Genomic DNA, 56,768 nt, shown 5'->3' with positions numbered 1-56,768 from the left:
CCAGGAAGGGCTCGTATCTGAAGGCCTGTAGCGGAAGGGCCCGTACAGGAAGGGCCCGTACAGGAAGGGCCTCTCCCGCAAGCGCCTGTACAGGAAGACGCCGGCCGGCCGAGCCGGGATACGGACCCGGCCGACGCCGGCGCCCGGGTGACCCCGACCGGGCGGCCGCTCAGCCCAGCCAGCCCGGCCGCACCAGCCCGGACTCGTAGGCGAACACCACGAGCTGAGCGCGATCCCGGGCGCCGAGCTTGACCATCGTGCGGCTGACGTGCGTCTTCGCCGTGAGCGGGCTGACCACCAGGCGGCGGGCGATCTCCTCGTTGGACAGCCCGATGCCCACCAGCGCCATCACCTCCCGCTCGCGCTCCGTGAGTTCGGCGAGCGACGCGGCCGCCACTGGTTCCTTGGAGCGCGCCGCGAACTCCGCGATCAGACGTCGTGTCACGCCCGGCGACAGCAGCGCGTCCCCCTCGACCACGGCACGCACCGCGCGCAACAATTCGTCCGGCTCGGTGTCCTTCACGAGGAAGCCCGACGCGCCCGATCTGATCGCCTCGAAGACGTACTCGTCCATCTCGAACGTGGTCAGCATGACCACTTTGACCTCGGCCAGCCCCGGGTCCTCGGTGATCCGCCGGGTCGCGGCAAGGCCGTCGAGCACCGGCATGCGGATGTCCATCAGGACCACGTCGGGCCGCAGGCCCCGCACCCCGCGCAGCGCCTCTTCCCCGTCGGCCGCCTCCCCCGCCACCTCGATGTCCGCCTGCGCATCGAGCAACGCCTTGAAACCTGCCCGGACCAGCGCCTGGTCGTCGGCGAGCAGTACCCGGATCAACGGACCCCCTTCAACGGCAGTTCGACGGAGACCGAGAAGCCGCCGTCCGGGCGCGGGCCCGCGTCAATGGTGCCGCCCAGGGCCGCTGCACGCCCCCGCATCCCGGCGAGACCGTTGCCGCTGCCTCCCGCGTCGGCTCCGGTGGCCGGACCGTCGTCGTCGATCCGCAGCCGCACCACACGTGCGCCGTACCGGATCCGCACACGCGCCTGCCGCGACCCCGAGTGCCGGACCACGTTCGTCAGCGCCTCCTGGATGATGCGGAAGGCCGCGAGGTCCAGGGCCGGCGACAGCACGGGCTGAGCGGACTGCCGGCTTGGCCGCTGCCGCCCGCGGAGCGCGGAGTCGGACCGGGATGGACGGCCGGCGGGGCGGGGTTCGCAGGTGGGCGCGGCGAGGCCGGCGGAGAGGGCCCAGCCCTCCGGGACGGTGCCTGGGCCTGGGCCCGGGGCTGCCTCGCCTCTTGGGGCGGAGGCGGGCACGGTTGCGGGGCTGGTGGTCGGGGCTGGGGCGGAGGCCGGTGCCGGAGTGAGGGCCGCATCCGTATCCGCTTCGCCCCGGAGGCCGGCGGCCTGCCCACGGTCGACGCCGTCCCGTGGATGGGCATCCACCCCGCGGCGGGTTTCGCGTTCGCGGTCCAGGTCACCTTTGCGGCCCGGGGCGCCTTCGGAGTCCGGGGCGCCTTCGGAGTCCGGGGCGCCTTCGCCGTGGGCTTCATCTCCGCGGTGGGCTTGCTCTTCACGGTCCCCGTCGCTGTCCGCGGTGCGGGCGTCCACGTGCACGGTGAGGCCCGCGCTCGCGGCCTGGTCGACGAGTTCCTGGAGCCGGTCGAGCCCGGGCGCGGGGGCCCGCGGCGCGGCGCCCGGCGCGCGCAGCGTGTCGAGCACCTGGCGCACCTCCCCCAGCGCTTCCTTGCTGGCGCCCTTGATGGTGGTCAGCGCCGTCCGGGCCTGCTCGGGATCGGAGTCGAGGAGCGCCAGGCCCACCCCCGCCTGCACATTGATCACCGAGATGCTGTGCGCGAGGACGTCGTGCAGCTCGCGGGCGATCCTGAGCCGTTCCTCGTCGGCGCGCCGCTGCGCGGCCCGCGCACGCTCCGCCCGGTCCTTCGCCCACTGCTCCCGCCGCACGCGGACGAGCTCGGAGACCGCGACGATGGCCAGCGCCCACGCGGCGACGCCGACCTCGCCCTGCCAGCGCGTGGGCCCGTCACCGGACGGCGGCAGATAGGCGTAGAGCCAGTGGGCCACCAGCAGATGCCCGGCCCACACCAGTGCGATGGCCGACCAGGCCACTCTGCGATATCCGGCGACGAGGGCGCTGAAGCAGCCGAGGGCGACGGTCAGGAAGACGGGCCCGTAGGGATAACCGGCAGCCAGGTACACGAGTGCCGCGGCGGCCGTACCGAGGGCTACCGGGCCGGGCCTGCGGTGCCGCCACAGAAGCAGGAGACCGCCGCCCGCCAGCAGGGCGTTCGCGAACGGGTCCAGCGGCTCGCGCGTGCCCTGCGCGTGTGCGGCGAAGTGGGAGCCGACGAGGACGAAGGCGGTCAGCAGCAGCGTGGACGGCCACGGCCACCGGCGGGCACGGCCGTCCCGGTCGCCGTCGCCCTGCGAACCGGCCCACGGCGGCTCATGCCGCCGCCACCCCCATGGCGGGCCACCCCACCTCGGGTCCCGGCCGCCGGGCGCACGCTCTTCTGCCATGCCGCCACGCTAGACGCCGCGACCCCGGACGGCGTCCCACGTGCGGGGTGATCAGGGCTACTCCCCGAGGAGTAGACGGCGCGGGCGGACGCGGGCGGTCCTGCCGTGCCGGTCAGGAGGCCCGCCGCACCTGTCCCGCCGTCGGGGCACCGCGCCCGCCGCCCGTTCCCGCGGTGTACGGCCCGACGAGGCCGACCGCGTGCGCAAGCTGCTCCACCGCGTGCGTGAAGAACGCCTCGCGGTCCTCCACCACGCGGTTGAACTGCCCGAACAGCTCGAACCCGATCAGTCCGAAGAGCTGCGCCCACGCCGCGACCAGCGCCGCCGCCACCCCGGGCGGCAGGTCCGGCGCGAGGTCGGCCGCGATCCGCTCCGCCTCAGCGCTCGCTCCTTTGGACACCGGGGGCACCGCGATACCGCCCCCGCTCCGGGCGCGGCGCACGATCTCGATGAGCAGCAGCCCGACTCGTGAGGCGGGCGGCACGGTCGTCCGGGGAGCGGTGTACCCCGGCACGGGCGAGCCGTAGATCAACGCGTACTCGTGCGGGTGCTCCAGCGCCCACACCCGTGCCGCCGTGCAGACGCTTACCCAGCGCTCGCGCGGATCGCCCCCGCCCGCCACGGCCTGTTCGTCGGCGGCCTCGACCGCCGCGCCGAGGCTGTCGTAGGCGTCGATGATGAGGGCGGTGAGGAGGTCGTCACGGCTGGGGAAGTACCGGTAGAGGGCCGAGGAGACCATGCCCAGCTCACGGGCGACCGCGCGGAGCGACAACCGCGCGGCGCCCTCCGCCGCGAGCTGCTTGCGCGCCTCGTCCTTGATCGCCGCCGTGACCTCGATACGCGCCCGCGCCCGGGCTCCCTTCGTCCCACTCATGTGCGCAGTCTGCCATGCTTTCGAGAGCACCGCACACAAAGGGAAGCGATGCTCCACAACGAGAGCACCGCTCCGTCACGACGTCGAGCCACCCGGCAGGAGGGCAGCCGTCCGAACCCTCCCTGGCCACGCGCAAACCTCACCCGTGGCCCTCGGCGCCACGCTTATCAGCTCGGGTTACTCAAGATCGTTTCGTGGTAGTTCTTCCCGCGGCTCATGCGGAGCAAGCGGGCGATGGGCCGCTGCGCGAGAGCCGAGGCGATCAAGTCGCCGATGCGAGGCGACAGAGCCTCGCCGAGCAGCAGCATGTTCGCAGTTCGCGGGAGCACCACACGCCGCCTCCCATGCCGGACGGCGGCCACCACAGCTCGGGCAACACCTTGCGACGTCAGCGGGGTCATGTGCCGGAACGGCGGAGGCATCTCGGTTTCGTCGGCCTCCCTCAACAGGTCGGTGGCGGTGATCGCCGGATGGATCACCGAGACCCGGATACCGCTGTCGGCCACCTCCTGGCGAAGGCTGTCCGAGAAGGCGGAGACCGCATGCATCACGATCGCGTACGAGCCGAATCGAGAGAACGCCTTGCGCCCCATCACGGACGACATGTTGACGATCGCGCCCGACCCCTGCCGCCGAAGAACCGGGAGCACGCCTTGGGTCACGCTGATCATCCCGAAAAGGCTCGCCCGAAGGGTTTGCCGGACGTTGTCCTCAAACCCCGCCGATTCGATAAGGCCAACCCTCCCGATTCCAGCGTTGTTCACCAGTACGTCGATTCGCCCGAATCGCTTCGTCGCAGCGTCCACCAGGGCCGTCACGGCATCGGGGGAGGTCACGTCAGTCGGTACCGACAGCGCTTCCGAACCCAGATCGCGTACCTCGCCCTCCACCTGAGCGAGCCGGTCGGCCGAGCGGGCCGCAAGAACCAGCCGTGCTCCCTCCCGGGCAAAGGCCAGCGCGACGTCCCTGCCGATTCCTCGTGACGCGCCGGTGACCAGTACTACTTTGTTCGCAAAGAAGGCGTTCATGCGCTTCCCCTTCTTGTCCTTGCTTGCTCTTGGGAAATGTTGATGTATATACAACAAGCGTGGATTGAAATCCTCTTGACTCACCCCGGTTCAGTCAGGCGCCCGGCGCATACCCCATACTGCTCGCGATCCTCTGAATCTCGCCGACCCCCGTCGTACCGAGAAGTTCCCTGGCCTGCCGCTGAGCCGCTTGCCATTCAGGCATCACAGACTCGATCTTGGCTCGGCCGGCAAGGGTGAGCGCAACCTCCCGTATCCCTTTCGCGTCAGACGACAAGGCCTCGACCCAGCCGCGGTTCAGCAGCAGATTCAGATTCCGGCTGACCGTCGACCTCTCCAGCTGCAGCACGTCGCCAAGCCTCGACGGCGGGCACGGACCAGCCTTGCCCAGCGCGGCCATGAGGTTGACCTGGGCAATGGTCAAACCATGACCGTCGAGGGCGCCGTCATAGAGGCTCGTCAGAGCCCGGCCGATCAGCCGTATGCGCACCGCCAGGCAGTCGCGCGCGATCTCGTCAACGGAAGAAGTATCCACACCCCAGAGTGTTGTATATGCAGCAATGGGAGTCAAGCGCGCCATCCGGATGGATGGACATCCGGACGCCAGGGCTACGGACACGGGTGGACGTGTGCGGTGCGGCTCCAACGACCCAGCGACCGTCGCCGCGACGGCCGCCGCCCCGGCGACCAACGACCGAACGTCGAAGACCGAAGGCCGGACATCGGACAGCGAACCCCAGCAGCCAGACACCTGCCCCCACGGCAGGGCACCGCACCCACCCGAGAGCACCGCACACTTTCGAGAGCACTGCTCTTGCAATCGGCCAACCAGTCATACAGACTGCCACCAGGCAAACAGAGAGCACTGCTCACAAAGAAGAGCAGCGCACTCGATCCCAGAGCCCCAGCCCAGGCGTACGTGCCCGCCACGCAACCGCGGCGCCCCTCGCCCGACCGGTGGCGGCACACCACCCCGTTTTCACGGAGGACACCATGACCAGCACGCAGCGTTATATTCAGCCCAAGCGCATCGACAAGGCGGTCGGCGGGTTCGTCAGCTGGCTGGCGCGGCACGGGGTGAGCCTGGTCGGCGCGGCCGAGCTCTCGGTGCGCGGCCGCAAGAGCGGCGAGTGGCGCCGGCTGCCGGTCAACCCGTTGCCGTACGAGGGTGGGCCGTACCTTGTCTCGGCCCGGGGCGACTCCGAGTGGGTCCGGAACATGCGGGCGGCCGGCGGTGGCCGCCTCCAGGTGGGAAGCAGGACGCAGGAGTTCACGGCGGTCGAGCTGCCGGACGCCGAGAAGCCCGTGGTCCTTCGGGCGTACCTCGCCAAGTGGGGATGGCAGGTGAGCCGCTACTTCGACGAGGTCACCGCGGACTCCACGGATGCCGAGCTGCTGGCGGCCGCGCCCCGCCACCCGGTGTTCCGCATCACGGTGATCGACTGACCAGGCGCCTGGACCCGCTACCCCTGCACGCCAACAGGCTGCACCCCCGGCACCAGTACGCTCAGCGAGCCCGCCGCGGCCGGTCGCACTCGCCGGTCCCAGCGCCGGTCCCAGCGCCCGCACCGCCGGTGGCACCGCACCCGTACCTCCGAACGCACCGCCACCGGCAGCCAGGACACCGCAGAGTTGCTCCCTCCGGGCCTCGACTCCCCGGGCCTCGACTCCCCGGGCCTCGACTCCCCGGGCCTCGACTCCCCGGGCCTCGACTCCCCGGGCCTCGGCTTCCCGGGCCTCGGCTCCCCGGACCGCTAGCGGTCCAGGGCGTTCAGCGCCCGCCCCGCGACCGGATGCGTCCGCACGATGTCCGCCAGGGAGGCCGATCCACGCGTTATGCGGGTGAACGCGTTCCAGGCGGGCCTGAAACCGGTGATCGCGGCGTGGAACATGCCGGGACGGCGTTCGAAGACGGCGAGGATCCGCTTGCCGACGCTCATCTCGACGCCGAGGCCGGCCTTGATCGCGAACGTGTAGTTCAGGGCCTGGCGGCGCGCGTCGACGGCGTCCGGGGCCTCGGCGATGCGCACCGCCCACTCCCCCGCCAGCCGCCCGGAGCGCAGTGCGTAGGAGATGCCCTCGCGCGTCCAGGGCTCCAGCAGCCCCGCCGCGTCGCCGCACACGAGGACCCGGCCGCGGGACAGCGGCGAGTCGTCGCTGCGGCAGCGCGTGAGGTGCCCGGAGGAGATGTTCGGCTCGAAGCCCGCGAGCCCCAGCCGGCCGATGAAGTCCTCCAGGTACCGCTTGGTGGCCGCGCCCTCGCCGCGCGCGGAGATCACGCCGACGGTCAGCGTGTCGCCCTTCGGGAACACCCAGCCGTAGCTGCCCGGCATCGGCCCCCAGTCGATCAGCACCCGGCCCGCCCAGTCCTCGGCGACGGTCTCCGGAACCGGGATTTCCGCCTCCAGGCCCAGATCGACCTGGTCGACCTTCACGCCGACATGGGCTCCTATGCGGCTCGCGCTGCCGTCGGCGCCGACCACCGCTCGTGCGAGCAGCGTCTCGCCGCCCTGGAGCACGACGGCGACGGTGCGCCGGTCGGGCACGGAGGGGCCGTGCTGCTCCACCCGCGAGACGGTGACGCCGGTGCGCAGTTCGGCGCCGGCCTTCTGCGCGTGCATCACCAGCTGCTGATCGAAATCGGGGCGGTTGACCAGGCCGAAGAGCATCTGCGAGGACCGCCGGGTACGGGTGTACCTGCCGTTCATCGAGAACGTGACCGCGCGCACCCGGTCCTGGAGCGGCAGCTCGAACCCGGGCGGCAGGGAGTCCCGGGACGGCCCGATGATGCCACCGCCGCAGGTTTTGTACCGGGGCAGCTCAGCCTTCTCCAGTAGAAGCACGCGGCGTCCGGTGACGGCTGCCGCATACGCGGCACTGGCTCCCGCGGGTCCCGCTCCCACCACGACGACGTCCCACACCTGCAGAGCGTCGTCCGAAGAATTGTCGCTGCTCACGATGGTCTACCGCTCCCGATCAAGCCGCCTCGCACACCTTTCCCGGGCATCCTACGGTGGCCCCGGCCACTCGCCCCTGTGGGAGGATCATCATCATATTCACCGGTGCGCGCCGGCAGCGGTGCGGCACCGTTCAAGGCGGACGCGCTCCGGCGTCCGCCGCCACCCGCGCGGCCGCCGCGAGCGGTCCGCGGCCGTACCACCGACCCGGTGGGGGCACGGGCACCCGGCCCCGCACCTACGAGGAGCGCGATCCATGTCACCGAACACGATCACCGATGCCGTCGCCGCCCTGATGTCCCGGGCCAGGGAGGAGCTCACGGAACTGGTGGCCTTCAAGTCGGTGGCGGACTTCGCGCAGTTCCCGAGGAGCGAGAGCGAGGGGGCGGCCTCCTGGATCGTCGGCGCGCTGCGCGCCGAGGGCTTCCAGGACGTCGCCGTGCTGGACACCCCGGACGGCACGCAGTCGGTCTACGGGTACCTGCCGGGTCCCGCGAACGCCCCGACGGTGCTGCTGTACGCGCACTACGACGTGCAGCCCCCGCTCGACGAGGCAGGCTGGACCACTCCCCCGTTCGAGCTGACCGAGCGGGACGGACGCTGGTACGGACGGGGCGCGGCGGACTGCAAGGGCGGCCTGGTGATGCACCTGCTGGCGCTGCGCGCCCTGAAGGCCGCGGGTGAGGTCCCGGTGAACGTCAAGGTGATCGTCGAGGGCTCGGAGGAGCAGGGCACGGGCGGTCTCGAACGGTATGCGGAACAGCACCCGGAGCTGTTGAGGGCCGACACGATCGTGATCGGCGACGCGGGCAACTTCCGCCTCGGCCTGCCGACGGTGACGACCTCGCTGCGCGGTATGGCGCTGGTGCGGGTGCAGGTGGACACGCTGGAGGGGAACCTGCACTCCGGGCAGTTCGGGGGTGCGGCGCCCGACGCGCTGGCCGCGCTGATCCGCATCCTGGACTCGCTGCGCGCCGAGGACGGTTCCACGGCGGTGGACGGCCTGGACGGCGGCGGCTCCTGGGAGGGCCTGCAGTACCCGGAGGACGACTTCCGCCGGGACGCGAGCGTGCGCGAGGGGGTGGAGCTGACCGGTTCGGGTACGGTCAGCGACCGCATCTGGGCGCGGCCGTCCGTGACGGTGCTCGGCATCGACTGCCCGCCCGTCGTGGGCGCCACCCCGTCCGTGCAGGCGGGTGCCCGGGCGCTGGTCAGCCTGCGGGTGCCGCCGGGTACGGACGCGTCGGAGGCGGCCAGGCTGCTGACGGCGCACTGCGAGGCGCACGCTCCGTGGGGTGCGCGGGTGCGCTGCGAGAAGACCGGCCAGGGGCAGGCGTTCCGGGCCGGCACGGACAGCCCGGCCTACGCGGCGATGGCCCGCGCGATGAGCGAGGCGTACGCGGGCCAGGAGATGCAGTTCGCGGGCCACGGCGGATCGATTCCGCTCTGCAACACCCTCGCCGGGCTCTACCCGGAGGCGGAGATCCTGCTGATCGGCCTGAGCGAGCCCGAGGCGCGGATCCACGCCGTGGACGAGAGCGTCTCGCCGGACGAGTTGCGGCGGCTGGCGATCGCCGAGGCGTTGTTCCTTCGGAACTACGCGGTCTGACGACCTGCGACCACCCCGGGGGCGGGGCGCCTGCCGCCCCCGGGGTGGTCGCCGCGGTTCCGGAGTCGTCCGAGGCATGTATCCCTGGGCCCCGTGATCCGGCCAGGGGCAAGGTTCTCTCTCCTCCGGCCCGTCCTTTCCTCCCCTCCCGGATCGCGGGTCCCTCTCCTCCCTCCCGTCCATGCCCCCTCTCCTCCCCGGCGCGTGGCTCGCCTGTCTGCCCACGGCGTAGCTCGCTGGCGTCCGTCCGGCTCCGCTGCCTACCGTCGGCGCATGGACGATGTGGGGGACGGTGTGCAGGTCATCGAGGTGCGTCCGCGTCTGCATCTGCTGCGCTTCGCCGTGGGGCAGGCCTACCTGTGGCGGGACGGGGACGACGACCTCACGCTGATCGACGCGGGGGCGTTCGGCGCCGGGCCGCTGATCGCGGGTGCGCTGGCAGGGCTCGGGCGGCATCCACGCGACGTACGCCGGGTGGTGCTGACGCACTTCCACGAGGACCACGCGGGCGGGGCCGGGGAGTTCGCGGAGATCAGCGGTGCCACGGTGCTGGCGCACCGCCTCGACGCACCCTTCGTGCGTGGCACGGCACGGGGACCGCGGCCCGTGTTCGAGGAGTGGGAGGTGCCCCTCCACGCGGAGGCGGTACGGCGGCTTCCACCGATGCCGGTACGGCCGGTGTACCCCGCGGAGGTCCGCGAACTGGCGGACGGCGACGTGCTCGGCTTCGGCGGGGGCGCCCTGGTCGTCGGTGTGCCGGGGCACACCGACGGCAGCGTCGCGCTGCTGCTCCCGGAGCACGGGGTCCTCTTCACCGGCGACGCGGTGGCGGCCTCGCCCAGCACCGGGGAGGTGATCCGCGGGGTGTTCAACCTGGACGGCGACCGCGCCACGGGCTCCCTACGGGGGCTCGCCGCGCTCGACTGCGAGGTGGCCTGCTTCGGGCACGGCGATCCCGTCACGGAACAGGCCGGTCGCGAACTCGTGCGCGCCGCCGGGCGGTACGGCGACTGAGCAGGCCCGGCGCCGGTCCGAACGCGCTCCGGTTCCGCAGGCCGGCACGCGCGGTGCCTCAGACCGGCACGCCCGCCTCCAGATAGACCGCGGCGCCCCGCTCCCGCGCGTACAGGGCCCAGCGGAGCCGCTCGTAGCGGACGGGCGGCAGCAGATCCGCGGCCTCCTGCTCGGTGACGAAGCGCCAGTCGCGCAGCTCGGGCCCGGGCAGCAGCACGTTCCGGGCGGCACCGCTGTTCAGCCGGCCGCCGTCGAAGAGCATCCGCAGGCCCCCGAAGCCGGGGGGTGTGGGCGACTCCCAGTCGACCACCAGAAGGCGGGGCACGTCGTGGAGCCTTATTCCGGTCTCCTCTGCGACCTCGCGCATCCCCGCGCGCGCCGGAGCCTCGCCGGGTTCCACGACCCCGCCGGGGAACTCCCAGCCCGCCTTGTACGTGGGGTCGACCAGCAGCACCCGGTCCTGGTCGTCGAAGAGCAGCACCCCCGAGGCGAGGGTCTCCGCGGTGGGCTCCGGGGACTGCACTATGTCGCACACCGGCGCGGCGCCGGTGCGCACCGCCTCGGCTATGCGGACCGCGGTCTCATGGGCGGTCAGGGCGCCGGTGTCCAGGAGGTGTGCGTCGGCGGCGAGCCAGGTCGCGAGGGCGGTGCGGTAGGGCTCGATGTGGTCGTAGGCCCACTGGCGTACCCGCAGCTCGCCGCGGGGCAGGTCGGCGGGCACCTCACGGCCCGCGATACGGGCCCGCAGTATCGTTTCGGCCGGAGTGAGCGCGATGTGGCGCACCGGGATCCTGCGGGCGGCGAGGCCACCGAAGATCTCGTCCCGGTACTCCTGGCGGAGCAGGGTCATCGGGACCACCAGGACCCCGCCCACCTCGGCGAACAGTGCGGCGGCGGTGTCCACCACGAGCCGCCGCCAGATGGGCAGGTCCTGGAAGTCGCTCACCTCGGCGAGGTGCTTGGGCGGCAGCAGGCAGGACAGGCCGCTGCCGATGATCTCGGGGTCGAAGAGCGTGCTGTTCGGGAGCAGGTCGATCAGTTCCCGTGCGGTGGAGGTCTTCCCCGCACCGAACGCACCGTTGATCCAGACGATCACGGTTCCCCCTCTTCTGTCGGCCCCCTGTGGCTTGCCCGCAACACCCCGCCATGGAAACCAGCCGCTGATCAGATCACCCGGCCTGGAGCCCGGCGGGCATCCCCCTGCCCTGTCCCGGTGCCGCTCCAGGCCTTGCCGGTGGTGTCCGGGGACCGCGTGGGGCGGACGGGTGTGCTCAGCCGCCGGTCTCGCGCGGGGTGTGCTTGGCCTGCCAGCCGCCGAGGAACGTCAGTATCGGCGGCACCAGGGCGATGATCACCGACTGGAGCCACTCGGGCAGCGAGCCGAGCAGGCTCGCGTCGGCGACGACGGCGTTCAGGACGGCGACGACGACGCCGACCACCAGGGAGGCGGCCGTAGCGGCCGTGACCTTCTTCTCGACGGGTGCGGCCATCTCAACCCTCTTTCCAGACCAGGGCCGTGAGGACGGCGGACGTCACGGTGACCGGGGTGTCCTGGAACGCCTTGATCCGGATCCGCATCTGGCGGCCCTTGGCGAGCCGGCCGACGACGGGCACGATCCCGAAGGTGCCGCCCTCGGAGCCGATCAGCTCCGCGATGGGGTGATCGGCGACGTGCTTGCCGGCGGAGTCCACCTCGGTCTGGCGCACCTGGAACTGCGTGCCGACCGGGACTCCGGAGAGGACCAGGCTGACCTGCCCGGCGAAGCGGGCGGCGCCGCGGACGAACACCGAACCGTCGTTGGCGTGGTCACCGGCCTCGTCGTTCCACTCCTTGGTGAACTCGATGGCGTCCCAGTCCTGGCCGGGGCGGAGCGTGAAGGGCTTGTCGAGGCCGAGGTTCACGTACTGGGGCATGTCGTCCTCCGTCGATGATCCTGTGCCGGCGGCCCACGTGCGCAGGGCGGCCCTGCTCGCGAAGTTCCCGAGGTTGGTGTCGACCGGCTTGCTGGTGTACTGGTGGAACACCCACGGCGCCTTGATGCCGGGGTGGCCCGGGTTGCCGTTGTAGTCGGCGATCCACAGGCCGTCCCCCGCGAAGGAGGAGCTGTCGTGGTTGAGCCAGAAGTCGCGGTTGCAGTACAGGCCGACGCGGTGCGTCTTGCCCCGCAGACGCTGCACGGCACGGATGAACGCGTCCTTCTCCGCTCCCGAGGCCCGGGTGCCCGACGACGTGTTCTCCCAGTCGACGAAGAGCAGGTCGCCCTCGGCCGAGGCGCACTTGGCGACGAAGTACTCGGCCTGGGCTTCGATGTTCCCCGGCCACAGGAAGTGGTAGAAGCCGACCACGCATCCGGCGTCGCGTGCTCTCTTGGCCTGCGCGGCCTGCTTCGGGTTGATGTAGGAACGGCCCTCCGTGGCCTTCACGATGACGAAGTCGAGGCCACTCGTGGAGAAACCCGTCCCCTGGTAGTCACTGACGTCGATCCCTTTGATCACAGCGGCTCCCTTGCCTGATGGGCGGTTCGGCGCCTGCCGTGACGCACACCCCGTGACCCCCCGTGATGCCGTCGGCCCCCTCACGCCCCGGCATGGCGCCATTGTCCGACAGCAACTCCCCGTATCTCCAATGGCTTTGGCGGCGCGTCGCCGGAAGGACGGCGCGGCCGCCGGGAGGCGCTCACCGCCGTTACTCCGTGTGTTTGCCCGCTTCTGCCCCGGGGTCAAACGGCCGCCGTGCGCAACGATTCGGCACCGGCCGGGTCTCTGTGGCGGGTTCCTTTCGGGCAGGGGTGCCGGCCCCGCGCCGGGCAGCTTCCCGCCGGCCTCGTCCACCACGAGGCCGGCGGGAAGCGGTGACGGACAGGTGGCGCACAACGGATGGCAGCGCCCCGGCGGCCACCGCGGTCACGCCCCGCGCCGCTCCAGGTACGCGATCAGCTTCGCCATGTTCGACGCGTACGCCGCCGTGCTGATCCCCATCGGCCGGTCGTGCGGCTCGTAGGGCGGCTCCTGCGGCGGCTTCTCGGGGTCGTAGGGAGAGGTGTCGCGGAGGTCGCCGACGTTCCTGCTCATATACGCCTTGCCGTCGTACGGCTCGGTCGAACCGGGGCCCTGATACGGGTTGGTCACCGCTTCGAGCGGGGTGAGCCAGTAGTCACGCGTGCCGAGCCCGTCGACCAGGTCAGCGGCCTGCTGGCCGGTCACCTCGGGCAGGTCGAGGGGCGAGTCCCGCAGGAGATCGGTGAGCCGGATGTCGCGCACCGAGTAGTAGCGGGGCAGCGGAGCGGTCACGCCCGGCGTCAGCGGCGAGCGCGCCCTCAGCGCCGCCACCTCGGCGTCGCTCATCGCCGCGAGCCGCGCATGAGTGGCGCGCATGCCGTCGACGTCGACGGAACGCCCTGACGAGTAGTGGCTGAGCGTGTCGTGGTGGTCGTGGTCGTAGTAGTAGGCGCCGTTGCGGATGTTGGAGCCGAAGCGGTGGGTGAACTTGGCCCGGTTGGTGCCGATCTCCACGAACGTGGGGTGGGTGTCGCCTTGGAGGAGCGGGTTCTCGGCGATCTGCTGCGCCGTCAGCCGGCAGGTGTCCAGCCAGTCCAGCGCCTCGGGCACCCGGTCCAGGAAGGTGCGGTCCCCGGTCAGCTGGAAGTACTGGAAGAGCTGCTGGACGTTGGTCCCCGTGGTGTGCGAGGTCAGCGCCCTCGGCTCGTACGACCTGGCCCCCGCGGGCGCCCCGGCGGGCCTGCCGCCCTGCGCACGGGACAGGTGCTGCAACCCCCAGCCGGCCTGGGGCGCGGGCTGCTGCATACGGCGCAGGCACTCCATCGCGCGCCGCACCGGAGCGACCAGGTCACGCCGGCCCAGCGCGGACACGCACATGAGGAGGAACTTGATGTTCTCGCCCAGCACGTCGTCGTTGAACGTGACGTGGTGGGTGTAGTCCCCGTCCTCCATGCCGTGCTGCGCGTCCTTCGGCAGCCACGGCGGGCGCCTGTCCGGCCACGGCATCCGGCTCACCGAGCCGGAGTACGCGGGGAAGCGCTGCGGCCAGCCGCCGTCCGCCGTCCCGCCCTGGAACTGCGCGGCCAGGACGAAGCCGATCGCCTTGTCGAGGGGCCGCCTGAAGCGCGGGTCGCGGCGCTCGGCGTAGAGCCGCAGGAGCAGTTGCGCGGCGGCGGACGTGCCCGCGTCGTCGAACGTGGCGTTGCCGTAGTAGTGCTGGAACTCCTCCAGCCGCCAGCCGTTCGCGCCGATGGTGGCGTACCAGTCGCGCAGGGACGCCTCACCGGCGAAGTCGTGGATGTAGTTCCAGCCGCCGACGGGGAGCTGGGCCTCCACCAGGGCGAGTCCGGTGCGCTCGGCCGCGCGGTAGAAGGCCTCGTCGCCCGTTGCGTGGTACGCGTCGAGCATGCTGTGGCCCATGGAGGGGGTGCCGGGCGGCTGCACCCAGCACATGGTGCGCCGGGCCTCCATCTCGCCCCAGGTGACCGACAGGTCGGGCAGGTAGTTCCAGACGTAGGCGCCCCGGTAGGAGACGACCCGGTCCATGTGAACGGCGGCGCGGCGCATGGCGGCCCGGATGGAACGATTCAACGACGGAGACGCCTGAGCGGGAGGGGCCGACAGGGCCACCCCCGGCACGGCGAGCAGCGGGGCGGCGGCCAGCTGGTTGAACGTGCGGCGGCTCAAGGGCTTCTTCATCCGTGAAGTGCCTTCCTCACGATTGCCAGTTGTTCACGTACAAAAACAACTTCCACATGCGAGAAAGACGGTAGCCGGGCTGGACGCCCGCAACAAGCTGTAGGAACGTTCCGTTGCCAGACCGGGCGTGCTCATTACGGCTCACTGCAACGACAGCAGCCCGGCCTTCGGACCGGCGAGGGCGCCCGACTCCCGCGCTCCCTGCTGTACGAGTGTGGTGCCTTCGCATGCAGGTCCGCGGGGAGTGGGCGTCCTCGCTACGGGGACAGTCGCGGGTGGTTCTGTCAGCAGACGACGGTCTTCTGATACGTCCCCCAGTTGATCACGTGGTAGAGCTGGTGCTTGTTCGTGATCGCCTTGCAGCCCATGTCAGGGCCGTTGTTCACGACGACGTTGACATGCATCGTCTTGCCGCACGTGTTGTAGAGGTACACCTGCGTGTAACCCTCGGGGTGGGCGTACACGGTTCGCTGGATGCAGGCCGGGGCAGTGCCACCAGAAGCCGCACTCGCAGCAGGGGCCATGGCTGCCATTCCGCCGACCAGCGCTCCAGTTGCCGCCAGCGTTGCCAGGCACTTACGGATTCCCATGATCGATTTCCCCCTTGATGGTCGAGGACGACGCGGGGTGGACCGCGCCGCCCGGCTTGTTCGACCGAGATTGCCGAGATGTTGTGCCGGCTGCCAGGACGGGCACTGAACTGAGGGCTTCGCGGGACGTCCCATGCGCTGACCTGCTGGGACGGTTCTGTGTATGAAGCAGGGCCGGGATGCGCCGAGACGGGTGGGCATCAGGAACGGCCCTCGCGGCCGCGGGGTGGCTTGCCATCGGTCGACGTCTATGCGTCGGACACGCGCGAGTTCGGCCTTCACTGGCTCCGGCACACCTACGCGTCGGTGCAACTGGACGCGCGGGAGAACCCCGTGCCAGTCTCGAAGTGGCTGGGCCACAAGGACGCCTCGACACGCAGCGGATCTACGCGCACTTGATGCCGGCGGCCGGGGCCGGGGCCGGGGCCGGGGCCGGGGCCGGGGCCGGGGCCGGGGCCGGGGCCGCAGAGGCGATGGACACCTGTTTCTCCCTCATGCAGGGCAGCGCGAAAAAGGTCTCCCCAGATGCTCCCGGAGTGTTGCCTCACGCCCGATTGGCCGACCGTCGGACGCCGCCACAGTTCCCTCGCCGCGCTCCATGGACGGGGTGACGTTGTCGGCCAGCGTCGACAACGTCACCCCGTAACCACCACGTCTGCCCAGGTCGAACGCTATCCCTTGCTGGACCCCAGGGTCAGCCCCGCGATGAAGTGCTTCTGGAGCAGCAGAAAGACGACGATGGTGGGCAGCGCCACGAGGACGGAGCCGGCGGCCAGCAGGTTGTAGTCCGTGAAGAACTGCCCGCGCAGGCTGTTCAGCGACGACGTGATGGGCAGTTTGTCAGGGTCAGAGATGAAGATCAGGGCCCAGAGGAAGTCGTTGTAGACCCAGGTGAATTCGAGCGTGCCGAGCGCGGCGAGGGCGGGGCGGCACAGCGGGAGGGTGATCCTCCAGAACTGCGTCCACACCCCCGCGCCGTCCACGATCGCCGCCTCCGTGATCTCCTGCGGAAGCGTGCGCATATAGCTGGACAGCACGAAGACGCAGAAGCCGATCTGGAATCCGACGTGCACCAGGATGACGGCCCAGTACGAGTCGTACAGCGTCATGGAATCGGACATCCACCAGGGCAGCGGAATCCGGTTGAAGAGCACGTACAGCGGGGTGACGATCACCTGCTGCGGCAGCAGGTTTCCGGCGGTGAAGAGCATCAGCAGCACGACACCGCCGCGAATCCGCAGCCGCGAGAGCGCATAGGCCACGAACGACGCCAGGAAGAGCGTGATCAGCACCGCGGGCACGGCGATGATCAGCGTGTTGAGGAAGTACCTCCCCATGTCGGACTCGGTGAACGCCCGCTCGTAATAGGTGAAGGAAAGGTGCCTGGGCAACGAGAAATAGCCGTACTTCGCCGTCTCGTCGTACGGCCGCAGCGACGCGTAGACCGCGAGCAGCAGCGGGGCGAGGAAGGCGAGCGAGACGGCGAGCAGGAAGACGTGAACACCGAACCGACCGCGGCGCGGGGGCCGTTGGACGGGGTCAGCGGTGGCCGGGCGGAGCGGTGCGGGGACGGCGGTGCCGGGCGTGGTCGTCATCGTTCCCGGGCTCCTCTCAGCTCTTGGACCAGGAACGTCACCACGAAGCCGATCGAGACGACGAGCAGGACGACCGCGATGGCCGAGCCGAAACCGATCCGGCTCGCCTCGCCGATGATGTTGTCCGTGATGAGTACGGACAGCAGTTCCAGGCCGTTGCGGCCCTTGTTGACCGCGTAGACGATGTCGAAGGCGCGCAATGCCTCGATGACGGTGATCACGCCGACGATGACGTTGACGGGGCGCAGTGTGGGAAAGGTGACGCGGAAGAAGGTCTGGCGGGCGTTCGCACCGTCGATCGCGGCCGCTTCCGAAAGCGCGGGATCGACCGCCTTGAGGCCGGCCAGATAGAGGATCATCACATAGCCGACGTGCCGCCAACCCGCGGCCAGCAGGATCATCCAGATATTGAGGTGCGGATCGCCCAGCCAGTCGACCGGGTCCTGGGGGTTGCCGAGCATGGTGTTCAGGACGCCCTGGTCGCTGCCGAGGATCAGCTGAGCGATGAAGCCGACGATGGCGAGCGAGAGCACCACCGGCATGTAGATGACGGACTGGTAGAAACGGCTGAAGCGGACACCCCGGTCGATGAGTACGGCGAGGAAGAGGCCGAAGGGGGTGGCGACCAGTCCGAGGAAGGCCAGCCACAGCAGATTGTGCCGGACGGCGGGCCAGAATGACGGATAGTTGTTGACAAGGTTGTCATAGTTCTGACCGCCGACCCAGTGGATGGTGCCGATGCCGTCCCAGGCCGTGAACGACAGTCCGACGGAGGCCAGGGTCGGGCCCCACACGATGGCGAGATCGAGCAGTACGGATATGCCAAGCAGCACCCCGACCACGGCGAGATCGCGGCGCGTGAAGCGCCGCGATCTGCGTCCGGGGCGCCGCGCGGTGTTCAGCGGCACGTCGTCCGTTCCTCCTTTCCGGCTGCCTGCCGGGTGCCGGGCGTCTTACCGGTCATCCGACGGGCTGGGAGAATATGGTCTTCTTCTGCCGCTCGATGCCGTTGACCAGGCCGTCGACATCCTTCGGATTTCCGATGAAGTCCTGAATGGCCTTGATCATCACCGTGCTGGCGAAGTCGGGGCGCGTGTCGCGGTCCATGAACTGCGATATCTGCTTGGCGTTCGAGACGAGCTCGGCCGACTTCTTCTGCAGGGCGCTGTACTTGGAGGTGTCGGCGCCGTCGTTCACCGCGATGTTGTTCGGGTCGCCGGCCAGGTAGACGGCCTCGGCCTGCGGCGTGCCGAGGTAGCGCAGCAGATCCTTGGCGCCGTCCACGTTCTTGGACTTCTTCGCGATCAGGAAGCCGTCGATCGGGGCCTCCACCGCGTCCTGGCCGTAGGAGGGGTCGATCTCGGGGAAGGCGAAGAAGTCGATGTCGTCACGCTCGTTCACGGGGAACTGCTGACCGGGGTGCGGCATGCCGAAGACGGCCATTCCGCAGGTCCGCTTCTGCAGCCCCTGGGCGGCCTCCTGCCAGGTCCTGCCGTTCGCACCCGGCTGGCAGTAGGGCAGCAGCTCGCGCCAGAGGTCGAAGACGTGCTTGACCTTGGCATCGGTCCACGACTCGGTACCTGCCATCAGGGACTTGTGGAAGTCGTATCCGTTGGCGCGCAGGTTGATGTAGTCGAAGGTGCCCATCGCGGGCCAGCCGTCCTTGTCGCTGAAGGCGACGGGCAGCTTGTCCTTGGACATCTGCTTGGCGAGGGCGATGAAGTCGTCCCACGTCTTGGGCTGCTCGTAGCCCCGCTCCTTGAACAGGCTCTTGCGGTGGAAGACGGCCCACGGATAGTAGTAATAGGGGACGAAGAACTGCTTTCCGTCCCGCGACGACTGCTCCTTGATGGCCGGCGAGAACCCCTTCAGGTCCTTCCAGACGTCGCTGATGTCGACCAGCAGCCCCTTCTCGGCGAAGTACTGCATGCGGTACCCGGCGAACCACATGAAGGCGTCGTCCGGCCGGCCCTGCAGATAGCGGCTGATGTTCTCCTGGAAGTCCTCGTGGTTCTGGGTGTTGACCTTGACGGTCTTTCCGGACTTCTTCTCGTAGGCGTGGAACGCGTCGGCGAATGCCTTCTTGGGCACCGCGTCCGACGCGTTCGAACCCATGGTGACGGTGTTGCCTCCCCCCGGGCCCTTGCCGCAGGCAGCCAGCAGACCGGGCAGCGTCACGGCACCCGCCGCTGCCGCCGTGGTACGCAGCAGGCCTCGTCTGGACACCGGGGGCGTCCCGTGCCGCACCGCGCTCAGATGGTCGTCGGAGTCCCGGAATGACCGCGCCATGTCCCCTCCTCGGGGTCGCTCATCTCGCCGAACACGAGATCTGGATCTCACTGCCAAGAGATCAGCGCGTCAAGAGTTTTGACGGGGCTCGGGGGTAAACGCTCTTCCCTGATCTATCGGGCCCGTCAGCCGCCGACACCCGCGGCGGTCGCGTCCGGGGCCGCGTGCAGTGCTGCCGCCGCCGCGCCCACCAGTCCGGCGTCCCGCCCCATCTGCGCGGCGGTCACCTTCAAGTGCTGCACGAAGGAGAGCGTCACGTAGTCGCGCAGCCACCTGCGCAGTGGGGTGAAGAGCACGTCGCCGGCACCGGCCACCCCGCCGCCGATCACCGCGATGTCGATCTCGACCAGTGTCGCCGTCGCGGCGATCCCCGCGGCAAGCGCCTGCGCGGCCCGCTCGAACGACGCCACCGCGGGCGGGTCACCGGCCCGTGCCGCCTTGGCCACCGCCGCCGCCGACGCGTCGCCGTCAGGGCCCGGCCGCCAGCCGTTCGCGAGGGCGCGCCGGGCGATGTTCGGGCCGCTCGCGATGCGCTCCACGCAACCGCGCGCCCCGCACGGGCAGGGGTCGCCGTCCAGGTCGACGCTGATGTGGCCGATGTGACCGGCGTTCCCGGTGGGGCCCGGGTGCAACCGGCCGCCCATCACCAGCCCGCCTCCCACACCCGTGGACACCACCATGCACAGGGCGTTGTCATGGCCACGGGCCGCGCCCTGCCAGTGCTCCGCCGCGGCGATCGCGACCCCGTCGCCGATCAGCTCCACGGGCAGCCCGCAGGCGACCGCGCGCACCCGCTTCACCAGCGGGAAGTCCCGCCAGCCGGGCACGTTCACCGGGCTGACGGTGCCGGTCGTGGCGTCCACCGGGCCCGCGCTGCCGATGCCGATCGAGCCGGCCCTGGCCCACAGCGGGGAGCCGGTGAGATCGTGGAGCACGCCCTCGACCGCACGCATGACGGTGTCGCCGTCCTCCTGCGCGGGCGTGGGGCGCTGGGCGCGCAGCAGTATCCGGCCGCCGCCGTCCACCAAGGCTCCAGCGATCTTGGTGCCGCCGATATCCAGCGCGGCGACGAGGTCCGTATGCATCAGGTGAGGTCTCCAGGTGAAAGGGCAGGCCGGAGATTGGGCCGAACCAGTCTCCCCTGCATCTGACAACGTTGTCCAGGCCGTATGCTCGACGCCACATCCTCATACATTCATGAACGACAGGACAGATCACCGTGGCTGAGACCACCCGCAGAGCCGAGACCCGCTACGGCAACCGTCCCACGATGAAGGACGTAGCCGCACGCGCCGGGGTCGGCCTGAAGACGGTCTCACGCGTGGTCAACGGCGAGCCAGGGGTGACGGCGGACACCGAGCGGCGCGTCCAGGAGGCCATCGAGGCCCTGAACTTCCGGCGCAACGACTCCGCACGGGTGCTCCGCAAGGGGCGGACCGCAAGCATCGGCCTGGTCCTGGAGGACCTCGCCGACCCGTTCTACGGACCGCTCAGCCGGGCCGTGGAGGAGGTCGCGCGCGCCCATGGCGCCCTGCTGATCAACGGCTCGAGCGCCGAGGAGCCGGAGCGCGAGCAGGAACTCGCGCTGGCGTTGTGCGCCCGCCGGGTGGACGGGCTGCTGGTCATCCCGGCCGGCGACGACCACCGCTATCTGGAGCCCGAGATACGCGCGGGTGTCGCCACCGTCTTCGTGGACCGCCCGGCCGGCCGCATCGACGCGGACGTCGTGCTGTCCGACAGCTTCGGCGGCGCCCGGGACGGCGTCATCCACCTGGTCGCTCAGGGTCACCGCAGGATCGGCTTCATAGGCGACCAGCCCAGGATTCACACGGCCGCGGAGCGGTTGCGCGGCTACCGGGCCGCCATGGACGACGCCGGCATCGTCATCGAGGACTCCTGGATGTCGCTGGGCATGACCGACCCCGAGCGGGTCCGGCGGGCGGCGGAGGAGATGCTCACCGGGCCGGATGCCGTCACCGCGGTCTTCGCGGGGAACAACCGCGTCACCGTGACCGTGGTCCGGGTGCTGTCCTCGCTGGCCGAACGCGGGCAGCGGGTCGCCCTCGTGGGCTTCGACGACTTCGAGCTGGCCGACCTGCTCCAGCCCGCCATCACGGTCGTCGCCCAGGACTCGGCCCAGCTGGGCCGCACCGCCGCGGAGCGGCTGTTCAGCCGGCTCGACGGGGTCTCCCTGGTCCCGGAGCGCATCGAGTTGCCGACGCGTCTGATCACCCGGGGTTCGGGGGAGATCCCGCCTGCGGCCTGAAGCCGGCGGCTCCTCCGGCGGCGGCATGCTCTCACGGGTCGTCCGGCTCGACGAGGGGCGCGGCGGCCCCTGCGGCGCCTGGCTCGGGGCGCGGGCTTCGGGCTCCCCCGCACCGGGCGGCCTCCGCCGCACGGGGCGGGGTACCACGTGCGGCGGAGGAGCCGTCAGCAGGTGGGCAGGCCGGGTATGGGCTGGTCGTTGTCGCCGCCTCGGAGGTAGACGTCGCTGACGAAGACGTCGGTGTTGCCGCTGTCGTCGTCCGTCCTCGCATACCAGGTGTTCGTCCACTGGCCGTAGGTCTCGCGGCGGCCCAGGTTCTGCTGGCAGTAGAAATAGTTCGTGCCGGCGTTCAGGACCCCGGCCTGGGTGCCGGAGGCCGTGTAGGAGGTGGCGCTCCTCCAGACGGTGCAGTTGTACTTGCCGCCGCCCGCGGACTGGCAGGCCGGCGGCTGGGCTGCGCTGCCGGACGAGTTACCGCCGGAACCGCCTGAACTGCCCGAGCCGCCGGTGCCGGGCTTGGGAGGGGTGGTGGGGCGCGCGGGCGGCCGCCTGGTGGCGGGGGCGGCGGAACGGGTCCGGGTGTGCGGAGGCGAGGCGGACGGCGAGGTGGCCCCGCTCCTGCCCGGGCGCTTGGAGCCGCCCGAGTCCGGCAGGGTGCCCGGGCTGGGGTGCTCGGAGGACGCGCCTGAAGGTCGGGGCGCGTCGCTCGCGCTGGCCGTGTCGGCGGTGCCGTCCGGGCCCGTCTTGAGCAGGGCGACGGTGACACCGGTGGCCGCCAGCACCACCGCGACCGCGACCGCCGCCGGCACGGCGCGGCCTCGCGAACGGCGCCGCCCGGTGGAGCCGGCGCCCGGCGCGCCCTGACCGGTGGCCTGGGTCCCCGGACCGTGCCCGCCTGGTGCGGCGGCCGCCGGCCGGCCGCCCTCGCCCCCGCCCCGGCCCGGCGCACCCGGCGCACCCGGCGCACCCGGATAGCCGTACCCGTAGGCCGCGTTGCCGCCATGACCCTGCTCCGCGGGATGGCCGGCAGCGCCGGGGTACTCCCGGCCACCGCCGTATCCGCCGTCCTGCTGGGCGGCACCCGCACCGGCCACTCCCCCAGCTGCGGGCAAACCTCTGCCTGCGGCCACGCCACCACCGGCCGGCAGGCCACCGCCGCCGGGCACGCCCACGCCGCCCGGCGCGGCACCGCCCCCGTACGCCGCACCGCCACCGGCCTCGGCACCGCCCTGCCCGCCACCAGAGCCGGAATCGCCGTACGCCTCCGCCGGCCCGAAGCCTTGCGCGGGACCGCCAGCCGCCTCGGCGGGCCCGAAGCCCGGGGGCACGCCGGGCACGTTCCGCACGGTCGTCTCCCGGGCTCGCGGATCCAGTCCGCGGTCGGAGGCCGAATCCGGGGCGGAGTCACGGGCGTGGAGGATCTCCGCCGCGACCTGCCGCAGCAGGTCGGCGGCGCGCGCGGCGTCCGGCCGGCCGTCCGGGTCCTTGTGCATCAGCGTCCGGAGCACTCCGGTCAGCGGCCCCGCGAGGCGGGGCTCCGGCAGCGGCTCGACGACGATGGCGGTGAGCGTCGACCACGTGGACGTGCGCCGGAAGGGAGAGGTGCCCTCGACCGCCGCGTACAGCGTGGCCCCCCACCGCCCAGACGTCGGAGGCGGGGCCCGGGGCGCGGCCCTGGGCACGCTCCGGAGCGAGGTAGTCCAGCGAGCCGACCAGCTCGCCGCTGCGGGTGAGATGGGTGTCCGAGCCGTCGCCCGGGTCGTCCATGGCGGCGATGCCGAAGTCGGTGAGCACCACCCGGCCGGAGCGCTCCAGGAGGATGTTGCCGGGCTTGACGTCGCGGTGCAGGACCCCGGCGCGGTGTGCGGCGGCCAGCGCGTCCAGCACCTCGGCGCCCACCGCGGCCGCCTCGCCAGGGCCGAGGGTGCCGCGCTCGCGCAGCACATCGTCGAGCGAGGGGCCGTCGACCAGCTCCATGACGATGAGCGGCCGGCCGTCCTCCTCGGCGATGTCGTGCACGGCGACGACTCCGGTGTGGCGCACTCTGGCCGCCGCCCGGGCCTCGCGCTGCATCCGCACCCTCAGGTCGGAGAGCTCGCCGGCGGCGGCGTCGGTGTACGTGCGGAGCTCCTTGACGGCGACCTCGCGGCCCAGGACCTCGTCGACGGCGCGCCAGACGACGCCCATGCCGCCGCGGCCGAGCTGCCCGGCAACCCGGCGCCGTCCGTCTGTCCGTACTCCCCCGATGACACTGCCGCACCGTCCCCTGTCACGCGTCAACCGGTGCAACAGCCTACGCGGAGCCACCGACAGGGCCCGCATCCACCGGCCCGGGGGCCGCCGCTGGCTGTCGGCGCGTCAGATCCCCGCGGGGCGTGGGGATGCGTACGCCTCCAGATCCGCGCGGGTGAGGCCGGTGTGCCGGGCGACCTCGCCGATGTCCAGGGCGCCGCAGTCCAGGCCGCGGAGCAGCTGGCCGGCGAGCGCGCGGGCGGTGGCGGGCTCGTCCAGCACGCCGCCGGCGGCGCTCTGGCTGTAGGCGACCAGGCGCCCGGCGGCCGATGCGAAGCTCTCGCGGTGGAAGGCGAACACGGCCGCGTAACGGGTGGGCAGGTGGCCCGGGTGCATGTCCCAGCCCTGGTAGTAGGCACGTGCCAGCGCGCGGCGGGTGAGCCGGTAGTGCAGCCGCCAGGCGTCGTGCACGCGCGCGGTGGGGCCGACGGGCAGCACGTTGGTGGAGCCGTCGCAGACGCGTACGCCGGTGCCCGCGGCGGCGACCTGCATCACGGCCTTGGCATGGTCGGCGACGGGATGGTCACCGGCCTGGTGGACGGCGCCGACGCCGAGGGCGGCGCTGTAGTCGTAGGTGCCGTAGTGCAGCCCGGTGGCACGGCCCTGGGCGGCCTCGATCATGCGGGCCACGGTGGCCGTACCGTCGGCGGCGAGGATGGCCTGGCTGGTCTCGATCTGTATCTCGAAGCGGAGCCGCCCGGCCCGCAGGCCGTGTGCCTCCTCGAAGGCGTCCAGCACCCGGGCGAAGGCGGTGACCTGGTCGGCGTGGCTCACCTTCGGGAGGGTGAGGACGAGCCCTGCGGGCAGGCCGCCGGAGGTCATCAGGCCGGTGAGGAAGATGTCGAGGGTGCGCATGCCGCGGTCGCGGACGCCGGCCTCCATGCCCTTGGTCCGGACGCCGGTCCAGGGTGCCGCGGTGCCCTCCGCGCAGGTCTCGGCGGTCAGCCGGGCGGCGCGGGCTGCTGCCTCGTCCTCCTCGGCGTCCGGGCGGGCGCCGTAGCCGTCCTCGAAGTCGATGCGCAGGTCCTCGACGGGCTCGCGTGCCAGTTTGGCGCACACCCGGTCGTACACGGGCTCCGCGAGGTCGTCGGCAAGGCCGAGGACGCCGGCGAAGGAGGCGGCGTCCGGCGCGTGCTGGTCTAGGGCGCGCAGCGCCTGCTCGCCCCAGGAGCGGACGGTGGCGGCGGTGAGAGCGCCGGCGGGAACGTAGACGGTGTGGACGGGCTGGCGGGTGCCTGGGTCGCCGGGGTAACGGCGTGCCAGGTCCGCGTCCACGGGGGCGAGGAGGGCGCCGATGTCCTCGCCGAGGCCGGCGGGCAGGGAGGTCGTCACGTTCTCGTGCGGAGCGCTCTCCTGCGGGGCCAAAGCCTGCCTCCGATGCCGCTGGACGATCCGCGTGACAGGATCAACAACCTGTTGAAGGAACGTAGTGGTCGCCGTCGGCGGCGTCAATGGCGGCACGGGATGGCACGGGCCGGGGCCGCACGGTGGTGGTCACCGCGCGGCCCCGGCCCGTCGATCGCTTCCCTGAACGCCCTGGAGGTTCTCCGCTGGGTCCCGGGCCCCTGGGTCTCTCCCGTGTGGCCCGTCCTGCGGTCTCCGCGGGCGGTCTCAGCCCTTGCGGGTGGTGATCTCCTCGGTGAGCTGGGGGACGACCTGGTGGAGGTCGCCCACCACTCCGTAGTCCACCAGGTCGAAGATCGGGGCCTCGGAGTCCTTGTTGATCGCCACGATGGTCTTCGAGGTCTGCATGCCCGCCCGGTGCTGGATCGCGCCGGAGATGCCGGAGGCGATGTAGAGCTGCGGGGAGACGGTCTTGCCGGTCTGGCCGACCTGGTGGGAGTGCGGGTACCAGCCGGCGTCGACCGCGGCGCGCGAGGCGCCCACGGCCGCGCCCAGGGAGTCGGCGAGCGCCTCGATGACGGAGAAGTTCTCGGCGCCGTTCACGCCGCGGCCGCCGGAGACCACGATCGCGGCCTCGGTCAGCTCCGGGCGGCCGGTGGACTCGCGCGGGGTGCGCGCGACGACCTTGGTCCCCGTGGCGAGCGCGCCGAAGGTGACGTCCAGCGGCTCGACGGTGCCCGCGGCGGGCGCGGCCTCGACCGGGGCGGCGTTCGGCTTGACGGTGACGACGGGGGTGCCGTTGGTGATGCGGGACTTGGTGGTGAACGCCGCCGCGAAGACGGACTGGGTGGCCACCGGTCCCTCGTCACCGGACTCCAGGTCGATGGCGTCGGTGATGATGCCGGAGCCGATGCGCACCGCGAGGCGCGCGGCGATCTCCTTGCCCTCGGCGGAGGACGGCACCAGCACGGCGACGGGCGAGACGGCCTCGTGGGCGGCCTGGAGGGCGTCCACCTTGGGCACGACGAGGTAGTCGGCGAACTCGGGGGCGTCGGCGGTGAGGACCCGCACGGCGCCGTGCTCGGCGAGCGTGCCGGCGGTGTCCGCGGCGCCGGGGCCGAGGGCGACGGCGACCGGCTCGCCGACGCGGCGGGCCAGGGTCAGCAGCTCGAGGGTGGGCTTGCGGACGGCGCCGTCCACGTGGTCGACGTAGACGAGGACTTCAGCCATGGGATTGCTCTCCTGCGTGGAAAAGTTGAGGGGCGGTCAGCGAATCCGGGCTCAGATGAACTTCTGGCCCGCGAGGAACTCAGCGAGCTGCTTGCCGCCCTCGCCCTCGTCCTTCACGATCGTGCCGGCGGTGCGGGCCGGGCGCTCGGTCGCGGAGTCGACCTGCGTCCAGGCGCCCTTGAGGCCGACGGTGTCGGCGTCGATCTCCAGGTCGTCCAGGTCGAGCGCCTCGACCGGCTTCTTCTTGGCGGCCATGATGCCCTTGAAGGACGGGTAGCGCGCCTCGCCCGACTGGTCCGTCACCGACACCACCGCGGGCAGCGACGCCTCGAGCTGCTCGGAGGCGGCGTCGCCGTCCCGGCGGCCCTTGACCGTGCCGTCCTCGACCGAGACCTCCGACAGCAGGGTGACCTGCGGAACGCCCAGGCGCTCGGCGAGGATGGCGGGCAGCACGCCCATGGTGCCGTCGGTGGAGGCCATGCCGCACATCACCAGGTCGTATCCGGTGTGCTCGATGGCCTTGGTGAGTACCAGGGAGGTGCCCATGACATCGGTGCCGTGCAGGTCGTCGTCCTCGACGTGGACGGCCTTGTCGGCGCCCATCGACAGCGCCTTGCGCAGCGCGTCCTTGGCGTCCTCGCCGCCGACGGTGAGCACGGTGATCTCCGCGTCGTCGGCCTCGTCGGCGATCTGGAGCGCCTGTTCCACCGCGTACTCGTCCAGCTCCGACAGCAGCCCGTCGACATCGTCACGGTCGACGGTCAGGTCCTCGGCGAAGTGCCGGTCGCCGGTGGCGTCGGGCACGTACTTCACACAGACAACGATCCTCAAGCTCACGCCGGCTCTCCTACTGCGTCGTCAAATCCTTCGGCTGCCTTATGCAGGCAGCATAAGCGCCTGAAGCGGCGGATCCCGGTCGGGGCGACCGCGCTTCCGACCGCAATATTACTCGCCAGTACACCTAAGGAGGTTCCCTCTGAGCAAGCGCTTTGAACTGTGACGTTCACAACGCTCCGTAATCGAAGAGCCCGCTGCGCCGGCGTGCGCGGCTGCCGTTACGTGGGGGTTCGGCGGGCGGGCAGGGGTTTCAGTCGCGCAGCGTGCAGAAGCCGCCCTCGTGGTAGAGCAGCGGCCGGCCGGCACCCGCGGGGTCGCCGGCGAGGGGCTCGGCCAGCACGATGTGGTGGTCCCCGGCGGGCACCCGTGCGGCGATCCGGCAGACGAGCCAGGCGGGCACGTCCCCGAGGACGGGCACGCCCTCGGGGCCCGGGCTCCACCGGGTGGGCGCTGCGAACCGGTCGGCGCCGCTGCGCGCGAAGGTGGCGGCCAGCTCCCGCTGGTGCTCGCCCAGGATGTGGACGCCGATGTGCTCGGTGGTGGAGATCACCGGCCAGCTGGAGGCGGTCTCGCTGATCCCGAACGATATGAGCGGGGGTTCGACCGAGACGGAGGCCAGCGAGGTGGCGGTGAAACCGACCGGGGTCTCTCCCATGGCGGTGATCACGGCGACCCCGGCCGCGTGGCGGCGGAAGGCCGCACGGAGCAGGCCGGGGGCGTCGGTGGCGGGCGGCGTGTGCGTGGCGAGGCCGGGTGTGGCCGTCATGAGGTGTCCTTCTGCCGAGGCGGTGAGATGGCCGGTTCCTTGGCTGCTCAGCAGGCCGGACAGCGTGCGCTGGCGGTGCGGGCGAGATCCACGTGGACGCGGGCGTACAGGTGGGGGTCGCTTGGCATGTGCTCAGGCTGACCACCGGCGGGCGATGCGGTCAAGCCGGGGCGGCCGGGTGCCCGGCCGCTCACCGGTCGTCCGCCTGCGGCTGCACGGCCTCGCCGAGGGCTGCGATCACATCGGCCCGGCGCGGCAGGCCGGCGGCGCGGCGCACCACCCGGCCGGTGGCGTCGAGAACCAGGACCGTGGGCGTGCTGCGGATGTCGAGGGCGCGCACCAGCGGCAGCCGGCTCTCCGCGTCCAGGTCGACATGGGCGACGCCGGGCACCATGGCCGCGACGTCGGCGAGCACCCGCCGGGTCGCCGCGCAGGGGCGGCAGAAGGCGGTGGAGAACTGCACGAGGGTCGCGCGCTCCCCCGGTGCCCGACCGAGTTCGGCCGCGCCCAGCCGCGGCGCGTCGTCGTGTCCGCCGAGGACCACTCGTGTTCTCCTTCCGCTCGCCACCGGCACCACAGTGCAGCGCGGGGCGGCCGCAGAAGATTCCCGGGGCCGGGGGCATCCGGGCCGCCGCCGGCCGGCGTCGCGCGAACGGGCCCGCTAGCGGGCCATCTCCTCCTTGAGCGCCGCCACGAATCCGTCGACGTCCTCTTCGGTGGTGTCGAACGCGCACATCCAGCGCACGTCGCCCGCGGCCTCGTCCCAGAAGTAGAACCGGTGGCGCTTGCGCAGGCGCTCGCTCACGTCGTGCGGCAGGCGCGCGAAGACGGCGTTGGCCTGCACGAGGTACAGGATCTCGACTCCGTGCACCGCGCGCACGCCCTCGGCGAGCCGCTGGGCCATGGCGTTGGCGTGCCGGGCGTTGCGCAGCCACAGGTCCTTGGCGAGCAGCGCCTCCAGCTGGACGGAGACGAAGCGCATCTTGGAGGCGAGCTGCATCGACAGCTTGCGCAGGTGCTTCATGTGCCGCACCGCGTCCCGGTTGAGGACGACGACGGCCTCGCCGATGAGCGCGCCGTTCTTGGTGCCCCCGAAGGAGAGGATGTCCACCCCGGCGGCGTTGGTGAAGGCGCGCATGGGCACGTCGAGCGAGGCGGCGGCGTTGGCCAGGCGGGCGCCGTCCATGTGCACGAGCATGCCGAGCTGGTGGGCGTGGTCGCAGATGGCGCGGACCTCGTCGGGCGTGTAGACGGTGCCCAGCTCGGTGTTCTGGGTGATCGAGACGGCCTGCGGCATGGCGCGGTGCTCGTCGTCGAAGCCCCACGCCTGCCGGTCGATCAGCTCGGGCGTCAGCTTGCCGTCGGGGGTGGGGACGGTGAGCAGCTTCAGGCCGGCGACGTGTTCCGGGGCGCCGCACTCGTCGGTGTGCACGTGCGCCGACTCGGTGCAGATCACCGCGCCCCAGCGGTCGGTGACCGCCTGGAGCGCGATGACGTTGGCCCCGGTGCCGTTGAAGACCGGGTAGGCCTCGGCGGTGGCGCCGAAATGGCCCCGGATGACCTGCTGGAGGTCCGCGGTGTAGGCGTCCTCACCGTAGGAGATCTGGTGCCCGCCGTTGGCGAGTGCGATGGCGGCGAGCACCTCGGGGTGGACGCCCGCGTAGTTGTCGCTGGCGAAGCCGCGTATGTCCGGGTCGTGCCGGCGGCGGGCGTCGGTCCTGGGAGGGTTCACGGCTTCTCGGTCAGCCACAGGCGGTTTCCGTTCACTTCCGTGGCGGGCCTCTTCCAGACCCCGGCGATGGCGTCGGCCAGCTCCTTGACGTCCGTGAAGCCCGCGAACTTGGCTTGCGGACGCTCGGCCCGCATCGCGTCGTGCACGAGCGCCTTGACGACAAGGATGACAGCCGCAGCCTTCGGCCCCTGCTCGGCCCCCGCCTTGCGGAAGTCGTCGGCGAGCGCCAGCGTCCAGGCTTCGGCCGCCGCCTTGGCCGCGGCGTAGGCGGCGTTGCCGGCGGTCGGCCGGCTCGCGCCCGCCGCGCTGACGAGGACGTAGCGGCCGCGGTCGCTGCGGGAGAGCGGGCCGTGGAAGGCGAGCGACGTCTGCTGCACGGTCCGGATCAGCAGCTTTTCGAGCAGGTCCCAGTCGGCCGGGTCGGTGGCCGCGAAGGTGGCGCCGCCCCGCCAGCCGCCGACCAGGTGGACGAGGCCGTCGACGTGCCCGAAGTCCTTCTCGATGCGCTCCGCCCAGTGCCGGGTGGCCGCCGGGTCGAGCAGGTCGACGGTGTCCCCGGTGACCGTGGCGCCGCCGCGCACCGCCGCCGCGGCGTCCACCGCCTCCGCCAGGCGCTGGGGGTCGGCGTCGGCGCCCACCACCGTGGCCCCCGCCTCCGCGAGCCTGAGCAGGGTGGCCCGCCCGGCCGGGCCCGCCGCCCCCGCCACCGCGACCACCGCGCCGTCCAGCGTCCCGCTGCTGCCGTCCATCGTCGTCACCTCCGGCTCTCGCCGGCTCACGCGGCGACCTGCGCCACGCCCGCCGCCGTGATTCCCTTGGTCGAGGCGATCACTTTCCTGAGCTTCTTGGCAAGCGCTTCGTAGAACATGCTGAGCGGAAACTCGTCGGCCAGCACGTCGTCGACCAGCTTGCGGGGCGGCTGGGACAGGTCGAGCGCGTCGGGGCCCTTCGCCCAGCGCGAGCCCGGGTGCGGTGCGAGGTGCCGGGAGACGAACTCGTACCCGGCGAACCAGTGCACCAGCTTGGGCCGGTCGATGCCCTCCCGGTAGAGCTGCTCGATCTCGGCGCACAGCTGAGTGGTGGCCTCCGCTGCGCGCTCCCAGTCGATGCTCAGGGTGTTGTCCGTCCAGCGGACCACGTCGCGCTGGTGCAGGTAGGCGAAGAGCAGCTGGCCGCCGAGGCCGTCGTAGTTGCGCACCCGCTGACCGGTGACCGGGAAGCGGAACATCCGGTCGAAGAGGACGGCGACCTGCACGTCCCGGCCCTGGGGGATACCGTCCGCCTCCAGCCGGGCGGCCTCGCGGAAGGCCGTGAGGTCGCAGCGCAGCTCCTCCAGGCCGTACATCCAGAACGGCTGCCGCTGCTTGATCATGAAGGGGTCGAACGGCAGGTCGCCGTGGCTGTGCGTCCGGTCGTGGATCATGTCCCAGAGCACGAAGGCCTGCTGGCAGCGGTCCTGGTCACCGATCATCTCGCGGATGTCGTCCGGCAGCCGCAGCCCGAGGACGTCGACGGCCGCCTCGATGACGGTGCGGAAGCGCGCGGCCTCGCGGTCGCAGAAGATGCCGCCCCAGCCGAAGCGCTCCGGCGCCTCGCGCACGGCGATCGTCTCCGGGAAGAGGACGGCGGAGTTGGTGTCGTAGCCGCTGGTGAAGTCCTCGAAGGTGATGCCGCAGAAGGCGGGGTTGTCGTAACGGGTCCGCTCCAGCTCGGCGAGCCAGCCGGGCCAGACCATGCGGACCACGAGCGCCTCGAGGTTGCGGTCCGGGTTGCCGTTCTGCGTGTACATGGGGAAGACGACGAGGTGCTGGAGGCCGTCCTCACGCCGCGCGGCGGGCTGGAAGGCGAGCAGTGCGTCGAGGAAGTCGGGGACCTGGAAACCGCCGTCGGCCCACCTCCGCAGGTCGGCGACGAGGGCCGCATGGTAGGCGGCATCGTGCGGCAGCAGGGGCGACAGGCGCTCGATGGCCGAGATGACACGCTGGACGGCCTCCCGGGCGGCGGTGCCCGACGGGGCGTCCTCGGCGTCGAAGTCGATGGAGCCGTCCTTCGACTGCCAGGGCCTGATGTCCTCCACGGCCTGCTTCAGCAGGGGCCAGGCTGGATGCTCCACCACGCGCATGGACGGAGGAATTTTCTCATCCCCGCGATGCCGCGCAAGCATTTCCGTCACGACCCCTCCTCCACAGCAGAAACTTTCGTAGCACCCACCGTATGCACCCAAGGCCGTTCACCACAAGTCGACCTTCAGGAAATCATCCTGCATTCACACCGTACTGAGCCCTTTTTTCCTGCCGCATAAATGTTTCACGGATACTTCTTCGGAAAACGTCGCGGTGCTCGGGGTGCGCCGCCCCGCGCCCCGGCGCTCCCCGCGCGCCGGTGGCAGCCCGGCCGTGACACGCCCACGCACGGGTGAGGCGGCACGGCCGGAAGCGGGGCGCGGGAGAGCCGGGTGAGGCGTGACACCGGACTTCGGCCACTCGCGTCGGAGCGGTTCCCTCTCACAGGAGGGCCATTAGGCTGCGAGCGTGGCCGCGTGGGCACGCTCCCCCTGTCCCAGCGGGCTTTGGGCCGGGACCCCATCGCCGCGCGGGAGCCGGGCCGCCACGCGGGAGCCGAGCCGCCGTCGACGGAAGCGAGTGAACCTTGAACTTCCTCACCATCGGTCATCGTGGGGTCATGGGAGTCGCGCCCGAGAACACCCTGCGCTCCTTCACCGCCGCGCAGCACGCCGGCCTCGACGTCATCGAACTCGACCTGCACCTGAGCAAGGACGGCGCCCTTGTCGTGATGCACGACGCCGACGTGGACCGCACGACCGACGGCAAGGGACCGATCGTCGAGAAGACGCTGGACGAGCTGCGGGCGCTGGACGCCGGCGGCGGTGAGCGCATCCCGGTCTTCGAGGAGGTGCTGGACGCCGTCACGGCGCCGCTGCAGGCCGAGATCAAGGACGCCGCCGTGGCCCAGGTGCTCGCCGAGGTGATGATCCGCCGCGACCTGTGCGCCCGGGTGGAGGTGCTCTCCTTCCAGGACGACGCCCTCGCCGAGATCAGCCGTCTGGTGCCGGGCGTGCGGACGACGCTCGTGGCCAGCCACTACGGCAGAGACGTGGCGGGGCGCGCGAAGGCCGTGGGCGCGACGGCGCTCGCGCTGGACATCCAGCGACTCACCCTGGAGGTCGTCGAGGAGGCCAGAAGGGCGGGGTTGAGGGTGTACGGCTGGGTCGTCAACACGCAGGACCACCTGCGGCTGGTGCGCGCCCTGGAACTGGACGGCGCGACCACCGACTATCCGGAGATCAAACGGACGGCACGCTTCACGGCCTGAGGGAGCCTGATGGGTTGAGGGCTGAGAGCTCGGGGAACGTGAGCGGGCCGCCCTCGTCATCCGGGGCAGCCGGCCCGGGTCGATCTTCGAACGATCGGCCCAGGCCGCCGAGCGATCGGTCCGGCTCGCTTCTGAGGGGCGTCCAGAGCGCTGAACGGCGTCCCGGCGCGTGAGGGCCACCGGTGCCACCGGTCCCTCGGGCCCGGTTCCGGAGCGCGCCGGCGGACCGCCCGGCTGGGCGCTCAGACCAGCGGCTTGACCAGCAGCTCGAACTCCAGATCCGGACGCTGCGGGATCCCGAAGCGCTCGTCGCCGTACGGGAAGGGGGTCATCTCGCCCGTGCGGCGGTAGCCGCGGCGCTCGTACCAGGCGATCAGGTCCTCGCGCACCGAGATGACCGTCATCTGCATCTCCCGCGCGCCCCAGTCCTCGCGGGCGCGCCGCTCGGCCTCGGCGATGATGACCTTGCCCAGCCCCGCACCCTGCAGGGCGGGACGCACCGCGAACATGCCGAAGTAGGCGCTTTCACCGCGGCGTTCCAGCTGGCAGCAGGCCACGACCTCGCCGTCCCGCTCCACCGCGATCAGAGTGCTGGCGGGGCTCTCGATGACCTCCAGCACGCCCTGCGCGTCGGTGCGCTGCCCTTCCAGGATGTCGGCCTCGGTGGTCCACCCGCTCCTGCTGGAGTCCCCGCGGTAGGCCGACTGGAGGAGCGCCACCAGCTCGTCGGTGTCGCTGCCGAGCGCGTCGCGGAAGACGAGCTCGCCGGGCGCGGGTGACGGGGCGGTAGCCATGGAACGATCTCCGGGTCTCGACTGCGAGGGACGCCCGCCGGGCTCGGGCGCGCGGTACGGCGCTCGGGGCGGGACGGGCCGCACGGCGCCGCGCGTGCGCGGGTGGGCGCACATACCGGCCGCCGAACGGCTCGAATGAGGTTAACCCGGCGGCGGCGCGGCCCGTAAGGTCGGCCTGCATGGTGCACGTACTGAGCAGCAGGACACTCCTCAGGCCGACCGATCCGGAGCGCTCCCGCACCTTCTACGGGGAGCAGCTGGGCCTCGCGGTCTACCGCGAGTTCGGCACGGGTCCCGAGCGCGGCACGGTCTACTTCCTCGGCGGCGGCTTCCTGGAGGTCTCCGGCCGCTCGGAGCGGCCGCCTTCTCCCGGGCTGCGGCTCTGGCTCCAGGTGGCGGATGTGGCGGCCGCCCATGACGAACTCGGGGCGCGCGGCGTGGAGATCGCCCGCCCGCCGCGACGGGAGCCCTGGGGGCTCGTCGAGATGTGGATCAAGGATCCGGACGACTGCGACATCGCGGTGGTGGAGGTGCCCCCGGACCATCCCTTGCGGTACCGCCCCTGAGCCAGGCTCCGCGTCAGGCCCGCGAGTTCAGGCCTCCGGGTCAGGTCCCCAGGTCAGGCCCCGGGTCAGGTCCCCGGGTCAGGCCTCCCCTGGAAGGGCTCCGGGAGTTGGAGTGGATGCGGCGCATTCCCCGGTGGCGCACCACCGGAGCGAGCGCCAGTGCGCCGGTGATGGCTTCCGTACCCGCGTGCGGCGCATGTGTGTACGGTTCTGCTCCCCCTGCACCCCCGTGTGCTCGGTTGAGCCGGCGGCTCCGTGGGCATCCGTCCCCCGGGCATGTCGAGGGGGGATCCGTGCACGGACCGGTGTCAGCAGCGTGGCTCGTCGTAGCGGTGTGCGCGGCGAGCGGTGCCTACTGCCTGCTGCGCATGCGCGGCGCGGTCGGCGCCGAGCGGCATGCGGCGGGTGCCGATGCCCTGATGGGACTGGGCACGGCGGCGATGGCGGTACCGGCGGCCGTGCTGACCCCGCCGCGGGCGGCGTGGCTGGCCTGTGCGGCGGTCTTCGGCGCGGCGGCGCTGCACGCGGCCTGGACGGCCCGGCAGGACCGCGGCCATCTGCACCATCTCGTCTGCTCCGGCGCCATGGTGTACATGTCACTGGCGATGGCGGCGATGCCTGCCATGGACGGCGGTATGGTCCACAGCACCGCGGGGGTGTCCGCGGTGACCGGGCCGCTGCTGCTGTACTTCGCCGGGTACGCGCTGTGGGGCGGGATCCGACTGGTGCCCTCGGCGGCACCGGAGCCGGCCGGCCCAGGACTGCGTACGCCCGCGGTGGCGGTTGCGCGCTGGACGGACCGGCCCGAGCTGGCGCGGGCCTGCCGGATAGGCATGAGCATCGGGATGCTGGCGATGCTGCTCGCGCTGTGAGGGCCCCGGGTGAGGGCCCCGGGACATGACGTCCGTACGGGAGGACAGCCGGGCGGGAGACATCCAGGCGGGCGGGCGCCCGCGATCGAGGACAGCCGCGCCACAGACGGGGCGCCGTCGCGTCAGGTCTCCCCACCGGAGTTCCCCGTGGGGTGACGGCCCGCCATCCGGCCGCCACGGGATCCGGCGTGGCGTACGTCACTTGCCCCGCCATCCCATGTCGCTGCTCGGCCGCCGCTCCTAGGCTGGCGCTCATGATGGTGCCCGTGGCATTGCTGCTGCTCGGCGCGTTGATCGCCGCTGTCGGACCGAGGTTGCTCGCCCGTGCCGACTGGTTGGAGCGCGAGCCCGTCGTGGCGCTGTGGGCATGGCAGTGCGTGGTGGCGGCCGTCTTGCTGTGCTGTGTCCTGTCGATGACGCTCAGCGCGTCCGTGGCGTGGCTGACGGTACGGGGACAGGTGTTCGCGCCCGCGCCACGTCCGGTCGTCGAGGCGTACGCCCTCGAAGCGTGGCGCCCGTGGGCCGCGACCGTGGCCGTGGTGCTGGCCTGCGGCGGGTTGTGGACCGCGGCGATGCTGGTCCGGGAGATCATCAGGGCGCGCTCCCGGCGGCGCAGGCGGCGCGCCGAACTCCTCGTGCGCGCACCGCAGCTGCCGGGTGAGACGCCGGCCAGCGACCGCCTCGTGGTGCTGGAGAGCGAACGCCCCGACGCCTGGTGGCTGCCGGGCACCGAGCCCCGTCTCGTCATCACCACCGCGGCGTTGCGGCGTCTGAAGGGGCGCCAGCTGGACGCCGTCGTCGCCCACGAGGAGGGGCACGCGCAGGCCCGGCACGACTGGCTGCTGCACTGCTCGGGCGCGCTCGCCGAAGGCTTCCCGCAGGTCCCGGTGTTCGCGGCGTTCCGCAGGGAGATGCACCGGCTGGTCGAACTCGCCGCCGACGACGTGGCGTCCCGTCGCTTCGGCCGGCTCACGACCGCCCTCGCACTCGTCGAGCTGAACGAGGACCGGGGCGTCTTCGGCCCCGGCGGCGCCCCGGGCGCCCATGTCCCCCAGCGGGTGCACCGCCTCCTCACCGCGCAGTCACGGCTCTCCGCCACACGCCGCCTGCGGCTCACGGCGTTCGCGGCCCTGGTGCCGGTGATACCGCTGCTGGTGACCTTCTGGCCCGGGCTGCGGGCACTCCAGTAGCGAGGAGCTTCCAGCAGCATGTAGGACCGCGCTGTGCGGACATCGCCGGCGCCGCTCCCCCGGCCGGCCTCGATCGCTCACCCGGCACGGCCTCCCCGGGCGTGGAATTCCGGACCGCGTCCCGCCCGTCGGCGAAGATCGCCGCATGCGCCCTGCCCAGCCGTCCGGAGCCCTGCCACGGCCACGTGTCTCCCGCGCCGTGCTGCTGACCGTGCTCCTGTTGTCCGTGCCCACGGCGCTGATCGTGGCGCTGGTGGCGGTGCGCTGGCAGCCCTTGATGGACTGGGACGCCTCCGTGGCACGCACCGTGCACCGGCACGCCCTCTCCGACCCCGGCACGACCCGGGCGAGCCGGGTGCTGACCGACTGGGTGTGGGGCGTCTGGCCGATGCGTGTGGTGGGCGCCCTGGTGGCGGCCCTGCTGCTCTGGCTGAGGGCCTGGCGAACGGCGCTGTGGCTGGTCGCGACGTATGTGTGCGGCACGCTGGTGCAGCAGGCCGTCAAGGCCGGAGTGGACCGGAAGCGCCCGGCGTGGCGCCATCCGCTGGCCTCGGTGGACTATGCGGCCTTCCCGTCCGCGCATGCGATGACGGCGGTGCTGGTCTGCGGAGCACTGCTGTGGGTGCTGCACCTGCGCGGTGGCGGGGGACGCTGGTGGTGGCCCGCCGTCGCCCTCGCCGCGATCAGCGTGGTGGGCGTCGGCCTGACCCGGCTGTGGCTCGGGGTGCACTGGCCCTCCGACGTCCTGGGCGGCTGGCTGCTGGGCGCGCTCGTGGTCTCGGTGGCGGTGGCCGTGTCGGCCGCCGGGCGCGGCCGCTGAGAAGCCTCCGTACGCCACGCGCGCGGGGCTTCGCCCCCATGGCCAGGTCTCGTCCCGTGCCCGCGGGCACCACCGCCGCGCCGGCCATCCCCGCCTCGGCCCGTCCGCATCCGGGCCTCCTCCGACCGTCCGCAAGACGACAGCCGACCCATCGGCCGGCCCCGGCCCGAGCACCGGCTCCGGCCCAGCCCCGGCTCCGGCTGCGTACGCCGGATTCCGTCCTCCCCGCGCGGCCCGCCCCCGCTCCCGTCCGAACGCAGTACGGAAACCGGGCGGACGCACTTGACCCCTGCCCCGCGGAGCCAAAGGATCTTCGTATGACCACAGGGGTGCTGTTCGATTTCTCGGGGACGCTCTTCCACGTCGAGCCGGTCGAGAGCTGGCTGCGCGCGGTGCTCGACGCCTCGGGCGTGCGGATGTCGGAGGACGAGGTGGAACGTGCGGCCGCCGGGCTTGCCGCGGCCGGTGCGCTGCCCGGGGGCTCCACGCCGGAGCGGGTGCCGGACGAGCTGGCCCATGCCTGGGCGACCCGGGACAGCACGGCCGCCCTGCACCGCAGCGCGTACACGGGCCTGTCCCGCCAGGTGGAGCTGCCGGATCCGGCCCTGCACGACGCGCTGTACGACCGCCACATGCTCCCCGAGGCGTGGCGGCCCTACCCGGACGCCAAGCCGGTGCTCGCCGAACTGCGCGGGCGCGGCGTGGCCGTGGCCGTGGTCAGCAACATCGGCTGGGACCTGCGGCCCGTCTTCCGCGCCCACGGCCTCGACGACCTCGTCGAGGCATATGTGCTGTCGTACGAGCACGGCATCCAGAAGCCGGACGCGCGGATCTTCAAACTGGCCTGCGCCGAGCTGGGCCTGGCTCCCGAGGAGGTGCTGATGGTCGGGGACGATCGCAGGGCCGACGGTGGAGCGGCCGGCATCGGGTGCGGCGTCCACTTCGTGGAGCACCTGCCGGAGACCGAGCGGCCCGACGGCCTGCGGCCCGTGCTCGACCTGGCCCTGGGTGCCGAGCCCGGCCCCGGGGTGGACGGCCTGGGGTGATGGCCCCGGCTCGGGTCCGGCACGGCCCCTCTTCGGGGCTGATCCGGACCACGCTGTCGGCCCTCGGAAGGCAGGGCATATGCTGACGGCATACCACAGAGCGGAATAATGCCGTCCGCATGGACGATCCCCCGCGTCGCCCATGCGGACGGCAGCCACGCACACCTCACCCCTTCAACAGAGGCCCCGGCGGCGGGACGTACCCAGTATATTGGCTGTGGGCCAGTCAACGCAGGAGTTACAGAATGTCCCCTCGTAGCGCATCGGTCAATGAAGAGTTGCGCCGGCGCTCGCGGGAGCGACTCCTGCAGGCAGCCCTGGAGTTGGTGAGCGAGCGGGGGTACGACTCGACGACGCTGGCGGGGATCGCCGATCGCGCCGGTTCGGCGCGTGGCCTCGTCTCGTACTACTTCCCCGGCAAGCGCCAGCTCGTCCAGTCGGCGGTGCACCGGCTGATGCACCGCACCCTGGACGCGGCCCTGGAGCGCGAGCCGCGCACACAGGACGGCCGGGAGCGGATGGCCCGGGCCATCGACGCGATCCTGGGGCTCGCCCGGGACCAGCCGGTGCTGATGCGCACCCACATGGCAGGCATCCTGCAGGCCGAGGGGTTCGTGCAGTGCCCGGAGCAGCAGCGGCTCGCCGAGCTGCTGCGCGACACGGTCCAGCGGTACGGCTCCACGGCCGTCGACAGCGATTACCCCATGCTCAGGGCGCTGCTGATGGGCGCCGTCTTCGCGGCGCTGGTGCCGGGCGCGCCGATGCCCCTACCGACGCTGCGCACCGAGCTGTTCGACCGCTACCGGCTCGACTGGGAGCAGGGTTCGCCACCCGGCGAGTCCACCGACGGGCGCGATGCGCAGGAGCCCGCGGACCTGTCCATGTTCTTCGACCCGCGTCCCGCGTCCGAGTAGCGGAACGGGTCGGCCGCTAGTCCCGGGCGCCCGGCACAGGGAGCATCGCGGACCGCGGACCACCGGTCACGGTCAGAGTCCGGAGTCCTCAGCCGTGCGCTCAGGCACGCTGCGGCGGGTACCGAAGGGGGCTGCACGGCCTGCCGGACCTGCGAGCCCTGCACGCCCCGGCGCCGGCCGTCGAGGGCGTCAGGCGTCCGTCAGGGGTTCGCCGGACGCCGCCAGGCGCCGGTCCTCCCGCTCGGCGGCGTCGAGGACGCTGTCGAGCAGGCCGGGGAAGAGGGCGTCCAGGTCCGACCTGCGCAGGGCGTTCATCTTCGCGGTGCCGGAGTATGCCTGCCGGATCACGCCGCTCTCCCGCAGCACCCGGAAGTGGTGCGTCGTCGTGGACTTGGTGACCGGCAGCCCGAAGAACCCGCACGGCACATCGCCGTCACAGGCCGCCAGCTCCCGGACCACCTTCAGCCGCAGGGGATCCGCAAGCGCGTGCAGTACCGCCTCCAGCCGTATGGCTTCACGATCCGGGTGGGCGAGGGCCCGGGGGCCGGGTGCGGCGGTGGTCACGGCGGCTCCACTTCGTCGGGCGGGCACGATGAGCGGTTCGTCGGCGGCGAGCGGTGAACGGCGAGCGGTCCTCCAGGGCCGATCGAGCGCGATTATACGATGCTTATCGTAGTTTGACATTTCACGTACTACGAAGAGTATCGTCCTAATGGGCTGCTCCGGTGTGACGCCGGGCGGCCTTCCACCTGCCCCCGTTTCGAGGAGTCCGCCGTGAGCGCCCTGTTCGAGCCCTGCACGCTGCGTTCGCTGACCGTTCAGAACCGCGTCTGGATGGCGCCCATGTGTCAGTACAGCGCCGCCGCCGAGGGACCCGAGCAGGGGGTGCCCGCGGACTGGCACTTCCAGCACCTGGCCGCGCGTGCCGTCGGCGGCGTCGGCCTGATCCTCACCGAGGCCACGGCCGTGAGCGCCGAGGGCCGCATCAGCCCCTTCGACCTCGGGCTGTGGAACGACACCCAGACCGAGGCGTTCCGGCGGATCAACGCCTTCCTCAAGGAGCAGGGCGCCGCGCCGGGCGTGCAGCTCGCCCACGCGGGCCGCAAGGCGTCGACGGACGCTCCCTGGAGGGGCGGCACACCGCTCGGCAGCGAGGAGGGCGGCTGGCCGGTGGTGGGGCCGAGCCCGGTGCCGTTCGACGAAGGCCACCCGGTGCCCGCGGAGCTGACGGTCGAGCAGATCCACGGGATCACTGAGGAGTTCGCCGCGGCGGCGCGGCGGGCCCTGGACGCCGGCTTCGAGGTCGTCGAGGTGCACGGGGCGCACGGCTATCTTCTCAGCCAGTTCGTCTCCCCCCACTCCAACCACCGCACGGACGAGTACGGCGGCTCCTTCGAGAACCGCGTCCGCTTCGGCCTGGAGGTCGTGGACGCCGTCCGGGCCGTGTGGCCCGAGGACAAGCCGCTCTTCTACCGGCTCTCCGCCACGGACTGGCTGGAGGAGGGCGGCTGGACCCCCGACGACACCGTCCGCTTCGCCGCCATGCTCCGCGACCACGGCGTGGACCTCCTCGACGTCTCCTCGGGCGGCAACGTGCCCCACGTGCGCATCCCCGTGGGCCCCGGCTACCAGGTTCCCTTCGCGGCCCGGGTCAGGAACGAGACCGGGCTGCCGGTCGCCGCGGTCGGGATGATCACCGAGGCGGAGCAGGCCGAGAAGATCGTCTCCGGCGGCGAGGCCGACGCGGTGCTGCTCGCCCGCGAGCTGCTGCGCGACCCGTACTGGCCGCGGCACGCGGCCCAGCAGCTCGGCGTACCGGCGCACGTCCCGGACCAGTACAAGCGGTCTCTCTGAGGCGCTTCCCTCAAGGGAGTGCTCCCTTGAGCATTCGCCCGACCCCGCGGCGCTCCGCAGTCGCGGGGTCGGGCCCCGGAGGTGCGGGCCCCGGAGGTGCGGGCCCCGGCGACGGGTGCGGTTGGGTTAGCGTCGGTGGCGTGAACGGTGCTGCGACATTCGCGGACGCGCTCGCCCGGGGTGCCCTCGTGCTCGACGGAGGCCTGTCGAACCAGCTGGAGGCCGCGGGCCACGACCTGAGCGACGCGCTGTGGTCGGCGCGGCTGCTCGCCGACCGGCCCGAGGCGATCGCGGCGGCCCACCGCGACTACGCCGAGGCCGGTGCCGACGTCCTGATCACGGCCAGCTACCAGGCCACCTTCGAGGGCTTCGCGCGCCGTGGCATCGGCGGTGCGCGGGCCGCGGAACTGCTGCGGCTGAGCGTCCGGCTGGCCACGGAGGCGGCGCCGGGCACCGAGGGCCGCCCGCGCTGGGTGGCCGCCTCCGCAGGCCCCTATGGGGCGATGCTCGCGGACGGCTCGGAGTACCGCGGCCGTTACGGGCTGAGCGTGCCGGAGCTGGAGCGCTTCCACCGGCCCCGCCTTGCGGCCCTGGCCGGGGCCGAGCCGGACGTGTTCGCACTGGAGACCGTCCCGGACGTGGACGAGGCCCGGGCGCTGCTGCGCGCGGTGCGCGGGCTCGGGGTGCCCGCCTGGCTGTCGTACAGCATCGACGGGGACCGGACCCGGGCCGGGCAGCCGCTCGAGGAGGCCTTCGCGGTGGCGGCAGAGGCGGACGAGGTGATCGCGGTCGGCGTGAACTGCTGCTCCCCGCAGGACGCGGACACGGCGGTACCGCTCGCCGCCCGGATCACGGGCAAGCCCGTCGTCGTCTACCCGAACAGCGGGGAGCGGTGGGACGCCGCGGCGCGCTCCTGGCGTGGCCCCAGCCGCTTCGCACCGGGCCGGGCCGGGGCCTGGTACGCAGCCGGTGCCCGGCTGATCGGCGGCTGCTGCCGGGTGGGCCCGGACGCCGTCGCCGGCGTGGCCGCCGAACTGGCTGAAACCCCATCCGCCCGTGCCGGCACCGAAGGCCCCGGCCGTTCCCCGTCCACACCGAGCCGGTACCGCTGACCTGCGGTGGCGCTTCCCGGTTCCGGGGCGGCCGCGCGCGTCGGGGTCCGCTGTCAGTGGTGCGGTGCACACTGAGCCATGGCTTGTCAGCGCTCCTGTGGAGGTGATTGCGTCATGGCCGAGGTCCTGCTCACCGTGGGCACCAGGAAAGGGCTCTTCGTCGCCCGCAGACGTGCGGGAATCTGGGAGTTCGACGACGCCCCGCACTTCACCGCGCAGGCCGTGTACTCCGTCGCCCTCGACACCCGGGGGCCGGTCCCCCGCCTGCTGGCCGGTGGCGACAGCTCCCACTGGGGCCCGTCGGTCTTCCACTCCGACGACCTCGGGCAGACGTGGACGGAGCCAGCGCGGCCCCCGGTGAGGTTCCCCGAGGACACCGGCGCCTCGCTGGAGCGCGTCTGGCAGCTCCACCCGGCCGCCGCCGAGCCGGACGTGGTCTACGCCGGCACCGAACCCGCGGCGCTGTACCGGTCGGAGGACCGCGGCGAGACCTTCGAGATGGTGCGCCCCCTGTGGGAGCACCCGACCCGCGAGCGGTGGGTACCGGGCGGCGGCGGGGAGGGGCTGCACACGGTGGTCACCGACTCCCGCGACCCCCTGTCGGTGACCGTGGCCGTCTCCGCGGCCGGCGTCTTCCGCACCCGCGACGGCGGCGCGAGCTGGAGCCCGTCGAACAAGGGCGTGTCCGCGGTCTTCCTGCCGGATCCCCATCCGGAGTTCGGCCAGTGCGTGCACAAGATCGCCCAGGACGCGCTCGACCCGGACCGCCTCTACCTGCAGAACCACTGGGGCGTCTACCGCAGCGACGACGCCGGCGCGCAGTGGACCGACATCGGCGAGGGCCTGCCGTCCACGTTCGGCTTCGCCGCCGCCGCGCATCCGCACCGCGCGGACACCGCCTACCTCTTCCCGATCAACGCCGACTCCGACCGCGTCCCCGCGGGCCGCCGCTGCCGGGTGCACCGCACGGCCGACGCCGGCGGCACCTGGGAGCCGCTCTCCGCCGGCCTCCCGGAGGAGCACCACTACGGCACGGTCCTCAGGGACGCCATGTGCACGGACGACGCGGACCCGGCGGGCGTCTACTTCGGCAACCGCAACGGCGAGGTCTACGCGTCGGCGGACGACGGCGACAGCTGGCAGCAGCTCGCCGCGCACCTGCCCGACGTGCTCTGCGTGCGGGCGGCGGTGATCGGCTGACGGCGGCCCGGCGGGGTGAGGTGGGTGCGGGACGCGGCCGTACAGGCGGCGCTGCGAGGTGCGGGGCACGGGCTGTAGCGGAGGCGCTGCAAGGAAGTGGGCACGGGCCCTACGGGCGGCGCTGCTGGGAGGCGCCGCGCGGCGCGGGGGGCCGGCCGCGGCGCCCCGGTGGCAAGTGGGGCGCCCTCCGCGCGAGTTGATCTCGGCGCGGTCCCCGGCAGTAGAGTGACGCTCCGTGGCACCACGACCCTTGCATGAAATCGTCGAAGAAGGCTGGGCGAAGGCTCTCGAGCCCGTCGCGAACCGGATCTCCTCCATGGGGGAGTTCCTGCGGACGGAGATCGCCGCGGGACGCACCTATCTGCCCGCCGGGCAGCATGTGCTGCGAGCCTTCCAGCAACCCTTCGACGACGTTCGCGTCCTCATCGTCGGCCAGGATCCTTACCCCACCCCGGGCCATGCCGTGGGTCTTTCGTTCTCCGTGGCACCGGAGGTCAGACCGCTGCCGGGAAGCCTGGTCAACATTTTCCGGGAGCTGAGCACGGACATGGGCCTGCCCCAGCCGAGCACCGGCGACCTCACCCCGTGGACGCAGCAGGGCGTGCTGCTGCTGAACAGAGCGCTGACGACCGCCCCCAGGCGCCCCGGCGCCCACCGCGGCAAGGGCTGGGAAGAGGTCACCGAGCAGGCCATCCGGGCCCTGGCGGCACGGGGCACGCCGCTGGTGTCGATCCTCTGGGGCCGCGACGCGCGCAACGCCCGCCCGCTGCTCGGCCCGCTGCCGGCGGTGGAGTCGGCCCACCCGTCGCCGATGTCGGCGGACCGGGGGTTCTTCGGTTCGAAGCCGTTCAGCCGCACCAACGAGCTCCTCGTCGGGCAGGGCTCCGGCCCGGTCGACTGGAGACTTCCGTGAGCGAGCCGGACCGCCCGGCGCAGGGGGCCGGCGTGGACGCCGTACTCGCCGTGGACTCGGGCGGATCGGGACTCCGCGCCGTGCTCGCCGGACGGGGCGGCACCGGAGCCCCGTTGGCCTCGGGCACCGCCGTCCGCACCGGACCCGGCGGCATCGATCCGGGCCACATGATGGAACAACTGGTGCCCATGGTGCGCGAGCTGACGGCACGCACCGGCGGCACTGGCAGGCTGGGAGCGGTCGCCATCGGCGCGGCGGGCATGGCCACCCTCGGCGACGCGCTCCGCGCCGAGCTGCCCGGCGCGCTGCAGAAGGAGTTCGGCACCCGCAGGGTGGCGCTCGCCGCCGACGCCGTGACGGCCTACGTCGGCGCCCTGGGCTCCCGCCCGGGCGCCGTGGTCGCCGCGGGCACCGGCCTGATCGCGCTCGGCACGGACCTGGAGAGCTGGCGCCGGGTCGACGGCTGGGGCCACCTGCTCGGCGACTGCGGCTCCGGCGCCTGGATCGGCAGGGCCGGCCTGGAGGCGGCACTGCGCGCCTTCGACGGACGGCGGGGCGGATCGACCGTGCTGCTGGAGCGCGCCGTGCGGATGTTCGGGCCGGCGTCCGAACTGCCGGGGAAGGTCTACCCGCGCACCGACCGGCCGGCCTGGCTCGCCTCGTTCGCCCCGGAAGTGGCGGGCGCCGCCCGGGAGGGCGGCGGGGACGACGTGGCGGTGGGCATCCTGCGTGCCGCCGCCGGCCACATCGCGGAGGCCGCGGCGGCCGCCTGCCCCGCCACCGGCCCCTGCGACGTCGCCCTTACCGGAGGCCTCCTCCAAATCGGCGAGCCCCTGATGGGCCCGCTCCGCGACGCACTCGCAGAGCAGGTCCCGCATGCCCGCCAGGTCCCCGCCGCCGGCGATCCGCTGGCCGGCTCCGTCCGCATCGCCGTCGACCTCGCGGACGACCGCCTGGCCCTGCCGCGGGACGGCCGCATGCTCTACGTCGAGCCGGGGCAGGCGCCCGCGGCGTGACGCACCGCCCGGCCGCGCTCGCGGGGCCGGGCCGGGCAGCGCCCGCGGATCCCGGCGGCGCTCCCGCGAGCAAGCCGACCGCCGGAGCGAGGAACGCCTCTCGCGCCCCCACACGGTCACCTTCCGCCCCTTGGCGCCCGGATACCCGCACGCGTCCGCAAAGTGCGATATTCCCCATCCACGCCCATGACATCCCGTTCGCCACCATCTGGCGTGCGCCACCCCGTTCCGCCACTCCGACAAACAGGGATATAAACCGCCCACCTCCCCCTCCCCGAACAGAGATGCCCGGAAAACCAGTAGCATGCGGCGCCATGAGCTCCCCCACTGGGCCCGCTTCCGGCCTGCCTGTACGTATGCCGCCACCCCGCAGGTCGGGGCGGCACCGCCGTCCGGAGCCCGTCGCGGCTCCCGAGGGTGCACCCGCGCTCGTTCTCGCCGTGCCGGGCACCCCCGGCACGGACACGCGCAGCCTCGCCGAGGAGGTCGTGAGCATCGCGCGCTCCGAGCTGCCCGGCCTCGACGGCCGCATCGGTTATCTGGACGGCGGGGACGACACCGAGTTCCCCGGACTCGCGACGGTGCTCACGCGAACCGTGGAGGAGCGCACGGCCCGTTACGAGCAGGCCAAGGCCGCCGGTGCCGAGGTGACCGAGCCCGAGGGGCCGGCCGCCGTCGTGGTGCCGCTGCTCGCCGGCCCGCACCCCGTGCTGCTCGACCGCATCCGCCAGGAGGTGGCGGCGAGCGGGACGCCGGCCGAGCTGACCGATGTGCTCGGCCCGCATCCCCTGCTCGCCGAGGCGCTGCACGTGCGCCTCTCCGAGGCGGGCCTGGCGCGCGCCGACCGTGCCCGCCTGTTCACCGTGGCCACCGCCGCCGACGGCATCGTCCTCGCCTCCGTGGGCGGCGCGGACGCCGTGCAGGCCGCCGGCATCACGGGCATGCTGCTGGCCGCGCGGCTCGCGGTTCCGGTGATGGCGGCTCCCCTGGACGAGGAGGGCGCCATCGCGGCCACCGCGGAGGAACTGCGCGCCGCCGGTGCCGGGCAGCTCGCCCTCGCCCCGTATCTCATCGGCCCGGAGATCGACAGCGCGCAGCTGGAGACCGCGGCCAAGGAGGCCGGCTGCTCCGCCGCCGAGCCCCTGGCGGCCTACCCGGCGGTCGGCAGGCTGGCGCTGTCCCAGTACGCCGCCGTGCTGGGCATCAAGCTGCCGGAGCAGGGGACCCCGGGCCGCTGACGGCCCTTCGGCCACCGGGCGCGCACGGGCACCGCGAGAGTCCGCCCCGCCTGGAGCGGGGCAGCGGCTCCTCGCGAGTCGCGCGGAGGCACCTCCGGCGTGCGGGCCCCGGATCCGGCTCCCGCCCGGGCTCCGCGCCGTGGCGCGACGGTGCGGCGCGGTCAGTCGAAGACCACACAGGAGGCCGCGGGGGCCTCGATGGCTCCACCCCGGGCCGGAACGCCGGTCTTTGCGTCGAGCGTGAACCAGGTGACGTCGCCGGACCGCTCGTTCGCCGCGTAGAGGAACCGCCCGGAGGGGTGGAGGGCCAGGTCGCGGGGCCAGCGGCCGCCGCAGGACACCGTGGCGGTGAGGGTGGGGCGGTCGCCGTCGCCGTCGAGCGCCAGGACCGAGATCACGTCCTCTCCGCGGGTCGCCGTCCAGGCGAACCGGCCGTCGGGGGCGACGACGATCTCGGACGGGTAGGCGTCGCCGTCCGGCGCGCCGGCGAGCACGGCGGTCTCCGGGCCCGTCTCCAGCACGCCGTCCACGGGGTCCCAGCGGCAGACGGTCATCGTCGGGGTCAGTTCGTTCAGGACGTAGGCGCGGTGACCGCGGGGGTGGAAGGCGAGATGCCGGGGCCCTGACCCGGGTCGCAGGGCCGTCTCGTGGTGGAGCTTGAGTCCACCGGAGGGGTCCAGCGCGCAGACGCGCACCGAGTCGGTGCCGAGGTCGACGCTCACCGCCCAGCGGCCCCCGGCGGCCGCGAGCACCTGGTGGGCGTGCGGGCCCTGCTGGCGCTGCGGGTGCGGTCCGCGGCCCTGGTGCAGCAGCACGGAGGTTCGCCGGCCGAGCCGTCCGCCGGACTCCACCGGCACCGCGGTCACGCTGCCCGACCCGTAGTTGGCGGTCAGCACGTGCCCGGCGTACGGGGCGAGGTGCGTGGGCCCCGAGCCGCCGACGGGCACCGGATCTCCCGCAAGCCGAAGGCCGCCGGCGGTCACCTCGAACGCGGCGAGCGCCCCGTCCTCGGTCTCGCTGACCGCGTAGAGGGTCTCACCGGAGGCGGAGAGCGCGAGGTACGACGGGTCCGGGACCTCGCCGGTCGCGTCCAGCGCCGTCAGTGCGCCGGTGTCCGGCTGCACCGCGGCCGTGAGCACCCCTCTGCCCCCGGCCGCGGTGAACGATCCGATGTACGCCCGGCTGCCGCCCTTGCCCACGTGTGTCCCCTCTCGGCTCCGTGTCGTCGCGGCCGACGGTAGCAGCCCGAGCCGTCTGGTCCGGACCAATTGAAGCCGCGCGTGGCGGGATCGGCTTGGCATGCTGGGAGCCATGACAAGCCCCGGCGACAGCGCACGCCAGACCACTCGTCCCACGACCGCCGCGACCGCCCTGCCGGCGGTCCTCTTCGACCTCGACGGCACGCTGGTGGACAGCGAGCCGCTCTACTACAAGGCGGGCCTCGGCACCCTGGCCGACCACGGCGTCACCGGTTTCACCTGGCAGGACCACGAGGGTTACGTCGGCATCAGCACCCGCGAGACGGTGGCGCTGTGGCGGGAGCGGTACGGCATCGCGGCGTCCGCGGACGTACTGCTGGAGGACATGGAGCGGCGGTATCTGCGGCTGGCGCGCACCGAAGCCAGGGCCTACCCGCAGATGCGGTCCTTCGTCGACCGCCTGAGCGCGGCAGGGGTGCCGATGGCGGTGGCCTCCGGGTCGTCCCGGGCGGCGATCGAGGCGGTGCTGGCGGGGACGGGCCTGACGGCGCTGCTGCCCGTGAGGGTGTCCTCGGACGAGGTGGCGCGCGGCAAGCCCGCCCCCGACACGTTCCTGGAGGCGGCTCGGCGGCTGGGCGCGGCCCCCGGCGACTGCGTCGTGGTGGAGGACGCCGCCCCCGGCGCCCTGGCCGCCCGGGCCGCCGGTATGCGCTGCATCGCGGTGCCCTACGTGGCCGCGCAGGCCGAGGATCCCGGCTTCGCCTCCGCCCAGCTGCTGTTCCGCGGGGGCCAGGACGAGTTCACGGCGCAGGCCGCTTTCACCTGGGTGATGCAGGCGGTGCGGGACAGCCGCGACGGGTGCGCGGCCGGGGTGCCGCCACAGGGCTAGCCAGGACAGCATCGGCCCCGGGCCGGCTCCTTCCGACCGGCCCGGTGCCGTGCGGCACCACGTCGAGCAGCACCACGCCGAGCCGTGCCATCGCGCCGGCGGCGGTCACCTCCGCAACGCGACCGAGCGCCCGGGGGCGGTTCGACGTGGTGCGTGTCAGCCGGCGCGAGACTCAACGGCGAGGCCGGCCCCGACCGGCGACGAGGGCGTCGGTCAGAAGCGACAGCAGCTCGATGGCGAGTGCCACGTGTTCGACGTTGCCCGGCAGCACCGCGTAGATCTCGCGGTCCAGCCGCGAAGCCAGGCGGCGCGCGACGGTCGATCGTGATTCGTGCGGTGCGAGGCCGGGAAACGTCAGCGTCGACAAGGCCGGCGTGTTCGCCACCTCGCGCCTGTGGCGGCGCACCGCAGGGGAGGTCAGCGCGAGCACCGGCATCCCGTTCGACAACGTGAACGTGGACCGTGCCGCGTACGAGTTCGTGAAGTACCCGGAACTCCCGGCCGTCGTCGTCACCGAGGGCATCTTCGGCGACATCCTCTCCGATGTCCTGTGCGCCCGCGCGCGCTCGCCGGCCCTGTGCGGCTCGGCCACCATCAACCCCGACCGGCGGTTCGGCTCCGGTGCGACCGCCCTGTTCGAGCCGTCGCACGGCTCCTCACCCCACCGCGCGTGGTCCCGCCGCTCCAACCCAACAGGGGGGTGGCTGGCCCTGGCCGACCTGTTCGACTGGTGCCCGGACCTCGCACCGCTCGGCCTCGCACCGCGCGTGCGGGAGGCGCTCGACGCCACCTACCGCGGCGGCGCGTTGACCTACGACCTCGCCACGGACGGCACGCCGGCGGTCGGAATGGACGAGTTCAACGCCCGGGTCCTCGACGCTCTCGACCTCACGAGGTCCGGTCTCACGGGCGCCGGCCGATGAGCATACCGACCGATCGGATCCGCGCCGCCTCCCGCCGCCCCGCCCCGCTGGGCACCACGCCGGGCGGCGCGATCTCGCTGGCGATGGGTGAACCGTTCTTCCCCACCCCGGCGCCGATCGTCGACCGTGCGATCTTGGCCCTGCGCCGGGGCCGGACCCGTTACGAGGCCCTGACCGGGCCACCCGTGCTGCGGGAGACGCTGGCGGAACACTGTCCGCCGACGTGGGCCGCGATCTCGACCCCCGGCAGGTCGTGATCACCCACGGCGCCAGCGCCGGGCTCGCCGCGGCCGTCCTCGCGCTGGTCGATCCCGGCGACCGCGTCCTGATCCCCGAACCGACCTACTCCCTCCCCGCCGACCACGTCGCGATGGCCGGCGGGGAGCCGGTCTGGGTGCCGGGGTTCGACCTGGGACCGGACCGAGCAGGAACTCCCGCGAGCCCGGCTCGTCGTCGTGTGCAACCCGAACGATCCCACCGGCGCGGTCCTCAGCCGGGAGGAACTCACGGCGCTGGCCGAACTCGTCGCCACCAGCAACGCCTACCTTCTCCTCGACGAGGCCTACGCCGACATCGTCTTCGACGGACCGTTCCACTCCGGGCTCCGGCTGCACGAGCTCACGGACCGGGTCGTGTGCTGCGGGACGTTCTCCAAGACCTTCGCGATGACCGGCTGGCCCATCGGGCACGTCGTCGCGCCCGCCGCCGTGGCCGAGGAGACCAACCTCGTCCACCGCAGCCTCAACGGAGCGGTGAACACCTTCGCGCAAGACGCGGCACTCGCCGCGCTGCCGTTGCGGCGTGCGCTCGCCGCGGACGCCGTCGTCGCCTACCGGGATCGGCGCGACCGCGTGGTGGAACGGCTCTCCGGGCTGCCGGGGGTCGTGGTGGAGGTGCCGCGCGGCGCGTTCTACGCGTTCCCGAGAATCCGGAGTGGACTGTCCGCCGAGGAGATGGCGACCCGGCTTGCCGCCGGCGGCGTCCTCGTCCGCTCCGGCTCGGAGTACGGGCCCTCGGGCGAGGGGCACGTCCGGCTGTCCTACGCCACCAGCCTGGAACTTCTGGACGAGGGCCTGGACCGGCTGCGTGCCGTCCCGCCCTCCCTGACCGCGACAGCGGTGCCGTCACGACCGCATCGAGGAGGAACACCATGACGTTCTGGAGGTAGCACGTCGACGAGGCGCTCGCCGCGCCGGCGCGGGAGTTCGCGCAGCTGCGGGTACGACCGGTCGCCGATGAGCTCGAACAGGCCGACGTCCACCCTGCCGGCCTCGTCGCCGAGACCGCCGAAGCGGACTGGAACTCCATGACGCTGCCGAAGCGCTACGGCGGTTCGGAGGCGCCGGCGGAACACGCCCTCGCCGTGTTCGAGGAGCTCGGAGCGGGCAGCGCGAGCCTGGGGGTCTCGCTGATCTCCATCTTCCAGAGCAGCAAGATCATCGAGCTGTACGGGTCCCGGGGCCTGGTGAAGCGCGTCCTCCCTCGCTACGCGAAGGGACTGCGCGCGTCCTACGCGCTCACCGAGAGCGGCCGCGGCAGCGACCATCCGGTCGCTCGAAACCAAGGCACGCAGGTCCGGTTCCGGCTGGGTCGTGACAGGGGAGAAGGCGTTCATCACGTCCGGGTCGGGAGCGGACTTCTTCGTGGTCCTCGCGGAGACCGACATCGGCGTGTCGACGTTCGCCGTGGAGCGGGACACCCCTGGCGTGTCGACCCGCGAGACCAGGGGGGCCGAGACCTTCGGCCTGCGCAACGGCCCGCACGTGAACCTCGTCCTCGACGACGTCGAACTCCCCGAGGACGCCCTCATCGGTGTCGAAGGCAAAGGGCTGAAGCAAGCATGGTGACGCTCTCCAACAGCCGCACCCTGGCCGCGGGGATCTCGCTGGGCATCGCCCGCGCGGCGTTCGACGAGGCTTTCGCCTACGTGAGCGAGCGTTCCGCATTCGGCGGCAAGGTCATCGACTTCCAGGGCATCCAGTGGTACTTCGCCGAAGCGCTGCCGAAATCGACACTGCCCGCCTTCTGTGCTACCAGGCTGCCCGCGACCTCGACAGCGGCGGCGACTACCGCGCTCGTCCTCCGCGGCGAAACTGGTGTCGGCATCACTCGCCACCAAGGTCTCCGCCATCGCCGTCCAGGTCTGCGGCGCGCACGGAACCCAGGAAACAGCGTCCTTCGGCCGCTACCTCCGGGACGCGACGGCGTACGAAGTCGCCGGCGGATCCTCGGAGATCCTCAAGAACACCATCGCGAAAAGCCTGATCAGGACGGCGCAGTCCGCGTAGCTGCCGTCGGCTGCGGCGGGGTCCGGAACCGGCCTCGCGCAGGACCTTCAGCAGACCCGGCGCACGTGCGCGTGGCCATCCGGCGGCCCATGGCTCCCTCCGACCCGGGGTCGCGTGCGCCTGGTTCGCGACCCCGGGCCGGCGCGGCCGTCTCGCTCGGCCCCCCTCAGGCCTCCCCGCCGGCCGGCAGGCCCCGCAGGCTGACGATCCGCAGGAAGCCGCCGGCCTCGTGGGGGCGCCGGCTGGTCAGGTCGATGCGGACGGCGCTGGTGGCGACCGGCTCGAAGGCGATCACCGTGGGCTGGTCCGAGGCGGTCGCCCAGGTGATGACGGGGCGGTCGACCGGCACGTACTCCCTGCCGTTCCAGTGGCTCACCGTGGCCGACGCGGGAAGGTCGTGCGTGCCGTCGATCGTGAACACCGCCTCCACTGCCCCGACCCGCCGCCGCTCGGGCCAGGTCAGCGACACCCACGCGGTGGGGTGCGCCTCGCTGATCGCGGGCAGCAGCGCCGTCGGGGCCATGGTGTAGGCGTTCGACCACGCGGTCGCGGGGTCACCGTCCAGCATCTTCGCTGGAACGGTGTCGGGGGCGCCGGAGAAGCCGGCATCCGCCTCGGGCCCCGACGCGGCGGAGGAGGACGCGGCGGGGGCCGTGGCCGCCGCCTGGGCCGGCGCGGTGGTCCCGTCCGGGGCCCCGGCTGCGGACGCGGGAAGCGCCTTGGCCTCGCGGGCCGTGACCGACGCGGAGTCCGGCCGGAGCCCGTCGGCGTGGGCGGTGACGGTGATCCTCCCCGCGTCCCGCCCGGCCCGCACGATCGCGAGGGCCTTGCCGTTGAAGGCGCTCCGGGTGGCCGACTGGTGGTTCTCCGCGCTCTCCTGCCGGCCGTTGTCGGCACCCGCGAGGTGGCCGCCGGTGACGGTGAAGGTCAGCGCGTGGCCGGCGTCCGGCACCGTCACGCCCCGTGCGTCGGTCACCTCGGCGGTGACGAAGAAGAGCGCCCTGCCGTCAGCGGTGACTTCCGTACGGTCGGCGGTCAGCCGCAGCGCGGCCGGCTGCCCGGCGGTGCGCAACACGTCACGGGCGACCTCCGCGCCGTTGCGCCGTGCCACCGCGACGAGCTTGCCGGGGGCGAACGGCACCTGCCAGGTCAGGCGCAGATGCCCTGCGCTGCCGTTCGGGCTGGTGTAACTACCCGGGTAGGGTCCGGAGGTGACGGTCTTGTCGTCGCCGGTGGCCTCGGTGGTCTCCAGATAGGCGGTCCCGTACCCGGTCTTCTTCCTGTCGAAGCGGCGGACGCCGAGGGACGACCCGTTGAGGAAGAGCTCGGCCTCCTCCGCGTTGCTGTAGGCCCACACCGTCACCTCCTCCTTCGGGCGGTGTCCGGTCCAGTCCATCGGCAGCAGGTGGACCATCGGCTCCTGGCTCCACTGGCTGCGGAAGAGGAAGAACTGGTCCTTGGGGAAGCCCGCGGTGTCCACGGCGCCGAAGAACGACGACTTCACGGGGAACACATCGCTGTACGGGGTCGGCTCCCCGAGGTAGTCGATGCCGCTCCACACGAACTGCCCGGCGTGGAACTCCCGGTCGCGGTCCTTCTTGAGGACGTACTCGCCGCTCATGGTCCACGATTCGAGGTTGTTGTCGTAGGACGAGACGCCGCGCCGACCGGGTGTGTAGTTCTCGCCGGTGTTCAGCTGGCCGGGGTTGTCGTAGACGCCCCTGGCGGAGGTGGACGAGGAAGACTCCGACTCGAAGAAGAACGTGTCCGGGTACTTCGCGTGCAGGGCGTCCACGGAGGCCGCGGTGTTGTAGTTGAGCCCGACGCCGTCCAGCATCCGCAGGATCAGGTCCCGCGGCGAACCGTCCTCGGGCACGTCGCGGTACTTGTCCGAGCCGATCACCACGGGCCGGGTCGGATCGGCGGCCCGGACTGCCTCTATCAGCGCCTTGGCCATCGGCACGCCGGCGGCGCTGGTGCTGTCGGGGATCTCGTTGCCGATGGACCACATCACCACCGCGGGCGAGTTCTTCGCCGCGTTGACCATCTCCGTGATGTCGTCGTGGCTGTGCCCGTCGAAGAACCTGCCGTAGTCGTACGGGTTCTTGGGGGTCCGCCAGCAGTCGAAGGCCTCCACCATGAGCAGGACGCCGAGTTCGTCGCAGAGGCCGACGAGCCCGGGTGCGGGCGGATTGTGCGAGGTGCGCAGTGCGTTGACGCCCATCTGGCGCATCAGCGTCAGCTGACGGCGGGCGGCATCGGGGTGGAAGGCGGAGCCGAGCGCCCCCTGGTCGTGGTGGAGGTTGACGCCCTGCAGCTTGGTGCGCCGGCCGTTGAGCGAGAACCCGTGGTCGGGGTCGAAGGCGAAGTGGCGGAAACCGAAACGGGTCGTCGTCTCGTCGCGGGTGCGGCCGTAGACGCTGACGCTGGTGTGCACCGTGTACAGCGCGGGGCCCCCCGCTCCCCCGGCCCCAGGGCTCCCCGAGGCCTTGGCCCCGGGGGTTGCCGGCGACCCGGCCGGCGGCTCCCCGGAGGCCCCGGACGGAAGAACGCCGGCCATCTCCGTCGACCAGAGCCTGGGGTGGTCGACGCGCACGCGGATCGTGGCAGTGGTGGGCATGCCCGTCAGGGTCGCCATGGTGCGGCCGCCGGCCACGACCTTGCCGTCCGGGTCCACCACGACGGCCGTGACCTGCGCGGGAACGGCGCCCTCCGTACTGACGGCGACCGCGGCCACCTGTACCTCGGCGTGCTGGGCGGCGAGTGACTCGGCGAGGCCGGGCGTGGTGACGGTGACACCGTGCCGGGTGAGGTGGACGGCATCGGTGACCACGAGGCGCACGTCGCGGTAGATGCCGCTGCCCGAGTACCAGCGGCTGCTCGGGATCTGGTTGCGCACCCGGACAGCGAGCATGTTGGGCGTCGTGCCGTCGGTGTGCGCCAGGGTGGTGAGGTCGGCGGCGAAGCCCGTGTACCCGTACGGGTGGGCCGCGACCAGTTCGCCGTTGAAGTGCACCTGCGCGTCCATGTAGACGCCGTCGAACTCGACCGACAGCCGCTTCCCCAGGGCCGCCTGCGGCAGGGTGAAGGTCTTCGTGTACCAGCCGAGCCCGCCCGGCAGGTAGCCGCTGCCCGCGGTGGTGTGCTCGTCCCTGCGCGGATCGAGTTCGATGCTCCAGTCGTGGGGAAGGTCCACGTCGCGCCAGCCAGCGTCGCCGGCGGCCGGCTGGGGGGCGTCCTCACCCGTGGTGTTGACCAGGACGAAGCGCCAGCCCTGGCGGAGGTCGACGGTACGTACGGACCCCGCGTCCGGCAGCAGGTCCGGGGCCGGGCTGTCGCTGCCGGCCGCTGCGCCGACGGCGGCCGACGCGGGTGCGGCCGTCCGGAGGGCAGCCGCACCCGCGAGCGCGGCCACGCCCGCCCCGCTCAGAGCCGTTCTTCGAGAGATCGCCATCCGTGCCTCCTGGGCCGTGGTCGTCGCGGCGGCACTCCGGACGGCGCCGCCGCGCTGGCCGAACAGATGGCGAGTGTGTCGCTCTCTGTTTGCTTTAGTCAATGAACTAAACAAACCTTTTCACCGCGACTCACCGCGCCGTGCAGGGGCAGTGGGCATCACGTGGGGCACGTGGCGCGGACGGGCCGGATGGGGCGGACACATGGGCCTGCGGCAGCCGAGCCGGGCCAGCTCGTGTGCCATGAGCACGGCCGGGCGCGGGTGGCCTTCAGCCCAGGAACGTCAGGCGCACAGTCCGGCGCGGGTTGTCCCGGTTGGTGTCGACCAGGCACACCGACTGCCAGGTGCCCAGTTCGAGGCTCCCGCCGACGACGGGCAGCGTGGCGTGCGGCGGGACGAACGCCGGCAGGACATGGTCGCGACCGTGCCCGGCGCTACCGTGCCGGTGCTGCCACCGGTCGTCCGCGGGGAGCAGGTCGCGCAGCGCGGCCAGGAGATCGCTGTCGCTGCCCGCGCCCGTCTCGATGAGGGCGATCCCCGCGGTGGCGTGCGGCACGAACACGTTGAGCAGGCCGTCCCTGCCGTCGGCCACCTCCCTGAGGTAGGCGTCGCAGGTCCGGGTGATGTCGACGACGGTCTCGTCGGACCCGGTGGTGATGTTCAGGTTGCGTGTGCTGAAGGCGTCGGGCATGGCCCCATCCTGCCCCGGGATACGGGATTCACCGCGCCGCCACGGAGGGCGCGCCACGACCCGGGAGGCCGGCGGCGGTACCTCCCCGCCCTGGGGCGTTCCCTCTCCACCCGGGAGGCGGCTCCTCCCGAGCCCCCCGGGCCTCCCGAGCCCCTCGGGCCTCCCGGGGGGCAGCCGGGTCCGCCGGGAAGATCCCGCCAGCGCCCATAGTTAGTAGAAGCGTGAACGAATTCCTGGGCACGGACGTCGATGTGCTGGTCGTCGGCGCGGGGCAGGCCGGACTGTCCAGCGCCTTCCATCTGCGCCGCACCGGCTTCGAGCCGGGCGCCGGCTTCCTCGTGCTCGACCACGCGCCGGGCCCCGGCGGCGCATGGCAGTTCCGCTGGCCGACGCTCTCGTACGGCGTGGTGCACGGCATGCACTCGCTCCCCGGGATGGAGCTGACCGACGCCGACCCCGCCCGGCCGTCGTCCGAGGTGATCACCGAGTACTTCACGGCGTACGAGCGGACCTTCGACCTGCGCGTGCGACGGCCGGTGGACGTGCACGCGGTACGCGAGGGCACCGGTGGCCGCCTGCTCGTGGAGACATCGGCGGGGAACTGGGCGCCGCGCGCGCTGATCAACGCCACCGGCACCTGGGACCGGCCGTTCTGGCCGCGCTACCCCGGACAGGGGGGTTTCCGCGGACGGCAGCTGCACACCGCGCAGTACCGCGGCCCCGAGGAGTTCGCCGGGCTACGGGTGGTCGTGGTGGGCGGCGGGTCCTCGGGCACACAGCACCTGATGGAGATC

The 56,768-nt window shown here is 72.4% G+C and carries 51 protein-coding genes and 7 pseudogenes (1 of these 58 only partly in view); 28 read left to right on the top strand and 30 right to left on the bottom strand.

Annotated elements, in window-relative coordinates; genetic code table 11:
• Positions 1–169: 169 nt before the first annotated feature.
• The 5 genes from Sm713_RS38070 to Sm713_RS38045 form a co-directional block, all read right to left on the bottom strand.
• Entirely contained in the window at positions 170–835 is a 666-nt protein-coding gene (locus tag Sm713_RS38070; RefSeq protein ID WP_212914486.1) for a response regulator transcription factor, read from the bottom strand.
• A complete protein-coding gene (locus Sm713_RS41100; protein ID WP_249416945.1) occupies positions 832–2,541 on the bottom strand; it encodes a histidine kinase in 1,710 nt (569 codons plus the stop codon). The genes Sm713_RS38070 and Sm713_RS41100 overlap by 4 nt, the downstream gene beginning before the upstream one ends.
• 112 nt (positions 2,542–2,653) lie before the next feature.
• Positions 2,654–3,415 carry a TetR/AcrR family transcriptional regulator gene (locus Sm713_RS38055; RefSeq protein WP_212914485.1) on the bottom strand — a complete coding sequence of 254 codons (762 nt, stop codon included), beginning with the start codon at positions 3,413–3,415 and terminating at the stop codon, positions 2,654–2,656.
• 167 nt (positions 3,416–3,582) lie between these two features.
• Positions 3,583–4,443 carry an SDR family oxidoreductase gene (locus Sm713_RS38050; RefSeq protein WP_212914484.1) on the bottom strand — a complete coding sequence of 287 codons (861 nt, stop codon included), beginning with the start codon at positions 4,441–4,443 and terminating at the stop codon, positions 3,583–3,585.
• A 94-nt stretch (positions 4,444–4,537) separates the two neighbouring features.
• Positions 4,538–4,978, bottom strand: coding sequence for a MarR family winged helix-turn-helix transcriptional regulator (locus tag Sm713_RS38045; RefSeq protein WP_212914483.1), 441 nt, complete (start codon positions 4,976–4,978; stop codon positions 4,538–4,540).
• Positions 4,979–5,436: 458 nt separating this feature from the next.
• On the opposite strand from Sm713_RS38045, the gene Sm713_RS38040 reads away from it, so the two are divergent.
• Both Sm713_RS38040 and Sm713_RS41350 read left to right on the top strand, forming a co-directional pair.
• The gene (locus tag Sm713_RS38040; RefSeq protein ID WP_212914482.1) at positions 5,437–5,889 is read left to right on the top strand and encodes a nitroreductase family deazaflavin-dependent oxidoreductase; all 453 of its coding nucleotides are present in this window, start codon (positions 5,437–5,439) and stop codon (positions 5,887–5,889) included.
• A gap of 186 nt (positions 5,890–6,075) precedes the next feature.
• On the top strand, positions 6,076–6,201 hold the full coding sequence (locus Sm713_RS41350; RefSeq protein WP_283249846.1) for a hypothetical protein: 126 nt from the start codon (positions 6,076–6,078) through the stop codon (positions 6,199–6,201).
• On the opposite strand, the gene Sm713_RS38035 is transcribed toward Sm713_RS41350, so the two are convergent.
• Entirely contained in the window at positions 6,198–7,400 is a 1,203-nt protein-coding gene (locus Sm713_RS38035) for a geranylgeranyl reductase family protein (protein WP_212914481.1), read from the bottom strand. The two genes, Sm713_RS41350 and Sm713_RS38035, sit on opposite strands and share 4 nt — an antisense overlap.
• A 256-nt stretch (positions 7,401–7,656) precedes the next feature.
• Here Sm713_RS38035 and Sm713_RS38030 point away from each other — a divergent pair, with 256 nt between their 5' ends.
• Positions 7,657–9,009, top strand: coding sequence for a dipeptidase (locus tag Sm713_RS38030; protein WP_212914480.1), 1,353 nt, complete (start codon positions 7,657–7,659; stop codon positions 9,007–9,009).
• A 294-nt stretch (positions 9,010–9,303) separates the two neighbouring features.
• Positions 9,304–10,023, top strand: coding sequence for an MBL fold metallo-hydrolase (locus tag Sm713_RS38025; RefSeq protein ID WP_212915113.1), 720 nt, complete (start codon positions 9,304–9,306; stop codon positions 10,021–10,023).
• A gap of 58 nt (positions 10,024–10,081) precedes the next feature.
• On the opposite strand, the gene Sm713_RS38020 is transcribed toward Sm713_RS38025, so the two are convergent.
• The 9 genes and pseudogenes from Sm713_RS38020 to Sm713_RS37980 all read right to left on the bottom strand — a co-directional run bounded on the left by Sm713_RS38020 (position 10,082) and on the right by Sm713_RS37980 (position 20,280).
• Positions 10,082–11,119 (bottom strand): NUDIX domain-containing protein, encoded by a 1,038-nt coding sequence (locus Sm713_RS38020; RefSeq protein WP_212914479.1) that lies wholly within the window; start codon positions 11,117–11,119, stop codon positions 10,082–10,084.
• Between the two features lie 175 nt (positions 11,120–11,294).
• Complete coding sequence (locus tag Sm713_RS38015; protein ID WP_212914478.1) at positions 11,295–11,513, bottom strand: holin; 219 nt, start codon at positions 11,511–11,513, stop codon at positions 11,295–11,297.
• 454 nt (positions 11,514–11,967) lie between these two features.
• Positions 11,968–12,519: pseudogene (locus tag Sm713_RS41095) on the bottom strand (glycoside hydrolase family 25 protein); the annotation flags it as partial.
• A 408-nt stretch (positions 12,520–12,927) separates the two neighbouring features.
• A complete protein-coding gene (locus tag Sm713_RS38005) occupies positions 12,928–14,721 on the bottom strand; it encodes a pectate lyase (RefSeq protein ID WP_212914476.1) in 1,794 nt (597 codons plus the stop codon).
• A gap of 284 nt (positions 14,722–15,005) precedes the next feature.
• Positions 15,006–15,185 carry a hypothetical protein gene (locus tag Sm713_RS38000; protein WP_212914475.1) on the bottom strand — a complete coding sequence of 60 codons (180 nt, stop codon included), beginning with the start codon at positions 15,183–15,185 and terminating at the stop codon, positions 15,006–15,008.
• 797 nt (positions 15,186–15,982) lie between these two features.
• Positions 15,983–16,906, bottom strand: coding sequence for a carbohydrate ABC transporter permease (locus Sm713_RS37995; protein ID WP_212914474.1), 924 nt, complete (start codon positions 16,904–16,906; stop codon positions 15,983–15,985).
• The gene (locus Sm713_RS37990; RefSeq protein WP_212914473.1) at positions 16,903–17,814 is read right to left on the bottom strand and encodes a carbohydrate ABC transporter permease; all 912 of its coding nucleotides are present in this window, start codon (positions 17,812–17,814) and stop codon (positions 16,903–16,905) included. The genes Sm713_RS37995 and Sm713_RS37990 overlap by 4 nt, the downstream gene beginning before the upstream one ends.
• 52 nt (positions 17,815–17,866) lie before the next feature.
• Positions 17,867–19,132: an ABC transporter substrate-binding protein gene (locus tag Sm713_RS37985; RefSeq protein ID WP_212915112.1), complete on the bottom strand. Its 1,266-nt coding sequence runs from the start codon at positions 19,130–19,132 to the stop codon at positions 17,867–17,869.
• Positions 19,133–19,320: 188 nt separating this feature from the next.
• Positions 19,321–20,280 carry an ROK family protein gene (locus Sm713_RS37980; protein ID WP_212914472.1) on the bottom strand — a complete coding sequence of 320 codons (960 nt, stop codon included), beginning with the start codon at positions 20,278–20,280 and terminating at the stop codon, positions 19,321–19,323.
• 134 nt (positions 20,281–20,414) lie between these two features.
• Between Sm713_RS37980 and Sm713_RS37975 the strand changes: the two genes are divergently transcribed.
• On the top strand, positions 20,415–21,461 hold the full coding sequence (locus tag Sm713_RS37975) for a LacI family DNA-binding transcriptional regulator (RefSeq protein ID WP_212914471.1): 1,047 nt from the start codon (positions 20,415–20,417) through the stop codon (positions 21,459–21,461).
• Positions 21,462–21,625: 164 nt separating this feature from the next.
• On the opposite strand, the pseudogene Sm713_RS37970 reads toward Sm713_RS37975, so the two are convergent.
• The 9 genes and pseudogenes from Sm713_RS37970 to Sm713_RS37930 form a co-directional block, all read right to left on the bottom strand.
• A pseudogene (locus Sm713_RS37970) lies at positions 21,626–23,648 on the bottom strand (serine/threonine-protein kinase).
• A 106-nt stretch (positions 23,649–23,754) separates the two neighbouring features.
• Positions 23,755–25,118 (bottom strand): annotated as a pseudogene (locus Sm713_RS37965) (aldolase/citrate lyase family protein).
• Positions 25,119–25,364: 246 nt separating this feature from the next.
• A complete protein-coding gene (locus tag Sm713_RS37960) occupies positions 25,365–26,327 on the bottom strand; it encodes an electron transfer flavoprotein subunit alpha/FixB family protein (protein WP_212914469.1) in 963 nt (320 codons plus the stop codon).
• A gap of 51 nt (positions 26,328–26,378) precedes the next feature.
• Positions 26,379–27,164: an electron transfer flavoprotein subunit beta/FixA family protein gene (locus Sm713_RS37955; RefSeq protein ID WP_212914468.1), complete on the bottom strand. Its 786-nt coding sequence runs from the start codon at positions 27,162–27,164 to the stop codon at positions 26,379–26,381.
• Positions 27,165–27,414: 250 nt separating this feature from the next.
• Positions 27,415–27,930, bottom strand: a complete 516-nt coding sequence (locus Sm713_RS37950; RefSeq protein ID WP_212914467.1) for a flavin reductase family protein — start codon at positions 27,928–27,930, stop codon at positions 27,415–27,417.
• 190 nt (positions 27,931–28,120) lie between these two features.
• On the bottom strand, positions 28,121–28,507 hold the full coding sequence (locus tag Sm713_RS37945) for a thioredoxin family protein (RefSeq protein WP_212914466.1): 387 nt from the start codon (positions 28,505–28,507) through the stop codon (positions 28,121–28,123).
• Positions 28,508–28,591: 84 nt separating this feature from the next.
• Positions 28,592–29,662, bottom strand: coding sequence for a low specificity L-threonine aldolase (locus Sm713_RS37940; RefSeq protein ID WP_212914465.1), 1,071 nt, complete (start codon positions 29,660–29,662; stop codon positions 28,592–28,594).
• A complete protein-coding gene (locus tag Sm713_RS37935; protein ID WP_212914464.1) occupies positions 29,659–30,411 on the bottom strand; it encodes an SDR family NAD(P)-dependent oxidoreductase in 753 nt (250 codons plus the stop codon). Before Sm713_RS37935 ends, Sm713_RS37940 begins: the two co-directional genes overlap by 4 nt.
• Before the next feature lie 26 nt (positions 30,412–30,437).
• Positions 30,438–31,826 (bottom strand): DUF6421 family protein, encoded by a 1,389-nt coding sequence (locus Sm713_RS37930; RefSeq protein WP_374196143.1) that lies wholly within the window; start codon positions 31,824–31,826, stop codon positions 30,438–30,440.
• Positions 31,827–32,311: 485 nt separating this feature from the next.
• On the opposite strand from Sm713_RS37930, the gene Sm713_RS37925 reads away from it, so the two are divergent.
• Positions 32,312–32,995, top strand: a complete 684-nt coding sequence (locus Sm713_RS37925) for a glycerophosphodiester phosphodiesterase family protein (protein ID WP_212914462.1) — start codon at positions 32,312–32,314, stop codon at positions 32,993–32,995.
• 242 nt (positions 32,996–33,237) lie between these two features.
• Here Sm713_RS37925 and Sm713_RS37920 read toward each other — a convergent pair whose 3' ends face one another.
• Positions 33,238–33,789: a GNAT family N-acetyltransferase gene (locus Sm713_RS37920; protein ID WP_212914461.1), complete on the bottom strand. Its 552-nt coding sequence runs from the start codon at positions 33,787–33,789 to the stop codon at positions 33,238–33,240.
• Positions 33,790–33,968: 179 nt separating this feature from the next.
• Between Sm713_RS37920 and Sm713_RS37915 the strand changes: the two genes are divergently transcribed.
• The 6 genes from Sm713_RS37915 (at position 33,969) to Sm713_RS37890 (ending at position 39,197) form a co-directional block, all read left to right on the top strand.
• Positions 33,969–34,355 carry a VOC family protein gene (locus tag Sm713_RS37915; RefSeq protein ID WP_212914460.1) on the top strand — a complete coding sequence of 129 codons (387 nt, stop codon included), beginning with the start codon at positions 33,969–33,971 and terminating at the stop codon, positions 34,353–34,355.
• Between the two features lie 293 nt (positions 34,356–34,648).
• Complete coding sequence (locus Sm713_RS37910) at positions 34,649–35,227, top strand: DUF5134 domain-containing protein (protein ID WP_212914459.1); 579 nt, start codon at positions 34,649–34,651, stop codon at positions 35,225–35,227.
• A gap of 254 nt (positions 35,228–35,481) precedes the next feature.
• Positions 35,482–36,417: a M56 family metallopeptidase gene (locus Sm713_RS37905; protein ID WP_212914458.1), complete on the top strand. Its 936-nt coding sequence runs from the start codon at positions 35,482–35,484 to the stop codon at positions 36,415–36,417.
• A 145-nt stretch (positions 36,418–36,562) separates the two neighbouring features.
• Complete coding sequence (locus Sm713_RS37900; RefSeq protein WP_212914457.1) at positions 36,563–37,237, top strand: phosphatase PAP2 family protein; 675 nt, start codon at positions 36,563–36,565, stop codon at positions 37,235–37,237.
• A 317-nt stretch (positions 37,238–37,554) separates the two neighbouring features.
• Positions 37,555–38,283, top strand: coding sequence for an HAD family hydrolase (locus Sm713_RS37895; protein WP_212914456.1), 729 nt, complete (start codon positions 37,555–37,557; stop codon positions 38,281–38,283).
• 245 nt (positions 38,284–38,528) lie between these two features.
• Complete coding sequence (locus Sm713_RS37890) at positions 38,529–39,197, top strand: TetR/AcrR family transcriptional regulator (protein WP_212914455.1); 669 nt, start codon at positions 38,529–38,531, stop codon at positions 39,195–39,197.
• Positions 39,198–39,386: 189 nt separating this feature from the next.
• On the opposite strand, the gene Sm713_RS37885 is transcribed toward Sm713_RS37890, so the two are convergent.
• Positions 39,387–39,761 (bottom strand): helix-turn-helix transcriptional regulator, encoded by a 375-nt coding sequence (locus tag Sm713_RS37885; protein ID WP_212914454.1) that lies wholly within the window; start codon positions 39,759–39,761, stop codon positions 39,387–39,389.
• Between the two features lie 210 nt (positions 39,762–39,971).
• Between Sm713_RS37885 and Sm713_RS37880 the strand changes: the two genes are divergently transcribed.
• From Sm713_RS37880 to Sm713_RS37855, 6 genes are all read left to right on the top strand, one after another.
• Complete coding sequence (locus Sm713_RS37880; RefSeq protein WP_212914453.1) at positions 39,972–41,051, top strand: NADH:flavin oxidoreductase/NADH oxidase; 1,080 nt, start codon at positions 39,972–39,974, stop codon at positions 41,049–41,051.
• 140 nt (positions 41,052–41,191) lie between these two features.
• Positions 41,192–42,163 carry a homocysteine S-methyltransferase gene (mmuM, locus tag Sm713_RS37875; RefSeq protein WP_212914452.1) on the top strand — a complete coding sequence of 324 codons (972 nt, stop codon included), beginning with the start codon at positions 41,192–41,194 and terminating at the stop codon, positions 42,161–42,163.
• 114 nt (positions 42,164–42,277) lie between these two features.
• Positions 42,278–43,363 (top strand): sialidase family protein, encoded by a 1,086-nt coding sequence (locus Sm713_RS37870; RefSeq protein ID WP_212914451.1) that lies wholly within the window; start codon positions 42,278–42,280, stop codon positions 43,361–43,363.
• Between the two features lie 235 nt (positions 43,364–43,598).
• On the top strand, positions 43,599–44,276 hold the full coding sequence (locus tag Sm713_RS37865) for a uracil-DNA glycosylase (RefSeq protein ID WP_212914450.1): 678 nt from the start codon (positions 43,599–43,601) through the stop codon (positions 44,274–44,276).
• Positions 44,273–45,292 (top strand): N-acetylglucosamine kinase, encoded by a 1,020-nt coding sequence (locus Sm713_RS37860; protein ID WP_212914449.1) that lies wholly within the window; start codon positions 44,273–44,275, stop codon positions 45,290–45,292. The genes Sm713_RS37865 and Sm713_RS37860 overlap by 4 nt, the downstream gene beginning before the upstream one ends.
• A 314-nt stretch (positions 45,293–45,606) precedes the next feature.
• Positions 45,607–46,530: a hypothetical protein gene (locus Sm713_RS37855; protein WP_212914448.1), complete on the top strand. Its 924-nt coding sequence runs from the start codon at positions 45,607–45,609 to the stop codon at positions 46,528–46,530.
• A 161-nt stretch (positions 46,531–46,691) separates the two neighbouring features.
• On the opposite strand, the gene Sm713_RS37850 is transcribed toward Sm713_RS37855, so the two are convergent.
• Positions 46,692–47,729 (bottom strand): lactonase family protein, encoded by a 1,038-nt coding sequence (locus tag Sm713_RS37850; RefSeq protein ID WP_249416942.1) that lies wholly within the window; start codon positions 47,727–47,729, stop codon positions 46,692–46,694.
• Positions 47,730–47,841: 112 nt separating this feature from the next.
• Here Sm713_RS37850 and Sm713_RS37845 point away from each other — a divergent pair, with 112 nt between their 5' ends.
• Complete coding sequence (locus Sm713_RS37845; protein ID WP_212914447.1) at positions 47,842–48,618, top strand: HAD family phosphatase; 777 nt, start codon at positions 47,842–47,844, stop codon at positions 48,616–48,618.
• A 172-nt stretch (positions 48,619–48,790) separates the two neighbouring features.
• Here the strand turns inward: Sm713_RS37845 and Sm713_RS37840 are convergent, their stop codons facing one another.
• Positions 48,791–48,985, bottom strand: coding sequence for a hypothetical protein (locus Sm713_RS37840; protein ID WP_212914446.1), 195 nt, complete (start codon positions 48,983–48,985; stop codon positions 48,791–48,793).
• Between the two features lie 7 nt (positions 48,986–48,992).
• Between Sm713_RS37840 and Sm713_RS37835 the strand changes: the two genes are divergently transcribed.
• The 8 genes and pseudogenes from Sm713_RS37835 (at position 48,993) to Sm713_RS41340 (ending at position 51,829) form a co-directional block, all read left to right on the top strand.
• Entirely contained in the window at positions 48,993–49,541 is a 549-nt protein-coding gene (locus Sm713_RS37835) for an isocitrate/isopropylmalate family dehydrogenase (protein ID WP_212914445.1), read from the top strand.
• A complete protein-coding gene (locus Sm713_RS41090; protein ID WP_249416941.1) occupies positions 49,538–49,798 on the top strand; it encodes a hypothetical protein in 261 nt (86 codons plus the stop codon). Before Sm713_RS37835 ends, Sm713_RS41090 begins: the two co-directional genes overlap by 4 nt.
• Positions 49,765–49,881, top strand: a pseudogene (locus tag Sm713_RS41345) (aspartate aminotransferase); the annotation flags it as partial. The gene Sm713_RS41090 and the pseudogene Sm713_RS41345, both read left to right, overlap by 34 nt.
• A 109-nt stretch (positions 49,882–49,990) precedes the next feature.
• Positions 49,991–50,695 (top strand): annotated as a pseudogene (locus Sm713_RS37830) (pyridoxal phosphate-dependent aminotransferase); the annotation flags it as partial.
• A 35-nt stretch (positions 50,696–50,730) separates the two neighbouring features.
• Positions 50,731–51,027, top strand: a pseudogene (locus Sm713_RS41910) (acyl-CoA dehydrogenase family protein); the annotation flags it as partial.
• Between the two features lie 58 nt (positions 51,028–51,085).
• Positions 51,086–51,388: an acyl-CoA dehydrogenase family protein gene (locus Sm713_RS37820; RefSeq protein ID WP_212915110.1), complete on the top strand. Its 303-nt coding sequence runs from the start codon at positions 51,086–51,088 to the stop codon at positions 51,386–51,388.
• A pseudogene (locus tag Sm713_RS41905) lies at positions 51,382–51,480 on the top strand (hypothetical protein); the annotation flags it as partial. The gene Sm713_RS37820 and the pseudogene Sm713_RS41905, both read left to right, overlap by 7 nt.
• Before the next feature lie 88 nt (positions 51,481–51,568).
• Positions 51,569–51,829, top strand: a complete 261-nt coding sequence (locus Sm713_RS41340; RefSeq protein WP_283249844.1) for an acyl-CoA dehydrogenase family protein — start codon at positions 51,569–51,571, stop codon at positions 51,827–51,829.
• 166 nt (positions 51,830–51,995) lie between these two features.
• On the opposite strand, the gene Sm713_RS37805 is transcribed toward Sm713_RS41340, so the two are convergent.
• Positions 51,996–55,283, bottom strand: a complete 3,288-nt coding sequence (locus Sm713_RS37805) for a glycoside hydrolase family 2 TIM barrel-domain containing protein (RefSeq protein WP_212914443.1) — start codon at positions 55,281–55,283, stop codon at positions 51,996–51,998.
• Positions 55,284–55,551: 268 nt separating this feature from the next.
• Positions 55,552–55,974, bottom strand: a complete 423-nt coding sequence (locus Sm713_RS37800) for a secondary thiamine-phosphate synthase enzyme YjbQ (protein ID WP_212914442.1) — start codon at positions 55,972–55,974, stop codon at positions 55,552–55,554.
• 221 nt (positions 55,975–56,195) lie between these two features.
• On the opposite strand from Sm713_RS37800, the gene Sm713_RS37795 reads away from it, so the two are divergent.
• A protein-coding gene (locus Sm713_RS37795; RefSeq protein ID WP_212914441.1) for an NAD(P)-binding domain-containing protein crosses the window boundary here: on the top strand, positions 56,196–56,768 show its 5' portion. The gene runs 519 nt beyond the window's last position; the window shows 573 of its 1,092 coding nt (coding positions 1–573); the start codon lies at positions 56,196–56,198; its stop codon lies beyond the right edge, outside the window.

This window comes from Streptomyces sp. TS71-3 (assembly GCF_018327685.1).
In the GTDB taxonomy this organism is placed as follows: domain Bacteria; phylum Actinomycetota; class Actinomycetes; order Streptomycetales; family Streptomycetaceae; genus Streptomyces.
This window is presented reverse-complemented; position numbering and strand designations above follow the sequence as displayed.

What these genes read in the sequence shown, in the direction of transcription:
- Sm713_RS41100 (WP_249416945.1), bottom strand. Translation starts at nt 2,541, where the DNA reads ATGGCAGAAGAGCGTGCGCCCGGCGGCCGGGACCCGAGGTGGGGTGGC.
- Sm713_RS38055 (WP_212914485.1), bottom strand. Translation starts at nt 3,415, where the DNA reads ATGAGTGGGACGAAGGGAGCCCGGGCGCGGGCGCGTATCGAGGTCACG.
- Sm713_RS38050 (WP_212914484.1), bottom strand. Translation starts at nt 4,443, where the DNA reads ATGAACGCCTTCTTTGCGAACAAAGTAGTACTGGTCACCGGCGCGTCA.
- Sm713_RS38040 (WP_212914482.1), top strand. Translation starts at nt 5,437, where the DNA reads ATGACCAGCACGCAGCGTTATATTCAGCCCAAGCGCATCGACAAGGCG.
- Sm713_RS38030 (WP_212914480.1), top strand. Translation starts at nt 7,657, where the DNA reads ATGTCACCGAACACGATCACCGATGCCGTCGCCGCCCTGATGTCCCGG.
- Sm713_RS38015 (WP_212914478.1), bottom strand. Translation starts at nt 11,513, where the DNA reads ATGGCCGCACCCGTCGAGAAGAAGGTCACGGCCGCTACGGCCGCCTCC.
- Sm713_RS38005 (WP_212914476.1), bottom strand. Translation starts at nt 14,721, where the DNA reads ATGAAGAAGCCCTTGAGCCGCCGCACGTTCAACCAGCTGGCCGCCGCC.
- Sm713_RS37995 (WP_212914474.1), bottom strand. Translation starts at nt 16,906, where the DNA reads ATGACGACCACGCCCGGCACCGCCGTCCCCGCACCGCTCCGCCCGGCC.
- Sm713_RS37980 (WP_212914472.1), bottom strand. Translation starts at nt 20,280, where the DNA reads ATGCATACGGACCTCGTCGCCGCGCTGGATATCGGCGGCACCAAGATC.
- Sm713_RS37960 (WP_212914469.1), bottom strand. Translation starts at nt 26,327, where the DNA reads ATGGCTGAAGTCCTCGTCTACGTCGACCACGTGGACGGCGCCGTCCGC.
- Sm713_RS37950 (WP_212914467.1), bottom strand. Translation starts at nt 27,930, where the DNA reads ATGACGGCCACACCCGGCCTCGCCACGCACACGCCGCCCGCCACCGAC.
- Sm713_RS37935 (WP_212914464.1), bottom strand. Translation starts at nt 30,411, where the DNA reads ATGGACGGCAGCAGCGGGACGCTGGACGGCGCGGTGGTCGCGGTGGCG.
- Sm713_RS37930 (WP_374196143.1), bottom strand. Translation starts at nt 31,826, where the DNA reads ATGCTTGCGCGGCATCGCGGGGATGAGAAAATTCCTCCGTCCATGCGC.
- Sm713_RS37920 (WP_212914461.1), bottom strand. Translation starts at nt 33,789, where the DNA reads ATGGCTACCGCCCCGTCACCCGCGCCCGGCGAGCTCGTCTTCCGCGAC.
- Sm713_RS37915 (WP_212914460.1), top strand. Translation starts at nt 33,969, where the DNA reads ATGGTGCACGTACTGAGCAGCAGGACACTCCTCAGGCCGACCGATCCG.
- Sm713_RS37905 (WP_212914458.1), top strand. Translation starts at nt 35,482, where the DNA reads ATGATGGTGCCCGTGGCATTGCTGCTGCTCGGCGCGTTGATCGCCGCT.
- Sm713_RS37900 (WP_212914457.1), top strand. Translation starts at nt 36,563, where the DNA reads ATGCGCCCTGCCCAGCCGTCCGGAGCCCTGCCACGGCCACGTGTCTCC.
- Sm713_RS37895 (WP_212914456.1), top strand. Translation starts at nt 37,555, where the DNA reads ATGACCACAGGGGTGCTGTTCGATTTCTCGGGGACGCTCTTCCACGTC.
- Sm713_RS37890 (WP_212914455.1), top strand. Translation starts at nt 38,529, where the DNA reads ATGTCCCCTCGTAGCGCATCGGTCAATGAAGAGTTGCGCCGGCGCTCG.
- Sm713_RS37870 (WP_212914451.1), top strand. Translation starts at nt 42,278, where the DNA reads ATGGCCGAGGTCCTGCTCACCGTGGGCACCAGGAAAGGGCTCTTCGTC.
- Sm713_RS37855 (WP_212914448.1), top strand. Translation starts at nt 45,607, where the DNA reads ATGAGCTCCCCCACTGGGCCCGCTTCCGGCCTGCCTGTACGTATGCCG.
- Sm713_RS37845 (WP_212914447.1), top strand. Translation starts at nt 47,842, where the DNA reads ATGACAAGCCCCGGCGACAGCGCACGCCAGACCACTCGTCCCACGACC.
- Sm713_RS41090 (WP_249416941.1), top strand. Translation starts at nt 49,538, where the DNA reads ATGAGCATACCGACCGATCGGATCCGCGCCGCCTCCCGCCGCCCCGCC.
- Sm713_RS37805 (WP_212914443.1), bottom strand. Translation starts at nt 55,283, where the DNA reads ATGGCGATCTCTCGAAGAACGGCTCTGAGCGGGGCGGGCGTGGCCGCG.
- Sm713_RS37800 (WP_212914442.1), bottom strand. Translation starts at nt 55,974, where the DNA reads ATGCCCGACGCCTTCAGCACACGCAACCTGAACATCACCACCGGGTCC.